General features: G+C 60.0%; 49 protein-coding genes and 1 pseudogene (1 of these 50 running past the window's edge). 24 read left to right on the forward strand and 26 right to left on the reverse strand.

Going from position 1 to position 57671, the window contains the following annotated elements:
* The first annotated feature begins 86 nt into the window (after positions 1–86).
* The 3 genes and pseudogenes from HBO41_RS22595 to HBO41_RS22605 all read left to right on the forward strand — a co-directional run.
* The gene (locus HBO41_RS22595; protein ID WP_169987835.1) at positions 87–4475 is read left to right on the forward strand and encodes an RHS repeat-associated core domain-containing protein; all 4389 of its coding nucleotides are present in this window, start codon (positions 87–89) and stop codon (positions 4473–4475) included.
* A gap of 13 nt (positions 4476–4488) precedes the next feature.
* Entirely contained in the window at positions 4489–5058 is a 570-nt protein-coding gene (locus HBO41_RS22600) for an Imm26 family immunity protein (protein ID WP_017134641.1), read from the forward strand.
* Positions 5059–5074: 16 nt separating this feature from the next.
* A pseudogene (locus HBO41_RS22605) lies at positions 5075–6166 on the forward strand (type IV secretion protein Rhs); the annotation flags it as partial.
* Between the two features lie 157 nt (positions 6167–6323).
* Here HBO41_RS22605 and HBO41_RS29565 read toward each other — a convergent pair.
* The 4 genes from HBO41_RS29565 to HBO41_RS22625 form a co-directional block, all read right to left on the reverse strand.
* A complete protein-coding gene (locus HBO41_RS29565) occupies positions 6324–7253 on the reverse strand; it encodes a hypothetical protein (RefSeq protein ID WP_262380479.1) in 930 nt (309 codons plus the stop codon).
* A 311-nt stretch (positions 7254–7564) separates the two neighbouring features.
* Complete coding sequence (locus tag HBO41_RS22615) at positions 7565–7840, reverse strand: HU family DNA-binding protein (RefSeq protein ID WP_003213368.1); 276 nt, start codon at positions 7838–7840, stop codon at positions 7565–7567.
* Positions 7841–8031: 191 nt separating this feature from the next.
* Positions 8032–9180 carry an NAD(P)/FAD-dependent oxidoreductase gene (locus HBO41_RS22620; protein ID WP_017135809.1) on the reverse strand — a complete coding sequence of 383 codons (1149 nt, stop codon included), beginning with the start codon at positions 9178–9180 and terminating at the stop codon, positions 8032–8034.
* Between the two features lie 36 nt (positions 9181–9216).
* Positions 9217–9384: a rubredoxin gene (locus HBO41_RS22625; protein ID WP_003213373.1), complete on the reverse strand. Its 168-nt coding sequence runs from the start codon at positions 9382–9384 to the stop codon at positions 9217–9219.
* A gap of 195 nt (positions 9385–9579) precedes the next feature.
* Here HBO41_RS22625 and HBO41_RS22630 point away from each other — a divergent pair, with 195 nt between their 5' ends.
* Positions 9580–10143 carry a chorismate lyase gene (locus tag HBO41_RS22630; RefSeq protein ID WP_017135808.1) on the forward strand — a complete coding sequence of 188 codons (564 nt, stop codon included), beginning with the start codon at positions 9580–9582 and terminating at the stop codon, positions 10141–10143.
* Positions 10143–11033 (forward strand): 4-hydroxybenzoate octaprenyltransferase, encoded by an 891-nt coding sequence (ubiA, locus tag HBO41_RS22635; protein ID WP_017135807.1) that lies wholly within the window; start codon positions 10143–10145, stop codon positions 11031–11033. Before HBO41_RS22630 ends, ubiA begins: the two co-directional genes overlap by 1 nt.
* 101 nt (positions 11034–11134) lie before the next feature.
* Here ubiA and HBO41_RS22640 read toward each other — a convergent pair whose 3' ends face one another.
* Complete coding sequence (locus HBO41_RS22640; RefSeq protein ID WP_017135806.1) at positions 11135–11512, reverse strand: hypothetical protein; 378 nt, start codon at positions 11510–11512, stop codon at positions 11135–11137.
* 154 nt (positions 11513–11666) lie between these two features.
* Here HBO41_RS22640 and phoB point away from each other — a divergent pair, with 154 nt between their 5' ends.
* The 3 genes from phoB (at position 11667) to HBO41_RS22655 (ending at position 15334) form a co-directional block, all read left to right on the forward strand.
* A complete protein-coding gene (gene phoB, locus HBO41_RS22645; RefSeq protein ID WP_003195617.1) occupies positions 11667–12356 on the forward strand; it encodes a phosphate regulon transcriptional regulator PhoB in 690 nt (229 codons plus the stop codon).
* Between the two features lie 81 nt (positions 12357–12437).
* Positions 12438–13724, forward strand: a complete 1287-nt coding sequence (phoR, locus tag HBO41_RS22650; protein ID WP_178111008.1) for a phosphate regulon sensor histidine kinase PhoR — start codon at positions 12438–12440, stop codon at positions 13722–13724.
* 269 nt (positions 13725–13993) lie between these two features.
* Entirely contained in the window at positions 13994–15334 is a 1341-nt protein-coding gene (locus tag HBO41_RS22655) for a hemolysin family protein (protein ID WP_017135804.1), read from the forward strand.
* A gap of 4 nt (positions 15335–15338) precedes the next feature.
* Here the strand turns inward: HBO41_RS22655 and HBO41_RS22660 are convergent, their stop codons facing one another.
* The 10 genes from HBO41_RS22660 to HBO41_RS22705 all read right to left on the reverse strand — a co-directional run bounded on the left by HBO41_RS22660 (position 15339) and on the right by HBO41_RS22705 (position 26708).
* Positions 15339–16010, reverse strand: a complete 672-nt coding sequence (locus tag HBO41_RS22660) for a peptidoglycan DD-metalloendopeptidase family protein (RefSeq protein WP_099550241.1) — start codon at positions 16008–16010, stop codon at positions 15339–15341.
* 53 nt (positions 16011–16063) lie between these two features.
* On the reverse strand, positions 16064–16363 hold the full coding sequence (locus HBO41_RS22665; protein ID WP_099550240.1) for a helix-turn-helix domain-containing protein: 300 nt from the start codon (positions 16361–16363) through the stop codon (positions 16064–16066).
* 4 nt (positions 16364–16367) lie between these two features.
* On the reverse strand, positions 16368–16691 hold the full coding sequence (locus tag HBO41_RS22670; RefSeq protein WP_056860877.1) for a type II toxin-antitoxin system RelE/ParE family toxin: 324 nt from the start codon (positions 16689–16691) through the stop codon (positions 16368–16370).
* A 187-nt stretch (positions 16692–16878) separates the two neighbouring features.
* Positions 16879–17775 carry a response regulator gene (locus HBO41_RS22675; protein WP_169987837.1) on the reverse strand — a complete coding sequence of 299 codons (897 nt, stop codon included), beginning with the start codon at positions 17773–17775 and terminating at the stop codon, positions 16879–16881.
* A gap of 168 nt (positions 17776–17943) precedes the next feature.
* Positions 17944–18705 (reverse strand): phosphate signaling complex protein PhoU, encoded by a 762-nt coding sequence (gene phoU / locus HBO41_RS22680; RefSeq protein WP_016971674.1) that lies wholly within the window; start codon positions 18703–18705, stop codon positions 17944–17946.
* A 111-nt stretch (positions 18706–18816) separates the two neighbouring features.
* Positions 18817–19650 carry a phosphate ABC transporter ATP-binding protein PstB gene (gene pstB, locus HBO41_RS22685; RefSeq protein ID WP_017135801.1) on the reverse strand — a complete coding sequence of 278 codons (834 nt, stop codon included), beginning with the start codon at positions 19648–19650 and terminating at the stop codon, positions 18817–18819.
* A gap of 210 nt (positions 19651–19860) precedes the next feature.
* Positions 19861–21531, reverse strand: a complete 1671-nt coding sequence (pstA, locus tag HBO41_RS22690) for a phosphate ABC transporter permease PstA (RefSeq protein WP_017135800.1) — start codon at positions 21529–21531, stop codon at positions 19861–19863.
* A gap of 15 nt (positions 21532–21546) precedes the next feature.
* A complete protein-coding gene (locus tag HBO41_RS22695; RefSeq protein WP_169987980.1) occupies positions 21547–23580 on the reverse strand; it encodes an ABC transporter permease subunit in 2034 nt (677 codons plus the stop codon).
* 521 nt (positions 23581–24101) lie between these two features.
* A complete protein-coding gene (locus HBO41_RS22700) occupies positions 24102–25088 on the reverse strand; it encodes a phosphate ABC transporter substrate-binding protein PstS (protein ID WP_017135798.1) in 987 nt (328 codons plus the stop codon).
* 330 nt (positions 25089–25418) lie between these two features.
* Entirely contained in the window at positions 25419–26708 is a 1290-nt protein-coding gene (locus HBO41_RS22705; protein WP_169987839.1) for an MFS transporter, read from the reverse strand.
* 458 nt (positions 26709–27166) lie between these two features.
* On the opposite strand from HBO41_RS22705, the gene HBO41_RS22710 reads away from it, so the two are divergent.
* Together HBO41_RS22710 and HBO41_RS22715 are read left to right on the forward strand one after the other, a co-directional pair.
* Positions 27167–27571, forward strand: a complete 405-nt coding sequence (locus HBO41_RS22710; protein WP_003176975.1) for an acyl-CoA thioesterase — start codon at positions 27167–27169, stop codon at positions 27569–27571.
* A 58-nt stretch (positions 27572–27629) separates the two neighbouring features.
* A complete protein-coding gene (locus tag HBO41_RS22715) occupies positions 27630–28529 on the forward strand; it encodes a D-hexose-6-phosphate mutarotase (RefSeq protein WP_169987841.1) in 900 nt (299 codons plus the stop codon).
* Between the two features lie 92 nt (positions 28530–28621).
* Here the strand turns inward: HBO41_RS22715 and HBO41_RS22720 are convergent, their stop codons facing one another.
* The 5 genes from HBO41_RS22720 to HBO41_RS22740 form a co-directional block, all read right to left on the reverse strand.
* Positions 28622–29158: a DUF3299 domain-containing protein gene (locus HBO41_RS22720; protein WP_017135795.1), complete on the reverse strand. Its 537-nt coding sequence runs from the start codon at positions 29156–29158 to the stop codon at positions 28622–28624.
* A gap of 78 nt (positions 29159–29236) precedes the next feature.
* Entirely contained in the window at positions 29237–29482 is a 246-nt protein-coding gene (locus HBO41_RS22725; RefSeq protein WP_015886585.1) for a GlsB/YeaQ/YmgE family stress response membrane protein, read from the reverse strand.
* Between the two features lie 105 nt (positions 29483–29587).
* Positions 29588–30673 (reverse strand): 5-(carboxyamino)imidazole ribonucleotide synthase, encoded by a 1086-nt coding sequence (locus HBO41_RS22730; protein ID WP_169987843.1) that lies wholly within the window; start codon positions 30671–30673, stop codon positions 29588–29590.
* Positions 30674–30685: 12 nt separating this feature from the next.
* Positions 30686–31177: a 5-(carboxyamino)imidazole ribonucleotide mutase gene (gene purE, locus HBO41_RS22735; protein WP_003195648.1), complete on the reverse strand. Its 492-nt coding sequence runs from the start codon at positions 31175–31177 to the stop codon at positions 30686–30688.
* A gap of 350 nt (positions 31178–31527) precedes the next feature.
* Positions 31528–32436: a LysR substrate-binding domain-containing protein gene (locus HBO41_RS22740; RefSeq protein ID WP_043048142.1), complete on the reverse strand. Its 909-nt coding sequence runs from the start codon at positions 32434–32436 to the stop codon at positions 31528–31530.
* Positions 32437–32618: 182 nt separating this feature from the next.
* On the opposite strand from HBO41_RS22740, the gene aspA reads away from it, so the two are divergent.
* From aspA to HBO41_RS22775, 7 genes are all read left to right on the forward strand, one after another.
* Entirely contained in the window at positions 32619–34043 is a 1425-nt protein-coding gene (gene aspA / locus HBO41_RS22745; RefSeq protein WP_017135792.1) for an aspartate ammonia-lyase, read from the forward strand.
* A 392-nt stretch (positions 34044–34435) separates the two neighbouring features.
* Complete coding sequence (locus HBO41_RS22750; RefSeq protein ID WP_138450575.1) at positions 34436–35878, forward strand: sodium:alanine symporter family protein; 1443 nt, start codon at positions 34436–34438, stop codon at positions 35876–35878.
* A 76-nt stretch (positions 35879–35954) separates the two neighbouring features.
* A complete protein-coding gene (locus HBO41_RS22755) occupies positions 35955–36932 on the forward strand; it encodes an asparaginase (protein ID WP_017135790.1) in 978 nt (325 codons plus the stop codon).
* Positions 36933–36982: 50 nt separating this feature from the next.
* Positions 36983–37969 (forward strand): AraC family transcriptional regulator, encoded by a 987-nt coding sequence (locus tag HBO41_RS22760; RefSeq protein WP_099550238.1) that lies wholly within the window; start codon positions 36983–36985, stop codon positions 37967–37969.
* A gap of 132 nt (positions 37970–38101) precedes the next feature.
* Positions 38102–39136 carry a histone deacetylase family protein gene (locus HBO41_RS22765; RefSeq protein ID WP_169987845.1) on the forward strand — a complete coding sequence of 345 codons (1035 nt, stop codon included), beginning with the start codon at positions 38102–38104 and terminating at the stop codon, positions 39134–39136.
* Positions 39133–40224 (forward strand): polyamine ABC transporter substrate-binding protein, encoded by a 1092-nt coding sequence (locus HBO41_RS22770; RefSeq protein WP_169987847.1) that lies wholly within the window; start codon positions 39133–39135, stop codon positions 40222–40224. Before HBO41_RS22765 ends, HBO41_RS22770 begins: the two co-directional genes overlap by 4 nt.
* A gap of 373 nt (positions 40225–40597) precedes the next feature.
* Entirely contained in the window at positions 40598–45220 is a 4623-nt protein-coding gene (locus HBO41_RS22775; protein WP_169987849.1) for a dermonecrotic toxin domain-containing protein, read from the forward strand.
* Positions 45221–45226: 6 nt separating this feature from the next.
* Here the strand turns inward: HBO41_RS22775 and HBO41_RS22780 are convergent, their stop codons facing one another.
* Positions 45227–46765, reverse strand: coding sequence for a PLP-dependent aminotransferase family protein (locus tag HBO41_RS22780; protein WP_099550234.1), 1539 nt, complete (start codon positions 46763–46765; stop codon positions 45227–45229).
* A gap of 87 nt (positions 46766–46852) precedes the next feature.
* Between HBO41_RS22780 and HBO41_RS22785 the strand changes: the two genes are divergently transcribed.
* The 3 genes from HBO41_RS22785 to HBO41_RS22795 are packed head-to-tail and all read left to right on the forward strand — an operon-like array spanning position 46853 to position 48625.
* Positions 46853–47491 (forward strand): FMN-binding negative transcriptional regulator, encoded by a 639-nt coding sequence (locus tag HBO41_RS22785; protein ID WP_099550233.1) that lies wholly within the window; start codon positions 46853–46855, stop codon positions 47489–47491.
* Positions 47488–47934 carry a GNAT family N-acetyltransferase gene (locus HBO41_RS22790; protein WP_099550232.1) on the forward strand — a complete coding sequence of 149 codons (447 nt, stop codon included), beginning with the start codon at positions 47488–47490 and terminating at the stop codon, positions 47932–47934. The genes HBO41_RS22785 and HBO41_RS22790 overlap by 4 nt, the downstream gene beginning before the upstream one ends.
* A gap of 10 nt (positions 47935–47944) precedes the next feature.
* The gene (locus HBO41_RS22795) at positions 47945–48625 is read left to right on the forward strand and encodes a GNAT family N-acetyltransferase (protein ID WP_169987851.1); all 681 of its coding nucleotides are present in this window, start codon (positions 47945–47947) and stop codon (positions 48623–48625) included.
* 3 nt (positions 48626–48628) lie between these two features.
* Here the strand turns inward: HBO41_RS22795 and HBO41_RS22800 are convergent, their stop codons facing one another.
* Positions 48629–49528 (reverse strand): homocysteine S-methyltransferase family protein, encoded by a 900-nt coding sequence (locus HBO41_RS22800; RefSeq protein ID WP_169987853.1) that lies wholly within the window; start codon positions 49526–49528, stop codon positions 48629–48631.
* Between the two features lie 112 nt (positions 49529–49640).
* On the opposite strand from HBO41_RS22800, the gene HBO41_RS22805 reads away from it, so the two are divergent.
* From HBO41_RS22805 to HBO41_RS22815, 3 genes are all read left to right on the forward strand, one after another.
* Complete coding sequence (locus HBO41_RS22805) at positions 49641–50462, forward strand: ABC transporter substrate-binding protein (RefSeq protein WP_099550230.1); 822 nt, start codon at positions 49641–49643, stop codon at positions 50460–50462.
* Positions 50459–51289, forward strand: a complete 831-nt coding sequence (locus HBO41_RS22810) for an amino acid ABC transporter permease (protein WP_017135779.1) — start codon at positions 50459–50461, stop codon at positions 51287–51289. The genes HBO41_RS22805 and HBO41_RS22810 overlap by 4 nt, the downstream gene beginning before the upstream one ends.
* 167 nt (positions 51290–51456) lie before the next feature.
* Positions 51457–52728 (forward strand): autotransporter domain-containing protein, encoded by a 1272-nt coding sequence (locus HBO41_RS22815; RefSeq protein WP_169987855.1) that lies wholly within the window; start codon positions 51457–51459, stop codon positions 52726–52728.
* 82 nt (positions 52729–52810) lie between these two features.
* Here HBO41_RS22815 and oadA read toward each other — a convergent pair whose 3' ends face one another.
* Both oadA and HBO41_RS22825 read right to left on the reverse strand, forming a co-directional pair.
* On the reverse strand, positions 52811–54619 hold the full coding sequence (gene oadA / locus HBO41_RS22820; RefSeq protein ID WP_017135777.1) for a sodium-extruding oxaloacetate decarboxylase subunit alpha: 1809 nt from the start codon (positions 54617–54619) through the stop codon (positions 52811–52813).
* An 11-nt stretch (positions 54620–54630) separates the two neighbouring features.
* Positions 54631–56046, reverse strand: a complete 1416-nt coding sequence (locus HBO41_RS22825) for an acetyl-CoA carboxylase biotin carboxylase subunit (RefSeq protein WP_003213442.1) — start codon at positions 56044–56046, stop codon at positions 54631–54633.
* A 196-nt stretch (positions 56047–56242) separates the two neighbouring features.
* On the opposite strand from HBO41_RS22825, the gene HBO41_RS22830 reads away from it, so the two are divergent.
* Complete coding sequence (locus HBO41_RS22830) at positions 56243–57217, forward strand: LysR family transcriptional regulator (RefSeq protein ID WP_017135776.1); 975 nt, start codon at positions 56243–56245, stop codon at positions 57215–57217.
* Here HBO41_RS22830 and HBO41_RS29570 read toward each other — a convergent pair.
* Together HBO41_RS29570 and hexR are read right to left on the reverse strand one after the other, a co-directional pair.
* Positions 57147–57341, reverse strand: a complete 195-nt coding sequence (locus tag HBO41_RS29570) for a PA3496 family putative envelope integrity protein (protein ID WP_017135775.1) — start codon at positions 57339–57341, stop codon at positions 57147–57149. The two genes, HBO41_RS22830 and HBO41_RS29570, sit on opposite strands and share 71 nt — an antisense overlap.
* 223 nt (positions 57342–57564) lie before the next feature.
* On the reverse strand, positions 57565–57671 hold the 3' end of the coding sequence (gene hexR, locus HBO41_RS22835) for a transcriptional regulator HexR (protein WP_003177007.1). 760 nt of this gene lie beyond the right edge of the window; only the last 107 of its 867 coding nucleotides appear in the window; its start codon lies off the right edge, out of view; its stop codon occupies positions 57565–57567.

The following is a 57671-nucleotide window of genomic DNA, read 5'->3' on the forward strand; positions in this document are numbered from 1 at the left end:
GAAAAGATTCCAACAGGCCACGATCTGTCACTGATAAACGATAAGCAAACCTCCTTCTACAATATTTTGTACAGTCTTTAACCTATATGTCTGACGCGTTATGGGCAGCCCGGATGGGCGATGCGCTGTCCCACACTTCGATGATGGCGGACATCCTCGGCGGTGTGCTGGAGGTGGCGGCCAATATCGCGATCACGGCTGCGGCGACGGTTGCCGTGGTGGCGGTCACCGGTATCACCGTCGCCACAGGCGGGCTTGGGTGCATCCTGCTCGGCGCGGTGGTGGGCACGATTGTCGGCCTGCTGATGAGCAAGAGCGGAGCAGACAAAGGGCTGACCCATTTATGCGACGCTTTTAGCAACGCCCTGTTTCCGCCCACGGTGCAGGCGAACATTCTCACCGGCTCCACCAACACCCTGACCAACAAGATGCCAGCCGCCCGCGCTGCGGGAGCAATCAGCTCCCATGTCGAACCGGCCGGTACCGAGCTGGAAGCCCCCCCGCCCGCACCAGAACCCAGCTTCCTGGACATGGCCGAGGGGTTCTTCTCGCAGATGTGGCGCCCTACCGTCGCCACCCCTGCGCCGGGCGCTGTGCCCAAGCCGTTGGACCTGGTGGTGTGCATGAAGCACCCGCCCATGCCGCCGCAGTTTCTGGCCGAGGGGTCGGAAAAAGTCACGGTCAACGGCCAACCCGCCGTGCGCAGTGGTGATCGCAGTACCTGCGATGCGACGGTGGTGTCGTCCGGGCTGATTTCCTCCAACGTGACCATTGGTGGCGGTTCGGTGGTGGTGCGTGAGATTCGCAGCGGCAAGACGCCTGGCGTCGGGTTGGCGGTTACGGCGTTGTTGATGCTAAAGGGTGGCAAGGGCAAGTTCTTCAGCAAGTTGCCGTGCATGTTGGTCAGCGGCGCCACTTCGATGGCCATCAGCAGCGCGATGGGCGCTGCGGCCAACGCCGCGATGGGCTCGTCGAATCCGGTGCATGCCGCGACGGGCGCGAAGGTACTGGGTGATGTCGACGACCTGGATTTCGTGCTGCCGGGTATCCTCCCGATTGACTGGCAGCGCTTCTACAACAGCCGCGATGAGCGCCCGGGCAGCCTGTTTGGCGTCGGCTGGAGCGTACCCTACGAAGTATGCGTCGACATTCAGCCGCATCCCGAAGGCGGCGAAACGCTGGTCTATACCGATGAGCAGGGGCGGCCCATCGACATGGGCGCCATTCCGTTGGGCGGCGCAGTGTTCAGCCCGGGCGAAGGGCTTGCGGTGCGGCGACACCTCAATGGGCAATTGCTGATCGAAAGCGACGACGGCATGTATCGTTTGTTCGAGCCGGCCCCCGCAAACTCGGCACGACTGCACCTGAGCCAACTGGGTGATCGTAACGACAACCGTATCTATATCGACTATGACGAAGCCGGACGTTTGGTGCGCCTGCGCGACACGTTCGATCTGGTTCAGGTTGAGCTGATCCGCGATCAGGGCTATCTGAGCCGCATCGAACGCCTGTACCCGGATCAACGTCGCGAAGTGCTGGTGAGCTATGGCTACGACGCGGCGGGCAATCTGGTGCAAGTGCGTGATGCAACCGATCAAGTGCAGCGGCGCTTCGCCTACGATGCCGGGAGCCGAATGGTGGAGCATCAGTTGCCCACCGGATTGCGCTGTTTCTATGAGTGGGCACTAGTTGAAGGCCTGGAATGGCGCGTGGTTCGGCATTGGACCGATGAGGGCGATGCTTACCAGTTCGACTATGACCTGCAGGCTGGCTTAACGCGCATCACCGATGGTCTGCAGCGCGTGAGCACGCGGCACTGGAACACTCAGCATCAGATCATTCAGTACAGCGACAACCTCGGCCAGACTTGGCTATTTGAGTGGAATGACGAACGTCAGTTGCTCAGCGCGACTGACCCACTGGGTGGGCGCTATGAATACAGCTACGATGATAGCGGTAACGTAATTGGCGAAACCGACCCGCTGGGCCGCAGTGATTCGACCTTGTGGCTGGAGCATTGGGCGTTGCCGCTGGTGGAAACCGACGCCGCCGACAACAGCTGGCAGTATCGCTACGACCCTCGCGGCAATTGCATCGCCGAGACCGATCCGCTGGGCTATATCACCCGTTACCGCTATGACGCCCACGGCCAGCCAGTAGAAATCATCGATGCCACTGGCAAAAGCAAACAACTGCGCTGGAACCCGTTTGGGCAGTTGGTCGAACATATCGACTGCTCGGGCTACCCGACGCGTTTCAGCTACGACGACCGTGGCTATTTGCAGGTCATCACTGATGCCTTGGGTGAACGCACGCAGTTCAGCTACGACGCCCAGGGGCGTTTGCTCAGCAGTCAATTACCGGATGGGCGCACCGAGCAGTATCAGCGCGACGCCAGCGGGCAGTTGGTGGGCTACACCGATCCCGCCGGGCACACCACGCTCTACCAACACAATCGGCGAGGCCAGGTACGCCAACGCACCGATGCCCATGGGCGGCAGGTGCAGTTTGGGTATGACAGCTACGGGCGGTTGCAAGCGCTGGTCAATGAGAACGGTGAAAGCTATCGGTTTGCGTGGGACGCCGGGGATCGGCTGACCGAGCAGCAAGACCTCGACGGCAGCGCCAAACGCTACGACTACGACTTGCTCGACAACATCACGACGGTGACTGCTCATCCTGCACCTTATGGCAATGGACTGGCGGTGGTGCCCGAGACGCCACCCGCGCCCATCGTTCATCGGCTGGAGCGTGATGCGGTCGGCCGACTGGTCGCCAAAACCACCGACGATGGCCGCACCGACTACCGCTACGATGCGGTAGATCAGCTCACGGCTGTGACCTTCACTGATCTGCAAGGCAATTCCCAAGCCTTGGGTTTCGCCTACGACGCTGTCGGCCAGTTGCTTGCCGAACAGAGTGACGGTGGCAACCTGCAACACCACTACGACGAACTCGGCAACCTGATCCAGACCCAGTTGCCGGACGGCCGCTGGCTCAACCGCCTGTACTACGGCAGCGGCCACCTGCACCAGATCAACCTCGACGGCCAGGTCATCAGCGATTTCGAGCGAGACCGCCTGCACCGCGAAGTGCTGCGCACCCAAGGCCAGCTCAGCACCCGCAGCGAATACGACCGCAGCGGCCGCCTGCGCTCACGTCAGCGCCGCCTGAACAGCCAGCCAACGCTGATGCCCGCAGCGGCGCAAAAGCAGTTCGAATACGACCCCGCCGACAACCTGATCGGCAAACTCGACCAACAACCCGCGGCGCAACATCGCCAACTGCTGCACTACGACGCCACCGGCCGCATCATCGCCAGCCAGGACAGCCTGCACGGGCAGCGCGAAACCTTCGCCTACGACGCCGCCGCCAACCTGCTGGATGGCCCGCAAGCGGGTGCCGGGTTGGTGGTGCATAACAAGCTGCTGACGTATCAGGACAAGCGTTATCGCTACGATGCGTTTGGGCGGATGATTGAAAAGCGCAGCGCCAAGCGAGGGGTGCAGCGGTTTGCGTATGACGCTGAGAGCCGGTTGGTTGAGGTGCGTAATGACGATGGTAGCGTGGTCAGGATGGTGTATGACCCGCTAGGCCGTCGGATAGAAAAAACCGAGCATGGCGGTGATGGATATCCACTGGGGGAAACGCGGTTTACCTGGGACGGCTTGCGGTTATTGCAGGAGCATAAGCACAGTCAAACAAGCCTGTACGTCTATGAAGATGAAGGCTACCAACCCTTGGCTCGCGTTGACGGTGCCGGGCCGTTGCAGAAGATTCGTTACTACCATAACGACCTGAATGGGTTGCCGGAGCAGCTGACAGAGATGGATGGCCACATGCTCTGGCAGGCGACTTATCGGGTGTGGGGCAACACGCTGGAAGAGGTGCGTGAGCCTTATTACATTGAGGAGCAGAACCTCAGGTTTCAGGGGCAGTATCTGGACCGGGAGACGGGGCTGCATTTTAATACGTTCAGGTTTTATGATCCGGATATGGGACGGTTTACGACGCCGGATCCGATTGGGTTGCAAGGTGGCCTGAATCTCTACTTGTACGGCGCAAATCCCTTTACTTGGAGCGATCCACTAGGCTGGGTTCAAACACCGCTGAACAAACCTGGTTTTTATGTATACGGACTCTACGCCCCCAATGCCAAAACACCGTATTACATTGGTCACACAGAGCAACTTCCCGCCGCACGTGAAAAACAGCACGACAGGTCCACACGTCTCGGAAAAGGGGAGCTTAGAGTGTTGAAGGGCCAGGATGGCAAGATGACTTACACTCAAGCCAAGGGCTATGAACAAGCGTATCGCGAGAAATATAAAACGAAGGGCAAATTCCCAGGCAACGTCATTGAACCCATTAATAAAGGCCGCACTGATGCGCGTGGAAAATCTCACTATAAAAACTATAAAGTTGCGGCGAAGGCGCTGGGCCTCAAACCAAGCAAAGTCAAATCCTGTACATAAATGAGGCCATTGCATGAAAACCCTGAAGTCACCTAAACCGGGCGATCTTTTTTATATCCCGGCCCTCAATTCTTCAGATGAGACTGGGTTTGTTATTGCCCGCTATATCGAGCTCATTCCCCCTGCGCTGGGGCATCTGATCGAGGTTTTTGCGAAATTTTATACGCAAATACCCGTGTCATTGAGCGAGGTAGACACCTCCACACGTCTGTTCCGACCGATTTTCTGCAGCATGCTTTTCTCGGAAATTCCTCGATGGAAGATCCTTTTCAGTGATCCGGACTACAAAAAAGAGTCCTCTGGATATGACGAAATTCAATTCGCGTTCGAGTCAGAAATCTGGGTAGGCGGTGTCAGCAAGCCCGCTACAGAGCAACAGCTGAACAACATTGAGCCATCCATCTGCTGGCGCATGCATCACATTATTTTCAGGGTGATCGCACACTTACGTGGAGCGATCTCTGATGCTGAGCCGATGGACTATGAGAAGTTACCCCCCGACTTGCGCATTGATAGCACCATCGCCTCAGAACGAGTAAATAAGGCCGCACTCAGCGCACAAGCATTATTCGCTGCCCAATAAAAACGGGAGAAAAGAGGGCAGGTTTTATGGCTATACCGACCCCGCCGGGCACACCACGCTCTACCAACACAACCGGCGTGGCCAGGTACGCCAGCGCACCGATGCCCATGGGCGGCAGGTGCAATTTGGTTACGACAGCTACGGGCGGCTGCAAGCGCTGGTCAATGAGAACGGTGAGAGCTATCGGTTCGCATGGGACGCCAGGGATCGGCTGACCGAGCAGCAAGACTTCGACGGCAGCGCCAAACGCTACAACTATGACTTGCTCGACAACATCACCGCGGTGACTGCTCATCCTGCACCTTATGGCAATGGACTGGCGGTGGTGCCCGAGACGCCACCCGCGCCCATCGTTCATCGGCTGGAGCGTGATGCGGTCGGCCGACTGGTCGCCAAAACCACCGACGATGGCCGCACCGACTACAGCTACGATGCGGTAGATCAGCTCACGGCTGTGACCTTCACTGATCTGCAAGGCAACGCCCAGGCGCTGGGTTTCGCCTACGACGCCCTCGGCCAGTTACTTGCCGAACAGAGTGCCGGTGGCAACCTGCAACATCACTACGACGAACTCGGCCACCTGCACCAGATCAACCTCGACGGCCAGGTCATCAGCGATTTCGAGCGCGACCGCCTGCACCGCGAAGTGCTGCGCACCCAGGGCCAGCTCAGCACCCGCAGCGAATACGACCGCAGCGGCCGCCTGCGCTCACGCCAACGGCGTCTTGCGGCTCAGCCATCGTTGATGCCGGCGACAGCGCAAAAACAGTTCGAATATGACCCCGCCGACAACCTGATCGGCAAACTCGACCAGCAACCCGCCGCGCAACATCGCCAACTGCTGCACTACGACGCCACCGGCCGCATCATCGCCAGCCAGGACAGCCTGCATGGGCAGCGCGAAACCTTTGCCTACGACGCCGCCGCCAACCTGCTGGATGGCCCGCACGCAGGCGCCGGGTTGGTGGTGCATAACAAGCTGCTGACGTATCAGGACAAGCGTTATCGCTACGACGCGTTTGGGCGAATGGTCGAGAAGCGCAGCGCCAAGCGAGGGGTGCAGCGGTTTGCGTATGACGCGGAAAGTCGGTTGGTTGAGGGGAAAAATGGGGACAGATTTATTTCTCATCTCACTCTAGCTCTTAAATAAATGCGTCCCCTTTTCCGCTAACACCTACCCTGCAACAACAACGGAAAAGGAGACAACTTTATTAAACTCAGCAAAATTAAATAAATCTGTCCCCTCCTCCCTTTCTTAAAAAATCTTATTCCGCATCATCCTCTTTATCGATTTCCTTGGCAGCTTTCAATTTTTTAACCATTGTATTCATATACTTGTAGCGCTGCTCAATAGTCTCTACACGAGACTTATCTGTCGGTGCTTGCGAAGATTCAGGTTCGGAATAGGGGCAGTAGACAAGTCCGTATCGTTCAGCGATGCCTTCCATCTGCCCCTCTATTGTGTCCATCCTCTTCTCAAGGCCGGTCAATCGCGCATTGATGTCGGTTGACGCCGCGGGGTCTTTACCTACGGCGTTAGCGTCTGCCCCTTCGTTGATGGACAGAATGGTGTTGGCCAATAACTCTGTTTTTATTTCAGCACCTTCCAGGCGTGCTTCTATTTTTTGTTGATCTGTCGCGGACGGATCTACAGTACTCTTTGTTCCGTCTACGTTCTTTTTCTCTGCGCCGGGCATTTTCGATTGCGCGTCAATTCTATCCGTCATGGCTTTCGACGTTACATGCTGGGCAACGCTGAGTGGAAGGTTGATCAGGGTACTTACACCCGCCTCAACGAACGAGTTTCGCGCCTGAATGGCCAGTGAGGAGGCAATGGGAGGGAACTGCAAAGCGCCAACAGCCCTGGCGGTATTGGCAGCACTCGCAACACTGCTTGGCCTACTCGCCGAGGGTGCGGGCCTAGGTGGTTTAGGTGGCGTTAGCGGTTTTGGCGGTTTGAGTGGCCTTGTTGCAGGTATTCTGGGGCGAAACCTAAAACCCCTGATCGTTCTATTACTATGCTCCTCAGCGGTACCTTCAGGGTAAGCATTTGGATCTAATGTATGCGCGCCCGGTTTAGTCGGTTGGGAGGACTGATCGAGTAGTCCTGGTGGCTCCGGTAGTTTTGGTTGTGCCACATCGACGTTAGTCAGGGGCGGAAGGAGGGGAACATAGGCTTGATTGGATAGTTTCATTTTTTCTCCAAGTAAGTTATCGACTTAAGGAGGGCTCCCTGCAACCTCAGCCTATACGTGGTTGCATAAAGCAAAACCGTTCCAACTCAAATAGCAGCCTAACTCCGTACGCGTGACTGCTGCGCTGAATCTGAACATTTAAATAGTTATAAAAAACATCGAGACGACCCGTTGCTTTGCCCCCCACCTTTAGAGCCATTGAAGTGCCGGTGCCATCACCCGCTTTAACGACGCCCAACAAAAATGGGCACCCAACCCAGTCGGCGTGCCCATTTTCTTACCAACCCGCCTCCCTTCAGACGGTCCTGCTATTACGGGTTGACGCTGTCTTTGAGCGACTTGCCCGGCTTGAATGCAACGGTGTTGCTCGCCTTGATTTTCACTGGCTCACCGGTTTGCGGGTTTTTGCCGGTGCGGGCGCCGCGGTGGCGTTGCAGGAAGGTGCCGAAGCCCACCAGGGTGACGCTGTCCTTGCGGTGCAGGGCGCCGGTGATTTCTTCGAGAACGGCGTTAAGGACGCGGTTGGCCTGCTCTTTGGTCAGGTCTGCTTTTTCTGCAATAGCGGCTGCGAGTTCTGGTTTACGCATAAGTGAAGCCTCTTTGACGGTTTTTTGTTGTTATGTCCGTGCTGCTCTCTGGTGGAGCAGCGCCCAAGGCGCCGCAGGCTCTACTCTGCGGCAGACGGGAGTGAGGATGGCATGCCCTCGCACGCTCCGCCAGTCTCGCGGCGACCTTTCTGGGGGTAAGAAGGTGCTGATTCCGACAGAACGACCGGCATTTACGCCAGCAATGGCGGAAGTTCTTTGTTAAGGGCAAGTTTTTCCATGACGGCGCTGCCGGTCAGCGCATAACCCAGCAGGCGGCCGCTGGCGTCGCGGCACAAGGCCTTGATGTCGGCGCCCTGCCCTTCGACGCTCCACACGCCTTCGGTGCCGCGTGGCGGCGGCGATACCACCAGAGGGCAGATCGGGGTTTTGACGGTGATCGGCATCGGCCCATAGCTGACGGCGGTGGCGTTGCCGGCAAGGGTTTGGGCCAGGGCGCGGGCGCAGCTCATCAATGGCATCACGTACAGCAGGTTGAGGCCATCGACCTCGGCGCAGTCGCCCAGGGCGTAGATGTTGGCGTGGGAGGTCTTGAGGTGGCGGTCCACCATGATTCCACGGTTGATCTGCAGGCCGGCGGCAGCAGCCAGGTCCACGCGCGGACGCAGGCCGATGGCCGAGACCACCAGGTCGCAGTGGATCACTTCACCATCCGACAGGTGCGCTTCCAGGCCATCCGCCGTGCGCTGCAAGCGGTTGAGCACCGGGCCCAAGTGGAACCGCGCGCCGAGGCCTTCCAGCCCGGCTTGCACAGCGCCAGCCGCTGCTGGGTGCAGCAGAGTCGGCATGACTTGCTCGCAGGGTGCGACCAGATCAATTTCATAGCCGCCAAGTATCAGGTCGTTGGCGAATTCACAGCCGATCAGGCCCGCGCCCAGCAGCAGCACACGGCGCTTACCGGCAGCAGCGGCACGGAAGCGTGCGTAATCTTCAAGGTCATTGATCGGGAAAATCAGTTCCGCCGCATCGCCTTCTACCGGCACGCGCACGGCTTCTGCGCCCCAAGCCAGGATCAGGTCGCGGTAGGCTACCGCTTCCTCGCCGATCCACAGGCGTTTGTGGCCCGGGTCGATGCCGCTGATGCGCGTGTGGGTGCGCACTTCGGCCTTGAGTTGCTCGGCCATGGCGCCCGGCTCAGCCATGCTCAGGCCATCGGCTTCCTTGTTCTTGCCAAAGCCGGTGGAGAGCATGGGCTTGGAGTAGGAGCGCCCGTCATCCGCGGTGATCAGCAGCAACGGGGTCTCGCTGTCGAGCTTGCGAAATTCCCGGGCCACGTTGTAACCGGCCAGCCCTGTGCCGATGATCACGACAGGTGCGTTCATTCCTTTCTCCTTGTAGTACGTTTCTTAAACCGATGTTTAGCCGATTTCGATCATTTCGAAATCCATTTTGCCCACGCCGCAGTCCGGGCACAGCCAGTCTTCCGGGACGTCCTGCCACAGGGTGCCCGGTGCGATACCGTCATCCGGCCAGCCGTCTTTTTCGTCATAGATCAGGCCGCAGACTACACATTGCCACTTCTTCATTACTTGCTTCCTCAGGGTCCAGGCATCTTGGCCGACGGTCGATAGACCAACGTTGCCGTGCGGCTCAGGGCGTTTTGTACTGATCGAGGCCGGCAGATGCAAGCATGTTCGGCGCAAACGGCCGGTTCAGCCCGGCAAAAGTTCAGGACGCCATGGTAAGCTCGCCGCCTCTTTTACTGCCAAAACTGACTCACCGTGCCGCACTCAATCGCCTGTCCCGATGCTTGCCAATGGCTGACCCAGAGCCTTCTGAGCCCAATGCCCGCGCCATTGACCCTCAACTGGCTGTTCGACGAAGGCTCGCTGACGCGCCGGCTTACGTGGCTTTCCAACGACGGCTTCAGCGTGACGCCACTGTTCGAAGGCTGGCAGCCACTGCGCGAGGATGAATGTGCGGCGTTGGGTATGGCCCCGGCCACGGTCGGCTGGGTACGCGAAGTGTATTTGCGCGGGCATGGCCAACCATGGGTGTTTGCCCGCAGCGTGGCGGCGCGCAGTGCCTTGCAGGGCGATGGCTTGCACATGGACGAATTGGGCAGCCGTTCGCTGGGCGAGTTGCTGTTCTGCGATCAGGCCTTCACTCGCCAGGCGATCGAGGTATGCCATTACCCACGGCAATGGCTGCCGAGCGCCGACCAGGCCGATGGCCTGTGGGCGCGCCGCTCGCGCTTTGATCGCGGGCCGTTGAGCGTGCTGGTCGCGGAAATTTTCCTGCCCAGCTTCTGGCAGGCGCTGCATGACCATCCGGAGAACTGCTGATGTATCAACGTCTGCTCAAGTCCTTGAACCGCCTGAACCCCAGGGCGTGGGATTTCATTCAGTTGACCCGCATGGACAAACCCATCGGAATTTACCTGCTGTTGTGGCCGACGCTTTGGGCGCTGTGGATTGCGGGCAAGGGCTCGCCGTCGTTGCTCAATATCGTGATTTTCGTGCTGGGCGTGGTGCTGACCCGCGCCGGCGGCTGCGTGATCAATGACTGGGCCGACCGCAAGGTCGACGGCCATGTGAAACGCACCGAGCAACGGCCGCTGGTGAGCGGCAAGATCAGTTCCAAAGAGGCCTTGGTGTTTTTTGCGGTGCTGATGGGCATCAGTTTTCTGCTGGTGCTGCTGACCAACGCGACCACCATCCTGCTGTCCTTGGGCGGCCTGGCGCTGGCGGCGAGCTACCCGTTCATGAAGCGCTACACCTATTACCCACAAGTGGTGCTGGGCGCGGCGTTTTCATGGGGCATGCCGATGGCATTCACTGCCGAGACCGGGCATTTGCCGGCCACGGCGTGGCTGCTGTACATCGCCAACTTGCTGTGGACGGTGGGCTACGACACGTATTACGCGATGACCGACCGCGATGACGACTTGAAGATCGGGGTGAAATCCACCGCCATTCTGTTCGGCGATGCGGACCGCGTGATCATTCTGACCCTGCAAGGTTTATCGCTGGTGTGCCTGCTATTGGCGGGGCAGCGGTTCGAGCTGGGTGGCTGGTTCCATCTGGGGTTGCTGGCGGCGGCGGGCTGTTTTGCCTGGGAATTCTGGTACACCCGGGACAAGGATCGGATGAAATGCTTCAAGGCGTTTTTGCATAACCACTGGGCGGGGTTGGCGATTTTTGTCGGGATTGTGGCGGATTACGGGTTTCGGTAAGTCAGTGCTGACGCCATCGCGGGCAAGCCCGCTCCCACATTTGGAACGCATTCCCCTGTGGGAGCGGGCTTGCCCGCGATGGTTTCAGCCGCACTGCGTGGTCAGGGCTTGATTACGTGCCACGCCCCGCCCTTGCCATCACCGGTCTTGTCACCCGCCTTCTTGTCATCCTTGTAGGTGTAGACAGGCTTGCCTTTGTAAGCCCACTGACTGGTCTGGTCGTCGCGGGTAATGACTGTCCAATCACCCATCGACTTGTCAGTAGACTCAGCCTTCAGCGGCGGCCAGTTGGTCGCACACTGGTCTTTGCACACCGACTTGCCGTCGGCATCCTTGTCAAAGGTGTAGAGGGTCAGCCCCTTGTGATCCACCAACATTCCGTCGTGAGTCATCGCCGGCTCCGCCGCAAACGCCAGGCCCGGCAGCGTCAACGCCGCCGATACCAACAGGGCTTTCCATGAAACAGTGCTGTAAGTCATCGGAACCTTCCTTTTGTGGTTGTCAGGATTCGGACCCAAAGGGTAGTCCAGAGTGCCGTGAATTGCCCGATCGTCTAAATTACTGTCACACGACTGCAATAATTCCGTTATCTAATGCGGCGCAAGACAGTTAAATGACAAGAGGATTTTGAGCATGGTTGGCAGGAGCATTCTGATCGTTGACGACGAAGCGCCCATTCGCGAGATGATCGCCGTTGCGTTGGAAATGGCCGGCTATGACTGCCTGGAGGCGGAGAACTCCCAGCAGGCCCATGCCATTATCGTCGACCGCAAGCCGGACCTGATCCTGCTGGACTGGATGCTGCCCGGCACCTCCGGCATCGAACTGGCCCGTCGCCTCAAGCGTGACGAGCTGACCGGGGATATCCCGATCATCATGCTCACCGCCAAGGGTGAAGAGGACAACAAGATCCAGGGCCTGGAAGTCGGCGCTGATGACTACATCACCAAGCCGTTTTCCCCACGTGAGCTGGTAGCGCGCCTGAAGGCCGTACTGCGCCGTGCCGGCCCTACCGATGGCGAAGCGCCGATCGAAGTCGACGGGCTGATCCTGGACCCGATCAGCCACCGCGTGACCATCGACGGCAAGCCGGCCGAGATGGGGCCGACCGAATACCGCCTGCTGCAATTTTTCATGACCCACCAGGAGCGCGCCTATACCCGTGGGCAATTGCTGGACCAGGTGTGGGGCGGCAATGTGTATGTGGAGGAGCGCACGGTTGACGTGCATATCCGCCGCCTGCGCAAAGCCTTGGGCGATGCCTACGAGAATCTGGTACAAACCGTGCGCGGCACCGGCTATCGCTTTTCCACCAAAGGTTGAGCCGGCCCTTCCTTTCCTTAACAGCTGACAAGGACGCATGTTTAAGTGAACCAGAACTGGCATGGCACCCTGATTCGCCACATGCTTCTGTTGATCACCGGTTGCTTGGTGGTGGGTTTGATCAGCGGTTATTACGGTTGGAGCCTGGCCGTTGGTATCGGCCTGTACCTGGGCTGGACCCTCAAACAATTGCTGCGCCTGCATGAATGGCTGCGCCAGCACAAACCCGACGAAGCACCACCCGACGGCTACGGCCTGTGGGGCGAAGTGTTCGACAGCATCTACCACCTGCAACGCCGCGACCAAAGGGTTCGCGGGCGCCTGCAGGCGGTGATCGACCGGGTGCAGGAGTCTACCGCTGCGCTCAAAGACGCGGTGATCATGCTCGACAGCGACGGCAACCTGGAGTGGTGGAACCGCGCTGCCGAGACCTTGCTGGGCCTCAAGACGCCCCAGGACAGCGGTCAGCCGGTGACCAACCTGGTGCGCCACCCGCGCTTCAAGGAATATTTCGAGCAGGAAAACTACGAAGAAGCGCTGGAAATCCCCTCGCCTACCAATGACCGCGTGCGCATCCAGCTGTACCTGACGCGTTATGGCAACAACGAGCACCTGATGCTGGTGCGCGACGTGACCCGCATTCACCAGTTGGAACAGATGCGCAAAGACTTCGTCGCCAACGTCTCCCACGAACTGCGTACGCCGTTGACGGTGATCTGCGGCTACCTGGAGACGCTGCTGGACAACGTCGACGAGATCAACCCGCGTTGGAGCCGTGCCCTGCAGCAGATGCAACAGCAGGGCTCACGCATGCAAACCCTGCTCAATGACCTGCTGTTGCTGGCCAAGCTGGAAGCCACCGATTACCCATCGGACAACCATCCGGTGGCGGTGCAAAGCCTGCTGCAGACCATCAAGAATGACGCCCAGGCGCTTTCCGGCGAGCGCGGGCAACAGATCACACTGGAAGCCGACCCGCAGGTATTGCTCAAAGGCAGCGAAGGTGAGTTGCGCAGCGCGTTTTCCAACCTGGTGTTCAACGCCGTGAAGTACACCCAGGACAAGGGCAATATCCGCATCCGCTGGTGGAGCGATGAGCACGGCGCACACTTGAGCGTGCAGGACTCCGGCATCGGTATCGACGCCAAGCACCTGCCGCGCCTGACCGAACGCTTCTACCGCGTCGACTCAAGCCGCAACTCCAACACCGGCGGCACCGGGCTGGGCCTGGCGATCGTCAAACACGTGCTGTTGCGCCACCGCGCACGGTTGGAGATCAGCAGCGTGCTGGGGCATGGCAGCACCTTTACCTGCCATTTCCCACCGGCGCAGATGACCCGCTCGCGGGTGATCGGCACAGATGAATAACCCGAAAACAACGTAAATCTAAGTGTGGGAGCTGGCTTGCCTGCGATGGCGGTGGGTCAGCTGAAATCAACTCAACTGGCAGGCCGCTATCGCAGGCAAGCCAGCTCCTACATTGGATTTGCATGGTTTGGCAGAAGGCTTTCCAGGCTCCGCCCGGCAGCGGGCACTAGGCAAGCGCCCCGTCAGCCGCTACATTGGCCGACTTGCGCCTGCCTTTCAGGCCTGTCTGTCACCCCTTATTGAACACACGGAACCTGCAAAACCCCATCATGGACCCTTCCCCTGGTATCACCCTCGCTACACTCTTCGCCGATTTCGGCATGATTCTTTTTGCACTGATCCTGGTACTGCTCAACGGTTTCTTCGTTGCAGCGGAATTTGCCATGGTCAAACTGCGCGCCACCCGGGTCGAGGCCATCGCCCACAAGAACGGCTGGCGCGGGCAGATCCTGCGCACCGTCCACAGTCAGCTCGACGCCTATCTGTCGGCCTGCCAATTGGGTATTACCCTCGCCTCCCTGGGCCTGGGCTGGGTCGGTGAGCCGGCCTTTGCGCACATCCTCGAGCCATTGCTGGGCGCCATCGGCGTGCAATCGCCTGAAGTGATCAAAGGCGTGTCGTTTTTTGCCGCCTTCTTCGTGATTTCCTACCTGCACATCGTGGTCGGTGAATTGGCCCCCAAGTCCTGGGCAATTCGCAAACCCGAGCTGCTGTCGCTGTGGACGGCGGTGCCGCTGTACCTGTTCTACTGGGCCATGTACCCGGCGATCTACCTGCTCAACGCCAGCGCCAACGCCATCTTGCGTATCGCCGGCCAAGGCGAGCCCGGCCCGCACCATGAGCACCATTACAGCCGCGAAGAACTCAAGCTGATCCTGCACTCCAGCCGTGGCCAGGACCCAAGCGACCAAGGCATGCGCGTACTGGCTTCGGCTGTGGAAATGGGCGAGCTGGAAGTGGTGGACTGGGCCAACTCCCGCGAAGACCTGGTGACCCTGGACTTCAACGCCCCGCTCAAGGAAATCCTCGCGCTGTTCCGCCGCCACAAATTCAGCCGCTACCCGGTGTATGACGCCGATCGCAACGAGTTTGTCGGCTTGCTGCACATCAAGGACCTGCTGCTGGAACTGGCTGCCCTGGACCACATCCCCGAGTCGTTCAACCTGGCCGAGCTGACCCGCCCGCTGGAGCGTGTCTCGCGGCACATGCCGCTGTCACAGCTGCTGGAGCAGTTCCGCAAAGGCGGCGCGCACTTTGCCCTGGTGGAAGAAGCCGACGGCAAAGTCATCGGCTACCTGACCATGGAAGACGTGCTGGAAGTGCTGGTCGGCGATATCCAGGACGAACACCGCAAGGCCGAGCGCGGCATCCTCGCCTACCAGCCAGGCAAACTGCTGGTGCGTGGCGACACGCCGCTGTTCAAGGTGGAGCGCCTGCTGGGCGTGGACCTGGACCACATCGAAGCCGAAACCCTGGCCGGCTTGATCTACGACACGTTGAAACGCGTGCCGGAAGAGGAAGAAGTGCTGGAAGTTGAAGGCTTGCGCATCATCATCAAGAAGATGAAAGGGCCGAAGATCGTCCTGGCCAAGGTGTTGCTGCTGGATTGACGCCTCAATTGCCCAACGCAAAGTTGGGCAATTTGCCAAGCGGCTGGTTGAACTCATACGGAATCGAAACCAGCCCGGCCTCGGAAGCCTTCTGCACCACAAAATGCAGATGCGGCCCGCTGCTGTTGCCGGTATTGCCCGACAACGCCAGTGGGCTTCCCACCACCACACGCTGCCCTGCCCTTACGCTGACCGAACCTTGCTTGAGGTGCAAATACACGCCCTCGGTGCCGTCATCGTGGCGTATGCGCACGAAATTCCCGGACGCGTCATTACCGCGCCCGGCCTGGTTATTTTCGGTCTTCACCACCATCCCGCTACGCGCCGCAATGATTGGTGTGCCTTCGGGCATGGCGATATCCATGGCGTAGCGGCTCTTGGCGTCGGTGTGGCTGAAGCTGCCGTTAGGGCCTTGGGTCAAGCGAAACGGCCCACCACGCCAAGGCAAAGGATAGCGATAGGCTTGCTGTGGATAACTTGATGTGGGCATATCCAGCACCGGCCGTTTGGTCCGTTCCACCCGGCGCTCCTGCATCACAAATGCCTGGGCGCCCGGCGTTTGCCGGTCGCTGAAAGACACCACGCCATTGGCATCGGTGGTTTTGTAGAGGGTCATGGCCAGGGTCGAAGTGCAAACCGTGGCCAGCCCACAGAACAGGACTAGGCGAATGAACATGACGTACCTGCCGGGATGACTGAACGGCAGGCTAGCAAGGGTAGATGACAGCTCTAAGCGGGCAGCGCGGTAAAGCAGATATCCACATTCATCCGGGCGGCGGCCGACAGGTTGACCAGCGCATCAAGGGAAAACTTGTCGATCTTGCCGTTGAGCACGTCGTTCAAGCGCGGCTGACTGATACCGAGCCTTTGTGCCGCGTCTTTCTGAGAAAGCTCCCAGCTGCGGATGGTGTTGCACAACTCCAACAACAACTTTGAGCGCATGCGCATATTGGCGGCTTGTTGGGGCGTGTCTTCCAGAGCATCCCAGACGCTGCTGAAACGTTCGGTGTGAATTTTTGAGTCTGTCATGGGCTTAACCTATCTCCTGCAATCTGGCACGAGCCAGTTCGATATCCCGCCCTTCGGTTTTCTGTGTGGTTTTGCGCAGCGCGTGCAGCACATAGACTGCTTCCGGCCGATTAATCACATAGAACACTCGAAACGCTCCTGATTCCTCAGTGATCCGAATTTCGCTGACGCCCCTCCCGATAGTCTTCATCGGCTTGCAATCAAAAGGCTGTTCACCCTGCTGCAAGAGATCCAACTGAAAGCCGGCAGCCCTTCGGGCGTCGAGAGGGAATTCTTTGAGATCCTTGAGCGAGCTTCCTAAAAACACCACATCCTTATGCCTTGGCATTTGCTTCTCCTTTCCTGGAAAGAAGAAGCCTAATCGACGATTCAGCCAAAGGCGGTGCAGGTGTGTTTCAAGGCATAGCAAAGGCTCGATAACACTGACGCGTTATCGAGAGACTATATCGAAATGGATATAAATCAAGCGGCCCAGCGGGAATCAGACGGTCGGTCGATTCCCTTGATTCAGGCGATCAAGCTCCCGGCACGAAGTGCTTCTGCGCCGTACCGCGCGCGATCAGGCGGGAGATGTAGTCGAGCTTCTGCGCATCCTGGTCAATAAACCGGAAGGTCAGTTGCAACCAGTCGCTGTCAGGCCGTGGCTCATAGGCGACGATGGCGTGCAGGTAGCCGTTGAGGCGCGCGACTTCGGCGTTTTCGCCTTGCTCAAGGTCGAGCACGGCGCTTTCCAGTACCTGCGGCAGCACTTCACCGCGACGGACCACCAGCAGCGCTTCCTTGATGCTCAGCGCCTTGATCACACATTGCTGGTTGCCGCTGGACAGCCGCAGTTGGCCATGGCCGCGACCGCCGGCAGGCGAGGCAGCAGGCGCTTGCACCGGTTGGCTGTTGAGCAGGCCTTTGCTCGGCGCAGCTATCGGCGCCGGTTTGGCCGCCTCGGGCTTGCCGCCGGTCAAGGCATTGAGAGAGTCGTTGCCGAAGGCCGAGTTCATCTTGGTCGGCGCGCTGGCGATAAGGGCGTCGAGACGGCCGATCTTGTGCAAAGCCTGCTTGACCTTGTTCAGCAGTTGCTCGTTGGTGAACGGCTTACTGACGTAACCGGAAACCCCGGCCTGGATCGCCTGCACTACGTTTTCCTTGTCGCCACGGCTGGTCACCATCACGAACGGCATGGCTTTGAGATGGGCTTGTTCACGGCACCAGGTCAACAGCTCAAGGCCAGACATCTCAGGCATTTCCCAGTCGCACAGCACCAGGTCGAAGGTCTCACGCATCAGGATGGATTGCGCCTTTTTGCCGTTTACCGCGTCTTCAATCTTGATGCCTGGGAAGTAGTTGCGCAGGCACTTCTTCACCAAATCGCGGATAAACGAGGCGTCGTCCACCACCAATACACTGACTTTACTCATCGACCCTTCATCCTATTAAAACTTCGGCATGCAAAACGCCTGACTGATGGCATTTTGCCAAAACTCGCTGGTCACAGAAGGACTTATTGCTCCTGCTGCGCAAATAAATTCAGATGCCACAAACGAAAACGCCCGACCAAAGGCCGGGCGTTAATGTCTCGGGCAACCTTACTTATCGTCAGTTTCGCCCGGAACATTAGGGATTTGATCGGCCGTGCCTTCAACTTCGGCTTTCATGCGCTTGAGGCCCATGTGCCGCACGTCGGTGCCGCGCACCAGGTAAATCACCAATTCCGAGATATTGCGCGCGTGGTCGCCGATCCGTTCCAGGGAACGCAATACCCAGATGATGTTCAAGACCCGCGAGATAGAGCGCGGGTCTTCCATCATGTAGGTGGCCAGCTCGCGCAGTGCGGTCTTGTATTCGCGGTCGATGGTCTTGTCGTATTGCGCCACCGACAACGCCAATTCGGCGTCGAAGCGGGCGAAAGCGTCCAGCGCATCGCGCACCATATTGCGCACTTGGTCACCGATGTGGCGCACTTCCACGTAACCGCGTGGCGCCTCGCCTTCTTCGCACAGCTGGATAGCGCGGCGGGCGATTTTGGTGGCTTCGTCGCCGATGCGCTCCAAATCGATTACCGACTTGGAGATGCTGATGATCAAACGCAGGTCGGAGGCCGCCGGCTGGCGACGGGCCAGAATGCGCAGGCATTCTTCATCGATATTGCGTTCCATCTGATTGATCTGGTCATCAATCTCGCGCACTTGCTGGGCCAGGCCAGAGTCGGCCTCGATCAACGCAGTAACGGCATCGTTGACTTGCTTCTCCACCAGCCCGCCCATCGCCAGGAGGTGGCTGCGCACCTCCTCAAGCTCGGCGTTGAACTGCGCGGAGATGTGGTGGGTAAGGCCTTCTTTGCTAATCATGGGTTTGCTCCGCAAAAGCTGTAAGCTGCAAGCTACAAGCTGCAAGCTGATGTGTGTCGTTGATCAAACTGCTTCCACTTGCCGCTTGAAACTTGCGGCTTGCAGCTGGGGCTAGCCGTAACGACCGGTGATGTAGTCTTCGGTCTGCTTCTTCGCCGGGTTGGTGAACAAGGTGTCGGTGTCGCCGAACTCCACCAACTTGCCCATGTACATGAACGCGGTGTAGTCGGAAACCCGCGCCGCCTGTTGCATGTTGTGGGTCACGATGACGATGGTGAACTTGGACTTGAGTTCGTAGATCAGCTCTTCGACTTTCAGCGTCGAGATCGGGTCGAGTGCCGAGCAGGGTTCGTCGAGCAGCAACACTTCCGGCTCCACGGCGATGGTGCGGGCGATCACCAGACGCTGCTGCTGGCCGCCGGACAGGCCGAGTGCCGAGTCGTGCAGGCGGTCTTTAACCTCGTCCCACAGCGCCGCGCCTTTCAAGGCCCACTCAACGGCTTCGTCGAGGATGCGTTTTTTGTTGATGCCCTGGATGCGCAGGCCGTAAACCACGTTTTCGTAGATGGTCTTGGGGAACGGGTTCGGCTTCTGGAACACCATGCCCACGCGACGGCGCAGCTCGGCCACGTCTTCGCCCTTGCGGTAGATGTTAGTGCCGTACAGGTTGATCGCGCCTTCTACGCGGCAACCGTCAACCAGGTCGTTCATGCGGTTGAAGGTGCGCAGCAGCGTGGACTTGCCGCAGCCGGACGGGCCGATAAAGGCGGTCACGCGCTGCTTGGGGATGTTCATGCTGACGTCGAACAGCGCCTGCTTTTCACCGTAGTACAGGCTCAGGCCCGGAACTTCGATGGCCACGGTTTCCTGGGCCAGGCTCAGGCTCTGCTTGTCGCGACCCAGGGCCGACATGTTGATGCCGTGGGTATGGGTTTCATGTTGCATGGGATGCTCCCTGTGCTACCAATTCGTTTGGTTGAACCGCCGGGGCGGTTTACTCAAAAATCTGTGTCTGTCTCTGGACCCTTGAGGAGCTGGCTTGCGTGGGAGCTGGGCTTGCCCGCGATGCAGGCACCGCGGTGTGTCAGCCACACCGCGATGATGCTATCGCAGGCAAGCCAGCTCCCACACAAGCCGGCCCCACAGGGAATCGCTTTAGCTGTCCAGCGCCTTGTATTTTTCGCGCAGGTGGTTACGAATCCACACGGCCGACAGGTTGAGCGTGGCGATCACCAGCACCAGCAGCAAGGCGGTGGCGTATACCAGCGGTCGTGCGGCTTCGACGTTGGGGCTCTGGAAGCCAACGTCATAAATATGGAAGCCCAGGTGCATGATTTTCTGGTCAAGGTGCAGGTACGGGTAGTTGCCATCCAGCGGCAGCGACGGTGCCAGCTTGACCACACCCACCAGCATCAGCGGCGCCACTTCACCGGCGGCGCGGGCCACGGCGAGGATCATGCCGGTCATCATCGCCGGGCTGGCCATCGGCAGCACAATCTTCCACAGCGTTTCCGCCTTGGTTGCGCCGAGTGCCAGGGAACCCTCACGCACGGTACGAGGAATCCGCGCCAGGCCTTCTTCAGTGGCCACGATCACCACCGGCACCGCCAGCAGCGCCAGGGTCAGCGAAGCCCACAGCAGGCCAGGCGTACCGAAGGTCGGCGCCGGCAGAGCTTCAGCGAAGAACAAACGGTCGACCGAGCCACCCAGTACATACACAAAGAAGCCCAGGCCGAACACGCCGTAAACGATGGCCGGTACGCCGGCCAGGTTGTTCACCGCGATACGGATAATGCGGGTCAGGGTGTTCTGTTTGGCGTATTCACGCAGGTACACCGCCGCCAGCACGCCGAACGGGGTCACGATCATCGCCATGATCAGGGTCATCATCACGGTGCCGAAGATGGCCGGGAAGATCCCGCCTTCGGTGTTGGCTTCCCGTGGGTCGTCGCTCAAGAATTCCCAGACCTTGCTGAAGTAGAAACCCACCTTGGTCAGGGTGCCCATGGCGTTCGGCTGGTAGGCGTGCACCACTTTGCCGATGCCGATTTCGATTTCTTTGCCGTTGCCGTCGCGGGCCGTCAGGCTGTCGCGGTTGAACTGGGTGTGCAGGTCGGCCAGGCGCGCTTCGATGTCCTGGTAACGGGCATTCAGCTCGGCGCGGCCGGAGTCCATGTCGGCCTGGGCGGCAGCGTCGAGCTTGCCTTCCAGCTCCAGCTTGCGCCCGTGCAGGCGGATGCGTTCCAGGCCAGCGTTGATCGCGCCGATGTCGGTTTTCTCAAGGCTCTTGAGCTGGGCCGCCAACTTGTTCACGCGATCGACGCGGGCTTGCAGCTCCGGCCATGCGGCTTCGCCTTCGGCGATCACCTTGCCATCTTGCTTGACGTTGACCAGGGTGCCGTAGAAGTTGCCCCACTCACGACGCTCGATGGCCATCAGGTTCTTCGGGGTGGTCTGGTCTTTCAACCACTCGCCGACGATCCAGGTGAAGTCGTTGCCATTCAAGTCGCGGTTACCGACCTTGATCAGCTCGCGGGTCATGAATTCCGGGCCTTGGTCCGGCACCGGCAGGCCCGCGCTTTTCAGGCGCTCGCGCGGCACTTCTTCCTTCTGCACCACTTCGCCGATGACGATATGGTTTTCCTGGCCAGGCACGCTGTAGTTGGCCTGGATCAGGTCGGCCGGCCAGAAGTGGCCCAGACCACGCACGGCAATCACGGCCAGCAAACCAATGGTCATGATGACCGCGATGGACACCGCGCCACCGCTGATCCAGACGCCGGGGGCGCCGCTCTTGAACCATCCATTCAGGGAGTTCTGTTTCACAGACTTCTACCTTTCTTAAAGCGACGAGTATTTCTTGCGCAGACGCTGACGGATCAGCTCGGCGAGGGTGTTCATGATGAAGGTGAACAGCAGCAGCACCAGCGCCGAGAGGAACAGCACGCGGTAGTGACTGCCACCGACTTCCGACTCAGGCATCTCCACCGCAACGTTGGCCGCCAATGTGCGCAGGCCTTCGAACAGGTTCATCTCCATCACCGGGGTGTTGCCGGTGGCCATCAGCACGATCATGGTTTCACCCACTGCGCGGCCCATGCCGATCATCAGTGCGGAGAAGATGCCCGGGCTCGCGGTCAGGATCACCACGCGGGTCATGGTCTGCCATGGCGTGGCGCCCAGGGCCAATGAGCCCAGGGTGAGGCCGCGTGGCACGCTGAACACGGCGTCTTCGGCGATGGAGTAGATGTTCGGGATCACCGCAAAACCCATGGCCAGACCGACGACCAGGGCGTTGCGCTGGTCGTAGGTGATGCCCAGGTCGTGGGAGATCCACATGCGCATGTCGCCGCCAAAGAACCAGGTCTCCAGGTATGGGCTCATGTACAGCGAGAGCCAGCCCACAAACAGGATCACCGGAATCAGGATCGCACTTTCCCAACCATCCGGAACGCGCAGGCGCAGCGATTCAGGCAGGCGGCTGAAGACAAACCCGGCGACCAGGATGCCAATCGGCAGCAACATCAGCAGGCTGAAAATCCCCGGCAAGTGCCCTTCCACATAAGGCGCCAGGAACAGGCCAGCGAAGAAGCCGAGGATCACCGTCGGCATCGCTTCCATCAGTTCGATCACCGGCTTGACCTTGCGGCGCAGGCTCGGGGCCATGAAGTAAGCGGTGTAGATTGCCGCGGCAACTGCCAGTGGCGCCGCCAGCAACATGGCGTAGAACGCAGCCTTCAGGGTACCGAAGGTCAGCGGGGCCAAACTCATTTTGGGTTCGAAGTCGGTGTTGGCGGCGGTCGATTGCCAGACGTATTTAGGCTCGTCGTAGTTTTCGTACCAGACCTTGCTCCACAGCGCGCTCCAGGACACTTCCGGGTGCGGGTTGTCGAGCAGCAGCGGTTGCAGCTTGCCGCCGGCTTCGACGATCACGCGGTTGGCGCGTGGCGACATGCCGAACAGGCCTTGACCATCCACCACCGGATCGACCAGCAGCGTGCGGTGCGCGGTACTGTGGAACACGCCGAACTTGCCGGATGCGTCCAGGGCGGTGAAGCCTTTGCGACGCTCCTCGGCGGTGATTTCAACGATTGGCGCGGTGCCCATCTGGAAGGTGCGGATCTGCTTCAGGCGTTGCTCGCCGTCCGGGTCACGGGCCATGAACCATTGGGCCAGGCCGCCCTTGGAGTTACCGACGATCAGCGAGATACCGCCCACCAGCTGGGTGCTGGCAGTGATTTCGGCGTTGCCGTCTTCCAGCAGTTTGTAACGACCGTTGAGGCTCTTGTCGCGCAGGCTGAACACATCGGCGAGCGCACGACCGTTGATCACATACAACCACTGCTGGCGTGGGTCGATGAAGATTGCCTTCACCGGTTCGGTCATTTGCGGCAGCTCGATACGCTTCTGCTCGCTGGTGACTTCACCGGTCATCATGTTTTCTTCGCGGCTCAGGCTCAGTACGTTCAAGTACGAACCCGCGGAACCTGCAACCACCAGCGACGAGTCAGTGGCGTTGAGGGCGACGTGCTCCAGCGGGCGGCCCTGCTCGTCGAGGACGATGGACGTTTCGCCGTAGGGGTATTCAATGGCCGGCGTAATGGTCTTTTTGCCTTCCGGGTACGACACTTTATAAGTGTGGCGGAACACCAGGGACTGGCCATTGGACAAACCGAGGATCACCAACGGGCTGCCTGGCTGGTCCTTGCCGATCGAGACCACAGTGGCGCCAGCAGGCAAAGGCAGGTCGACACGTTTGAGCTCGGCACCGGTGCTCACATCAAAGAACAGCGCCTGGCCCTTGTCGGAAACCCGCATGGCAACTTGGTTCTGTTCTTCGAGGGAGATCATCAACGGCTTGCCGGCGTCCTGCATCCAGGCGGGTGTCAGCGCGTCTTCCTTGGTCAGCGAAGCACCTTGGAACAAAGGTGCAACGACATAAGCCAGGAAGAAGAAGATCAGGGTAATTGCGCCGAGCACGGCGAGGCCGCCGATCAACACATACCAACGGGTCAGGCGATCTTTGAGCGCGCGAATGCGGCGCTTGCGTTGCAGCTCAGGCGTATTGAAATCAATACGCTTGGGGGGAGAAGTCGTCGTCATGGTGGAATTGGCCAGATCATTCATGCGCACACCCTAGCGATCCTGTATGACAGAAAGATGACAATGCAGTGACGCAAGAAATCCGCCGCGTAGCAGGGCTGGCAGCGGATTAAAGAATTAGAGGTGTAGACGGGCTTGAAGAGTAAGGGGTTACTGTGGCGAGCAAGCTTGCTTGCGCTGGGGGGCGAAGCGCCCCCAAGGCTTGCGACTGCTACGCAGTCGAACGGGAGCAAGCTCCCTCGCCACAGCAAGCCCGCTTCCACAGGGCCCGCTGCTACACCGGTATTGCAGGCTTAGTTGCCTTCTTTCAGGCCCAGGTCAGCCAGTGCCTTGGCGGCAACTTTGGCTGGCAGTGGGATGTAACCGTCTTTCACTACTACTTCCTGGCCCTGTTTGGACAGAACCAGTTTCACGAACTCAGCTTCCAGCGGGGCCAGAGGCTTGTTCGGGGCTTTGTTGACGTACACGTAGAGGAAACGCGACAGCGGGTATTTACCGTTCAGGGCGTTTTCTTCGCTGTCTTCGATGAAGTCAGTGCTGCCTTTCTTGGCCAGGGCCACGGTCTTCACGCTAGCAGTTTTGTAGCCGATGCCCGAGTAACCGATGCCGTTCAGCGAGGAGCTGATCGACTGCACGACCGAAGCCGAGCCTGGTTGTTCGTTCACGTTTGGCTTGTAGTCGCCTTTGCACAGGGCTTCTTCTTTGAAGTAGCCGTAGGTGCCGGATACCGAGTTACGACCAAACAACTGAACCGGCTTGTTGGCCAGGTCGCCGGTCACACCCAGGTCGCCCCAGGTTTTAACATCGGCTTTAGCGCCGCACAGACGAGTCGAGGAGAAGATCGCGTCGACTTGTTCCATGGTCAGGTGCTGGATCGGGTTGTCCTTGTGCACAAACACAGCCAGGGCATCCACGGCAACCGGGATAGCGGTTGGCTTGTAGCCGTACTTCTGCTCGAAGGCCGCCAGTTCGGTGTCCTTCATCTTGCGGCTCATCGGGCCCAGGTTGGAGGTGCCTTCAGTCAGCGCAGGAGGTGCAGTGGCGGAGCCGGCAGCCTGAATCTGGATGTTGACGTTCGGGTATTCCTTTTTGTAACCCTCGGCCCACAGGGTCATCAGGTTAGCCAAGGTATCGGAACCGACGCTGGACAAGTTGCCCGACACACCAGTGGTCTTAACGTAAGCCGGGATTGCCGGATCAACTCCAGCGGCCACCGCGTTGGCGGTCGCAACGCCAGCAGCGACAAAAGTCATTGCCGCCATCAAACGTTTCAGTTTCATGCCTTGCTCCTAGCAGATAGGGATAGTTGGATCGGGGCCAAGTATCGGTAGGCCGTGTGAACACTCTATGTCTGGAATATGACAATTAGATGAAAGGCCAGTATTTATGAAAAACCTGACAGGAAGGGGGAAGTGCAATAAATCCGGGGCTTGCGAGGAGGTTTAGGCGGCTGGAGCAATGTTTCGGAAACACTCTGTAATCGTTGCTGGCATTGATCGTTCCCACGCTCTGAGTGGGAACGCATCCAGTGACGCTCTGCGTCACGACCTTCAAAAGCGGACGCAGAGCGTCCAGGCCGGCATTCCCACGCAGAGCGTGGGAACGATCATTCAGCGCCCGCGCTTCCACAGGTAGCCGCCCACCGCCATCCCCATTACACACAGGACAGCCACGTAGTAAGCAGGCCCCATCGGGCTTTCCTTCATCAGCAGCGATACCGCCAGTGGCGTCAAACCACCAAATACGGCGTAGGCCACGTTATAGGAGAACGACAAACCGCTGAAACGCACCACTGGCGGGAATGCTTTCACCATCACGTAAGGCACTACACCGATGGTGCCCACAAACAGGCCGGTCAACGCGTACAGCGGGAACAACCAGTCCGGGTGGGCCATCAGGCTGTGATACAGCGTCCAGGAAGTGGCCAGCAGCAACGCGCAACCGGTGACCAAAACGCGACCGGCACCAAAACGGTCAGCCAGCGCGCCGGACGCAATGCAGCCCAGGCTCAGCGTAACGATCGCCAGGCTGTTGGCTTGCAGCGCAACCGTCGGGCTGAAGTGGTAGATGGTTTGCAGCACGGTCGGGGTCATCAGGATGACCACAACCACACCCGCCGACAGCAACCACGTCAACAGCATCGACAGCACGATGGCGCCACGGTGGTCACGCAATACCGCGCGCAATGGCAACTCGGCAGCCAGGGTTTTGCGCTGCTGCATCTCAGCGAAGATCGGTGTTTCATGCAGCCAACGGCGCAAGTACACCGACAGCAGGCCGAACACACCCCCCAGCAGGAACGGGATACGCCACGCGTAATCCGAGACCTGCTCCGGGGTATAGAGGGTGTTGATGGCGGTAGCCACCAGCGAACCCAGCAGGATACCGGCGGTGAGGCCGCTGGTCAGGGTGCCGCAGGCATAGCCGATGTGGCGCGGCGGCACGTGTTCGGAGACAAACACCCAGGCGCCAGGTACTTCGCCGCCAATGGCGGCGCCCTGGATGACGCGCATCAGCAGCAACAGCAGCGGCGCCCACAGGCCGATCTGTGCGTAGGTCGGCAGCAGGCCCATGATCAGGGTCGGCACGGCCATCATGAAGATGCTCAGGGTGAACATTTTCTTGCGGCCCAGCAGGTCACCGAAGTGCGCCATGATGATGCCGCCCAGCGGGCGTGCCAGGTAACCGGCGGCGAAGATGCCGAAGGTCTGCATCATGCGCAGCCATTCGGGCATGTCGACGGGGAAAAACAGCTTTCCGACCACGGTAGCGAAAAACACGAAGATGATGAAGTCGTAGAATTCCAGCGCCCCGCCCAAGGCAGACAGCGAAAGGGTTTTGTAGTCGTTGCGGGTCAGCGGGCGCGAAGGTTGCGCGCTGCTTGCGGGCACGGAGGACATGGCAAGGCTTCTCTTATAGTAATCAGAACAGCAAGCCCGGGACTTGCGGCAGGTTTGGCAAGATAGCAAATCGTTTGAAAAAGCACAGCGTCTACCGAATCACAGTTCAGATGGGCGAAATATTCCCCATTCGTGCGCTTTCCCTGCAATCAGAAACACAGTTGCGCGAAAAAGCCGCATAACAGCCGCGATTTGCCGACCAAATGAGCGCCGGGAGGTCGTCGCGGCGCCAGCGTCTCGATATACTCGGCCCTTGCAAGCGCCAAACCCGCTGTCTTGAGGGGCTGCTGTGCCAAAACGTCGTTGGGTGCCACCCAGCCGTTTTGGCAGAGTTTCCCTTTAGTGCGCCTTACGAGAAACGTATCGAGCGGTGTATGTTGGTGCTGAAACGTTTTTCCCGAAGACGGCTATCCACTTGAAACACCCATGAAGCGTTACGGGTCAGAGGCACCCTTGGCATGATCGAACTCGAACAAGAAGATCCTATCCCGCAAGGCGATCTCGCCCTGCAAATCACCGCATTGCCACGTGAAACCAATGGTTTTGGCGATATTTTTGGCGGCTGGCTGGTCGCGCAGATGGACCTGGCAGGCACGGCAATGGCCAGCAAGGTCGCCGGCGGCCGCGTGGCTACCGTGGCCATTGATCGCATGGCCTTTCTGGTGCCGGTCGCGGTCGGTGCGCAATTGTCCTTCTATACCCAAGCCCTGGAAATTGGCCGTAGCTCGATCCAGATGATGGTCGAAGTGTGGAGCGACGACCCGCTGTCCAGTGAATGGCGCAAAGTTACCGAGGCGGTGTTCGTGTTCGTCGCCATCGATGGCAGCGGCCGCACGCGCTCGGTGCCGTCTCGCGCGCGTTAAACCTCGTCGGGTTTTGACGGTCAATTGCCCCATTGCCTGCCATTAAAGAGTGCTTCGTATGCCTGTGCCCCACGTTGAAAGCGTAAAAATCGACGAACTGGACTGCTGGCGCATTCGCCACAACGGCGCTGAATTGATGGTGGCCCAACAGGGCGCGCACATCTTCAGTTACCAGCGCAAGGGCGAGCAGCCGCTGATATGGCCAAACCCTGCGGCGGTGTTCAAGCAAGGCAAAGGCATCCGTACCGGCGTGCCGGTATGCTGGCCATGGTTTGGCGTGTTTGACCGCAACCCGCAGAGCGTCAAGGCAATGCGCCAGAGCGAGCAACCGGCCGGTGCCCATGGTTTTGTGCGCACGGCACAGTGGGAGTTGGCTGCGAGCGAACTCGAAGGCCAGGCGCTACGGGTGGACTTGGTTCTGCCGGTTCCCGAGGGCGGCTTCCCCGGCTGGCCGCATCAGGTCAACCTGACGTTGAGCCTGCTGCTTGACGATCAACTGCACATCCGCCTGACCAGCCACAACCGTGGCACCGACACTGTGACCCTCAGCCAGGCGCTGCACACGTACTTCGCCGTGAGTGACGTACGCAAGGTGCAGGTCGAAGGGCTGGATGGGCTGGCGTATATCGACACCGCCGATGGCTGGGCCGAGAAGAAGCAGTCCGGCCTGCTGCACTTCAGTGCCGAGACTGATCGTATCTACCTGGATACGCCGGCGCAGTTGAATATTGTCGATAAGGATTGGCAGCGCCGCATTCAGCTCACCAGCCAGGGTTCGAGCTCGACCGTGATCTGGAACCCATGGACCGAACGCGCCAAGGCGTTTGACGACATGGCCGATGATGGCTGGCAGGGCATGCTGTGCATCGAAACGGCGAATGTGCTGGATGATGTGGTGAGCTTGGCGCCGGGTCAAAGCCATACTTTGGGCGTGAACATCAACAGTATCGCCCTGTAAAAACCAATCAACATGTGTGAGCACGCTTGTGTGGGAGCTGGCTTGCCTGCTCCCACACAAGCCCGCTCCCACATTGGGTTCTGCGTCATGATCTAGAGATCGGACTCTTTCACTACCCTGACCTTCCCCGCATCCAGCGCATACGCCGCATCTGCCAGGTCATTGTTGACCTTCTCCACCTTCAACGTGCCCGTCACCCACAGCGGCGTGTAGATATCATCCAGCTTCAGCCCCTTGGGATAACGCACCAGCACCAGTTGGTTAGGTGGCGGTGGCGGCACGTGGATGCAGGCGCCCGGGTATGGCACCAGGAAAAACAGCGTGCTGCGGCCCTTGGCGTCGGTTTCCAACGGCACCGGGTAGCCGCCAATGCGGATGTTCTTGCCGTTCATGGCGGCCACGGTCTTGGTCGAATACATCACCGCCGGCAAGCCTTTGCTCTGCTTCAAGCCACCTTTATCGGTGAAGGTGCCTTGGGCTTCGGGGGAGTTGTGGTCGATCTCGGGCATGGCTTCGAGGGCTTTCTGGTCTGAAAGCGGCATCAGGTCGAGCCAATCGGTTTCCGGCAGTTCACCGGCGTGCGCCAGGCCAGAGCCCAACAGGAGAAGTGTGAATAGAAGACGGCGCATGAAAAAGCTCGGCAAGTTCAGATGCCGAGCATTCTAGCCCTCTGCGCCTGCGCAGCGCAGAGGGCTTTGTCGCTTAGATCATTTCTTTCTCAGCAGGCCGTAGATCACCAGCAGCACGATGGCGCCGATCAGCGCGCCGAGGAAGCCCGCGCCTTGACCCGCCTGGTAGATGCCCAGGGCCTGACCACCGTAGGTGGCGACCAGGGAACCTGCGATACCCAGCAGGATGGTCATGATCCAGCCCATGCTGTCGTCGCCAGGCTTGAGGAAGCGCGCCAGCAGGCCGACGATCAAGCCGATAAAGATGGTTCCGATGATACCCATGGCATTTCCCTCTGAATGATGTGAACTACACAAAAGCCTAGTCAGACTTTAGCGTCCTGCAATCAGAGAGGCGACGATAACCAATGGTTCCCGCCGCCCTCAAGGTTATTGCTCGGCGATCAATGCTTCGACCTTGAGGATCTGCGCCTCAAGGGTCGCACGGTCCTTGCAACGCAGGTTGGCGTGGCCAACTTTACGCCCGGCCTTGAAAGCCTTGCCGTAGTGATGCAGGTGGCAGTCATCAATGGCGATGACTTTTTCTACCGGCGGGACTGCGCCGATAAAGTTGAGCATGGCGCTCTCGCCGACCTTCGCTGTGGAACCCAGCGGCAAGCCCGCCACCGCCCGCAGGTGGTTTTCGAACTGACTGCACTCGGCACCTTCGGTGGTCCAGTGCCCGGAGTTGTGCACGCGCGGGGCTATTTCGTTGGCCTTGAGGCCGCCGTCGACTTCAAAGAACTCGAACGCCATCACGCCGACGTAATCCAGCTGCTTGAGCACGCGGCTGGAATAGTCTTCGGCCAGGGCCTGCAGCGGGTGGTCGGTGCTGGCCACGGACAGCTTGAGAATGCCGCTGTCGTGAGTGTTGTGCACCAACGGGTAGAAGCGGGTCTCGCCGTCACGGGCGCGCACAGCGATCAGAGAAACTTCACCGGTGAACGGCACAAAGCCTTCCAGCAGGCAGGCAACACTGCCCAGTTCGGCAAAAGTGTCGACCACATCGGCAGCAGTGCGCAGGACTTTCTGGCCCTTGCCGTCATAACCCAGGGTGCGGGTCTTGAGCACGGCTGGCAGGCCGATGCTGGCAACGGCGGCGTCAAGGTCCGCCTGGGACTGGATATCGGCGAAGGCGGGGGTCGGGATACCCAGGTCCTTGAACATGCTCTTCTCGAACCAGCGGTCACGCGCGATGCGCAAGGCTTCGGCGCTCGGGTACACCGGCACGAACTGCGACAGGAAGGCCACGGTTTCGGCCGGGACGCTTTCGAATTCGAAGGTCACCAGGTCGACTTCATCGGCCAGTTGGCGCAGATGGTCCGGGTCGCTGTAGTCAGCGCGCAGGTGTTCACCCAGGGCAGCGGCGCAGGCGTCCGGCGCCGGGTCCAGGAAAGCGAAGTTCATCCCCAGCGGGGTGCCCGCCAAGGCCAGCATGCGACCCAGTTGGCCGCCACCGATTACACCGATTTTCATCAATCAATACCTTCAGGCGATACGTGGGTCTGGATTGTCCAGCACGCTGTCTGTCTGCTCAGCACGGAATTTTTTCAGCACCGCATGGAACTGCGGGTGCTTGGCGCCCAGGATGCTGGCGGACAGCAACGCAGCGTTGATCGCGCCGGCCTTGCCGATTGCCAATGTAGCCACCGGAATACCGGCCGGCATCTGCACGATGGACAACAGCGAATCCACGCCCGAGAGCATCGACGACTGCACCGGCACACCGAGCACCGGCAGGTGGGTCTTGGCCGCACACATGCCTGGCAGGTGCGCCGCACCGCCGGCACCGGCGATGATCACCTCGATGCCACGGGATTCTGCTTCATCGGCATACTGGAACAGCAAATCCGGGGTGCGGTGGGCAGAGACCACTTTCACTTCATACGGAATGCCGAGTTTTTCCAGCATATCGGCGGTGTGGCTAAGGGTGGACCAATCGGACTTGGAGCCCATGATCACGCCAACCAATGCACTCATCGTCGTGCCTCTTCTCTCTGGGCGCCCGCAGGCGCGTCAAAAAACAACAAGCCACGCGGGAAATCCGGCGTGGCTTGGTGTACGAATTAAGGCCGGTTGGACCGGCCGAAGGCCGCGCAGTATACCGTAATAATCCAGATAAACAGCCCCTGGAATGACCATCTGTCTTACGGCGCAAAGTGGCGGTTTTATTGACTTCTAAGTCAGCGAAACCGGCGCAAATTTCCCCTGAGAAAAAGGGTCAATGTGGGAGCTGGCTTGCCTGCGATAGCATCACCTCACTTATGGCTGATGTACCGAGGCGCCTGCATCGCAGGCAAGCCAGCTCCCACAGTTGATCTGCATTGCGCTCAGGTGCTTTGTGCAGCCCCGCCTTCCAATTTGCGCCATAGCAGCCGCACGTTCGCCTTGCGCACCAACGCGCAGCGATACAGACGAATCTCCAGCGGCACATGCCATTGCGGGCCGCCGCACACCACCAGTTCGCCACGTGCCAGTTCGGCACGCACGCTCAACTGCGGCACCCAGGCGATACCCAAGCCTTCAAGGGCCATGCTCTTGAGACTGTCTGCCATGGCAGTTTCGTAAATGGTGGTGAAACGCAGGGCGCGCTGGCGCAGCAGCAAATTTACCGAGCGCCCGAGAAAGGCGCCGGCACTGTAGGCCAGCAACGGCACGCTGCCCTCACCCTCCAGGTCGAACAGCGGTTTGCCGTCGGCGTCGGCGGCGCACACCGGGAGCATCTCGGTGTTGCCCAGGTGCAGCGACGGGAAGATTTCCGCGTCCATCTGCATGGCCGCATCCGGGTCGTAGAACGCCAGCATCAAGTCGCAGCCGCCTTCGCGCAGGGCGTGCACTGCATCGCCAACGTTGGTGGCGACCAGTCGGGTCGCGATGTTAAGGCCCTCGTTACGCAGTTGCGCGATCCAGCGCGGGAAGAAGCCCAATGCCAGGGAGTGCGCGGCCGCCACTTGCATGACTTCGCCCTGCCCACCTTCCAGGTGATGCAAATGGCGCAGCACTTCACCGAGCTGTTCGACCACCGTGCGCGCGGTGACCAGGAACAACTGCCCCGCCGCCGTCAGCTCGACGGGCGTGCGCGAACGGTTGACCAACGTCAGGCCCAACGCGGCTTCAAGGCTACGGATACGCCGGCTGAACGCTGGCTGGGTGACAAAGCGCCGCTCCGCTGCCTGGGAAAAGCTGCGGGTTGCCGCCAGGGCGCTGAAGTCTTCCAGCCATTTGCTCTCAAGGTTCATCGCTTCCTCCCACGGACACGCACCATTTTGGCACACACGCCCGCCATGATAACCGGGTCACATCAACATTATGCCGTTTGTGCATAGGCCAGTGTTTAACAGCATTGGCCCAAAAACTTCTACAAGCCTAGCATTCGCAGCGTTCCGGCCTGTTCCGGGTCCATATCGAGATGATTTCCGTCATGTCCTCCGCTGCATCATTCCGCACAGAAAAAGACCTGCTTGGCGTACTCGAAGTACCGGCTCAAGCGTATTACGGCATCCAGACCCTGCGAGCGGTGAACAACTTCCGCCTCTCGGGCGTTCCGATTTCGCATTACCCGAAATTGGTGGTCGGCCTGGCAATGGTCAAGCAAGCAGCCGCTGACGCCAACCGCGAGTTGGGCCAGCTCAGCGAAGCCAAGCACGCTGCCATCAGCGAAGCCTGTGCCCGTCTGATCCGCGGCGATTTCCACGAAGAGTTCGTGGTGGACATGATTCAAGGCGGCGCTGGCACTTCGACCAACATGAATGCCAACGAAGTCATCGCCAACATCGCGTTGGAGGCCATGGGCCACAACAAGGGCGAGTACCAGTACCTGCACCCCAACAACGACGTGAACATGGCGCAGTCGACCAACGACGCCTACCCAACCGCGATCCGCCTGGGTCTGCTGCTGGGCCATGACGCGCTGCTGGCCAGCCTCGACAGCCTGATCCAGGCGTTCGCCGCCAAAGGCGTCGAGTTCGGCCACGTGCTGAAAATGGGCCGTACCCAATTGCAAGATGCCGTGCCGATGACCCTCGGCCAGGAATTCCGCGCCTTCGCCACCACCCTGGGTGAAGACCTGGCGCGCCTGAAAACCCTGGCGCCAGAGCTGCTGACCGAAGTGAACCTGGGCGGCACCGCCATCGGCACCGGCATCAACGCCGACCCGCGTTACCAGGCCCTGGCCGTACAACGCCTGGCGCTGATCAGCGGCCAGCCGCTGGTTCCGGCTGCCGACCTGATCGAAGCCACCTCCGACATGGGCGCTTTCGTGCTGTTCTCCGGCATGCTCAAGCGTACTGCGGTGAAGCTGTCGAAGATCTGCAATGACCTGCGTCTGCTGTCCAGCGGCCCACGCACCGGCATCAACGAGATCAACCTGCCGGCACGCCAGCCAGGCAGCTCGATCATGCCCGGCAAGGTTAACCCGGTGATCCCGGAAGCCGTGAACCAGGTCGCGTTCCAGGTTATCGGTAACGACCTGGCCCTGACCATGGCAGCCGAAGGCGGCCAACTGCAGTTGAACGTGATGGAGCCGCTGATCGCTTTCAAGATCTTCGACTCGATCCGCCTGCTGCAACGCGCCATGGACATGCTGCGCGAACACTGCATCGTTGGCATCACCGCCAACGAAGCCCGTTGCCGCGAACTGGTGGAACACTCCATCGGTCTGGTCACCGCGCTGAACCCGTACATCGGCTATGAAAACGCCACCCGCATTGCGCGTATCGCCCTCGAAAGCGGCCGCGGCGTGCTGGAACTGGTGCGCGAAGAAGGCTTGCTCGACGACGCCATGCTCGACGACATCCTGCGCCCCGAAAACATGATTGCTCCACGTTTGGTCCCGCTGAAGGCCTAAGCGTTTGATGCACCGCTCACCAGGTTGAGGGACTAGACACCTCTCACCTTTTGAGGGCCTGAAGGCTCGTTCTTCAGGCCCTTTTTTTTGCCCCAAGGTTGTGAAATGACGCCCATAAAAAATCCAATATCGCCCTGCAAACCCTCCTTGCCTGCAACCGCCTGGCTGAAACCTTTAATCGCCCCGTGCAGACGGATCACGCTCGCCTAGGTATAGTGCCGCCCCTCTTCGCGTCTGCGGCCGTCGGTAACGAGGCCCGCAGACATCGCGAAAGCGCATGAATAACAACACCCGCAAAAGGATTGGGGCGAAGCGTCGTGCACTGCCTGGTGCTGAGCGACGCGTCGGACCGTCCTGCGTTTGCCATTAGAAAAATCAGCGAGGAACACTCCATGCTCGAAGTCATCAACGACTTCCTCTCAGGGAAAGTACTGATCGTGCTCATTGTCGGGCTCGGCGGTTATTTCACGATCCGCTCGCGTTTCGTACAGTTGCGTCACTTTTTCCACATGTTCTCGGTGTTCAAAGACAGCCTGAAGAGCAGCGCCGGCCAGCTCAGTTCCTTCCAGGCGCTGATGCTCAGCCTGGCCGGCCGCGTGGGTGCCGGTAACATCGCCGGTGTCGGCATTGCCGTGACCCTGGGTGGCCCGGGTGCCGTGTTCTGGATGTGGGTCACCGCGCTGGTGGGCATGTCCTCGAGCTTTATCGAGTGCTCCCTCGGCCAGTTGTACAAGCGCACCGATGCCGAGGGCACCTACCGTGGCGGCCCGGCGTATTACATCCAGCACGGCTTGCAGAAGCGCTGGCTGGGTATGGTCATGGCGTTCCTGTTGCTGGTGACTTTCGGTTTCGCCTTCAACGGCCTGCAAGCCCACGCCGTGACTCACTCGCTGAACAACGCCTTTGGCCTGGACACCACCTACACCGGCCTGGCGCTGGCGGTATTGCTGGGCCTGGTGTTCATCGGCGGGATCAAGCGCATCGCTTCGATTGCCGACCTGCTGGTGCCGGTCAAGACCCTGGTCTACATCGCTGTGACCCTGTACGTGATCGTGCTGCAATTCGACCACGTGCCGGCCATGCTCGCGACCATCGTCAAAAGCGCTTTCGGCCTCGACCAAGCCTTCGGTGGCCTGGTGGGCAGCGCGATCATCATGGGTGTGAAGCGCGGCGTGTTCGCCAACGAAGCCGGTCTGGGCAGTGCGCCTAACGTGGCGGCAGTGGCCTCGGTAGAACACCCGATCGCCCAAGGCGTGGTGCAGGCGTTCAGCGTGTTCCTCGACACCTTCGTGATCTGTACCTGCACCGCGTTGCTGATCCTGCTCTCCGGTTTCTACACCCCAGGTTTTGAAGGCGACGGCATTGCCCTGACCCAGAACTCCCTGGCGGCGGTGGTCGGTGACTGGGGCCGGATGTTCATCTCGGTGGCCCTGGCGTTGTTCGTGTTCACCTCGATCATGTACAACTACTACCTCGGCGAGAGCAACCTGCGCTTCCTGGTGGGTAACAACCGCAAGGTGCTGATGGGCTACCGTGCGCTGGTGCTGGTGCTGATTTTCTGGGGTTCGATCGAGAACCTGAGCACCGTGTTCGCCTTCGCCGACATCACCATGACCCTGCTGGCGTTCGTCAACCTGTTCGCCCTGGCGTTCCTGTTCAAGATTGCCATGCGCATCCTCAATGACTACGACAACCAGCGTGCCGCAGGCATCAAGACGCCGGTGTTCGACTCCAGCCAGTTCCCTGACCTGGACCTGGACCGCAAGGCCTGGCCGGCCAACCCGGCAAAGGCAGAAGTCACCTCGGCTGAACTGAGCGCTCAAGCGCAACGTTAATCACCGCTAGATGACACGCCGCCCGGCCTTGGGCATGCTCTGGGCCCGGCGGCGTTTTTCGTTCAGGAGATTTTTCATGCAACCAGCTAACAACGTGATGGTGCTCTACACCGGCGGCACCATTGGCATGCAGGCCAGCGCCAACGGCCTGGCGCCTGCGTCGGGTTTTGAGGCGCGCATGCGCGAACAGCTCGCCGATGCAGCAGTGCCCACCTGGCGCTTTCAAGAGATGTCGCCACTGATCGACAGCGCCAACATGACGCCCACCTACTGGCAACATCTGCGCAGCGCCGTGGTTGAGGCCGTGGACGCAGGCTGCGATGCGGTGCTGATCCTGCACGGCACCGACACCCTGGCCTACAGCGCGGCAGCCATGAGCTTTCAACTGCTGGGCCTGCCGGCGCCGGTAGTCTTCACCGGCTCCATGCTGCCGGCCGGCGTGCCCGACAGCGATGCCTGGGAAAACGTCAGCGGCGCGTTGACCGCGCTGGGCGAAGGCCTGGCGCCGGGCGTGCAGCTGTACTTCCACGGCGCGCTGATGGCGCCGACCCGTTGCGCGAAAATCCGCAGCTTCGGTCGCCACCCGTTTGCGGCCCTGCAGCGCAATGGCGGCGTCGCCCAGGCCGACATGATCCCGGCCGCCCTGCATTACCGCCAGCCCAAAGCCTTGGCCAATGTCGGCGTATTGCCGCTGGTGCCGGGCATCGCCGCCGCGCAACTGAACGCGTTGATCGACAGCGGCATCCAGGCGCTGGTGCTGGAATGCTTCGGCAGCGGCACCGGGCCGAGCGATAACCCTGATTTTCTCGCCAGCCTCAAGCGTGCGCAGGAACTGGGTGTAACCGTCGTGGCAATCACTCAATGCCATGAAGGCGGCGTGGAACTGGACGTGTACGAAGCCGGCAGCCGCCTGCGCGGCGTGGGCGTGCTGTCCGGTGGCGGCATGACCCGTGAAGCGGCGTTCGGCAAGCTCAATGCCCTGCTCGGCGCCGGGCTTGAGGCCAGTGAAGTGCGCCGCCTGGTGGAACTGGACCTGTGCGGCGAACTGAGCTGACCGGCATGTAACTTGCTCCACTTCCAGCCATCCCCTGGCTGGAAGTTTCCATGCTGCATTCCCACCTCACCACCCTCAATGCTGTTTCGCTGGTGCTCAACACCTTCAAAGGTTTGCCCCATGAGGCACTGCTGGCCGGCAGCGGCATCTGTGCGGCGGACTTGACCCGGGCCGACACGCGCATCACCACCAATCAGGAAATGCGCGTGTGCGCCAATGCCGTGGCCCTGCGCCGCGATGTCGGCCTGGAGCTGGGCGCACAAATGCATGTGTCGGCCTACGGCATGCTCGGTTACGCCCTGCTCACCAGTGCCACCTTTGGTGACGCATTGCGACTGGCCCTGCGGTATCCGGCGCTGCTGGGAACACTGTTCGAGTTGAGCCTTGAAGAGGACGGTGAGCGAATCTGGTTCACCGCCGGCGACTACCGGGAAAACCCCAGCCTGGAAATGTTCAACGTCGAGCTGTGCCTGGCGTCATTGAAAGTGATCTGCGACGACCTGCTCGGCCAGCCTCTGCCCTTACTGGCTGCGCGCTTTGAACATGATGCCCCCGACTATCGCATGCGCTACGCCGAGCGCTTCCCCTGCACGCTGCAATTTCAGGCCACCGCCAATGCCTTTGCCTTCGACAAACACTGGCTGGACCAGCCGCTGCCCCTGGCCGACGCCATTACTCACCAGGCGATGGCCGAGCGTTGCCGCAAACAAAACCTGGAGTTCACCGGGCGCCAGGCCTGGCTCGGCAGAATTCGCCAGCTGCTCGCCGCACAGCTCAACGCCGCGCCGGGCCTGGAGGGCTTGGCCGAGCAGATGAACTGTTCGGCACGCACCCTGCGCCGGCATCTGCATGACCTGGGCTGCAGCTACCAGGAGCTGCTGGACGAGCTGCGTTTCGAGCGCGCCAAGCAACTGCTGGCTGAGGACCACTGGCCGATTTACCGGATTGCCGAGGCACTGGGCTTCAGCGAAACGGCAAGTTTCAGGCATGCCTTTGTGCGTTGGAGTGGCGTGGCGCCGAGCCAATTTCGCGCATGATGCTTCATTGAGGGGCGAATTCAGGACAGATAATTTGGCCATAATTATCCCCTTTTGGCCGCTCCTGCCGTTCTCTTAAAGCACGCCCGCCGCAAGACTGGACCCACCGATACAGCCTGCGGAGAACAACAAATGCTGACGATCTACTCGGACGATCACCACCTGCACCATGGCCGCTGTGAATTGATGGACGGGCAACTGATGCCCTGCTTTGAAATGCCCTCGCGCGCCGACCACGTGTTGCAACGGGTCAAAGACCGCGAACTGGGCCCGGTACACGCGCCGCAGGATTTCGGCCTGGCACCGCTGCAGCGTATCCACAGCCACGACTACCTCGACTTCTTCCAAGGCGCCTGGCAGCGCTGGACCGAGTACGGCCAGGAGGGCGACTTGCTGCCCTACACCTGGCCCGCGCGCACGCTGCGCCGGGTAATCCCCACAAGCCTGCATGGCCAGTTGGGCTATTACAGTTTCGACGGCGGCGCGCCAATTACCGCCGGCACCTGGCAAGCGGCCTACAGCGCGGCGCAAGTGGCCCTCACGGCGCAGCAGGCCATCCAGAACGGCGCCCAGAGTGCATTCGCCCTGTGCCGCCCACCTGGGCATCATGCTGCGGGCGATTTGATGGGCGGTTATTGCTACCTCAACAACGCCGCCATTGCCGCCCAGGCCTTCCTCGACCAGGGCCACAAGCGCGTCGCGATCCTGGATGTGGATTACCACCACGGCAACGGCACCCAGTCGATTTTTTACGCACGCAACGACGTGTTGTTCACCTCGATTCATGGCCACCCGGAGGCGGAGTTTCCGTTCTTCCTGGGCTATGCCGACGAGCTGGGCGAAGGTGAAGGCGAAGGCTTCAACTTCAACTATCCACTGCCGGCCGGTTCCGGTTGGGCAGCCTGGAGTGCCGCACTGGAAGAAGCCTGCGCCCAGATCGAGCGCTACGGCGCCGACATCATCGTCGTGTCCCTGGGCGTGGACACGTTCAAGGACGACCCTATCTCGCAGTTCAAGCTCGACAGCCCGGACTACCTGGCCATGGGCGCGCGCATCGCCCGGCTGAGCAAGCCCACGCTGTTTGTGATGGAAGGCGGCTACGCAGTGGAAGAAATCGGCATCAACGCCGTCAACGTCCTCGAAGGTTTTGAAGGAGCAGCCCAATGAACAGGCTCAAGTCACTCGTCCTCTGCGCCGCCGTCATCAGCGGTGCGGCCCACGCCGAAGAGAAAACCCTCAAGGTCTACAACTGGTTCGACTACATCACGCCCAAAGCCCTGGAAGACTTCAAGGCGCAGAACCCCAAGATCAAATTGGTCTACGACATCTTCGACACCAACGAAGCGCTGGAAGCCAAATTGCTCACCGGCAATTCCGGCTATGACGTGGTGGTACCGTCCAACGTGTTCCTGGCCAAGCAGATCGAAGCCGGCGTGTTCCAGCCGCTGGACCGCAGCAAGCTGCCAAACTGGAACCATCTCGACCCCAAGCTGATGAAGCTGATCGAAGCCAACGACCCCGGTAATAAATTCGCCGTGCCTTACATGTACGGCACCATCCTCATTGGCTTTAACCCGGCCAAGGTCAAGGCCGCCCTGGGCGACAAAGCGCCGGTCGACAGTTGGGATTTGATCTTCAAGGAAGAGAACATCAGCAAGCTCAAGCAATGTGGTGTGGCGCTGTTGGACTCGCCCTCCGAGATCCTGCCACTGGCCTTGCAGCACCTGGGCCTGGACCCCAACAGCAGCAACCCCAAGGACTACGACAAGGCCGAAGCGCTGCTGATGAAGATCCGCCCGTACATCACCTACTTTCACTCCTCCAAGTACATGGCCGATATCGCCAACGGTGATATTTGTGTGGCGGTGGGTTATTCAGGCAGTTTCTCCCAGGCCGCCAACCGTGCCAAAGAAGCCAAAAATGGCGTGACCGTGGACATGCGTCTACCCAAAGAGGGTGCGCCCATCTGGTTCGACATGCTCGCCATCCCCAAAGGCGCTAAAAATCCGGACGACGCCTACACCTTCATCAACTACCTGCTGCAACCCACAGTGATCGCGCCCATCAGTGACTTTGTCGGCTATCCCAATCCGAACAAGGACGCTACCGAGAGCGTCGACCCTGCCATTCGCCACAATCCCAACTTGTATCCGACCGACACCGCCATGGCCACGCTCTACACCCTTAAACCTCTGGACAGCAAAGCCGAACGCGCCAGAACAAGGGCCTGGACCAAGATCAAATCCGGCACCTGAAGCACCTTGGTGTTTGACGGGCGCCTTCGAATGCGCTCGTGAAGGTGGGCCTATCTAAGCACCGCCTCTCTGTGTGGCCGCGCCCTGGCATGGAACGCCTGGCCTTTACCTCAGGCTAGTTCCACCAAACGGCCAGACAGGGAAGCCTCATCATGAACGCCCTCGCTTCAAGCACCACGCCCACCAACACACCGCGTCCGGATGCACGGATAGCGCTGCTCACCCAGCTCTCTACCGGCCCTTCACGAGCGAGTGCGTCTGATCTGATTTAGCGGCGCCACCGCTATTTATCTACCGTCCTCCCGGCAACGGCCATCGCTACCTTGCACCTCCTCAACGCCCGTCCAGGCTAGCGATTGCAGCGGAGCAACACATGCCCAACGATCTACTTAACAACAATCATCGCCCACCCAGCACCTATGAACTGCTCACCCAGTTAACCACCGGGCCCACCACCCACGAGGTCGCCGCCACCACGTTGCGCGCGGCACTCAAAGAACTCTACCCCACCCTCAATATCGACCCCGACCTGGCCATGGTGGTCAGCCCTCGCTGGAATGTCGTGGGCAGCACTGTCGAACCGGCGCCAGCCGTTCTTCAATCCCTGACCTCAGTGCTGGCTCATCAAGCGCTGTCCCGCGAGCGGGTAACTTACATCGATGGCGAGCACTTCCTCACTTTGCAGCCGTACGCGGCGGCGCCTGTGCACCTTGAGGTGAAGATCGATGCCATCGCGCGCTTGATCAATGAGTTATCCGACTTTCTGTTCATCGCTTTTCAGGAACAGCAACTTAACTTCTGGAACGCCTCCAACGGTAGCAGCGGACCACGCTGGCAGACGTTTTCCAACTCGCTGAGGAAAGTGTGGAACGTCACCGAAGAGCAAGGCCTGGATGAGCACCAAGCGGCCATGGCCCGTGGAGTGTTCCAGAAACCCGACCGGGACAGACGCTCGTTGAATGATCGCTACAAGAGTCACGCCTACCTGGTTGATGTCGATCTACTCCGGGACGGCGAGTCCACCCACGTCAGTTTCATGGACATCGCCGTGTTGGTTGGCGAGCATGACAAACGCCCATTGATCCTGACGCACTCGCTGGTAAGCGGTTACGAAACCTTTGAGTCACTTGAAACATTCGGCGCCTCGCTGCCCGCCCGGTTGAGTGCGCCAAAGCGCGATACCACGTTGCAATGGCGCCTGTATGAACCCGATGGCAACTTTTTCGACACACTGGCCTGTACTCTGATCGAACTACAAATCCGCGCCATCGGCAGTTACGGCCAGGCCTTTGTCGAGGAGCCGGCAGAGGAGCAGGCAAGCCCGGCCACCGTCGCCCGCATTGTGCCCAGCATCGAAGAGATGAGCGATCACCAACTCTCGAGTATCCGAGACGTTCATCATCAACTGCCCGACTGGCTGGCTTCGGCGTCGGACTCGGACACCGCCGCCTATAGCCGCTACATGATCGACCTGGCCCAACTGCATACCCATTATCACGGCGAAACATTCCGGGACGGCATTGCCCCCATTCGCGACTATGCCCGCACACAACTGCAAAGCCGCATCCACTCGCATAAAGACGGTGCGAGCCTGAACCTGGACAAAATCGAGGTGGTGATCGAAAGCCCGGTGGTGTGGGGCACGCTCGTCGTGCCGGGCAGCGTGGACATCACCCGTCGCAGCCTGATCGATCTGGCGTTGGACAACCTCACCGGCCTGCCCACCGGCAACACCACGGTGCACTACAACGGCAATGACGATGGCGTCCCCAGTTGGCTGACCTTCAGCTATTTGAAAGACCTGATCGAAGACGTTGATATCGGCAAGCACTATCCCGTGCTGATCAAACAGAAACTGCTCGATGACCCGGCGCAATCCAGTCACCGCCAGCAGCTCTACATCAACCACCTGCGCCTGCAACTGCCGCTGCTGGCCCTGCAAATGAAAATCCGCCAACAGGGCGCAATTGATGAACTCGGCTACCGCTACGTTGCCGCCGTGATGCACGCCGATGAATACGACCGGCATGTAGACGGGCAGCCCATTGTCATCCGCGCCCTGGCCTTCGTGCCCACCCTGCGCCCCGGCCATGAGCGCGACGTGGTCGCCAATATGTTCGTGATCGGTCCAAGGAACGCCAGCGCCGGTCCGTGCCTGCTTTATCGCCCGTTGCTGGAACCGATGCTGATGCAATTCCCGTCACGGCAAAACCTGCTGTACGCCATCAAACATGACCGCCCCTTGCGCGAATCGGTGCTGGCCTGGCTGCCGCAAGCGCAAAGCTTCAACTACGCCCAATATGTGTTCCCGGACACCTTGCCCTCGCCCTGGACGGTGGTGCGAGCCCTGGTCGAACCCCTTACCGTGCTGTACATGAGCGGCCCCGTGACCCTGACCGATGAAGAAGTGGGCAATGACGCCCTGGCAATGCTGTTCAAGGCCAACGCCACCGCCATGGTCGAATTGGCGGACCGTCAGTCGGTGTCCAATGTGCAGAAACGCTGGGCGACGTTTCGACACACTGGCTGGCAAATCTTCAACGCTGCCCTGCCGTTCATGGGCCGTACCGTCGGAATTGCCGCCTGGGTCTGGCAAATCATGGACGACCTGCAAGCCACCGAGGAGGCTGTGAACAAGGGGGATCAACAAGCTTCGTGGACAGCGTTAGTCGATGTATTCCTCAACCTGGGCATGGCTCTGACCCTGCACATCGCCCTGCGCCATCCGCGCCCGCTGGAACAGTTCGAGGCGCCGAAGATCGAAACTGAATCCGAGTCAACAACGATCGAAACTGCCGATAAACCACCCGTCACCGAGAAAAAATATACTGCTGTGCAACAAGCAAATATTCCCGACAGCCAACTGCCCGCCAAGCATCAAGACGCGGTACACATCCTGGGGGCCCTGAGCCATAGCCGCTTGGGCCTGGCCAAGACACTTGACGGCTTCAACGTCGCCAAACCCGATAAACTTGGCGAACAAAACAAAACGCCCGGGCGCCACTTGAACCTGTATCCACTTGCAGACAAGTGGTATGCACCGGTTGGTGAGCGTTGGTTCGAGGTAAGGGTGGATGACAACGACAGTGTCATCATCATTGACCCGAAGGCACCGTTGCGTACGGGCCCGCCGTTGATCGGCAACCTGGCGGGCCAGTGGTTTGTTGATGTCCGTTTGCGACTGCGCGGTGGAGGTCTTCGACACCGTCGGCGAGCGGTCAAGGTCGATCAGCCTGAGCGCGTGGCAACACTCATGACCCAGCTCAACGCCTTCGACGCGGTCGCCACCAGCAAACAATTGGACGTGCTTAAGGCAAAGCCTGCACTGGACGCCGCCCCCGGCCCTTCCACGGACCTGCTGCGTACAGCGTTCATAGGCAACGTCGACAACCGACTGGCGGCGTACGATGAAGCGATCAGTCAGTTGAAGTCCTTGAGCATCATCGAGGCCGTGCCCACCTATCAGAGCAACATGAGTGAATACCTGAAACAGCAAATACAACTGACTCAGGTAGTCGTGGAACAACAATTGGTGGGCTATAAAGAGGCCTTGAAGGCTTCGTCCCTGATCCTCGACCCCGAAGTAGACATTGACTATAAAAACCAGGCGCGAAGCGCACAAACCCTGTCCACCTTGAACCTGGCAATCATCAAGCGCCTGGAGTTCATCAACAACCGTTTCAGCGATCTCAAAGTGCTGGGAGATGACGGCGCAACGGTCATTCAAAAAACCCTGAGCGAGTTGCCACTGCTCACCCTCGCTGAGCTCAAATCTCTGGAAATCAGCTTGGGTCGCTACTTGTGTATCGATGAAGCGCAAAGCCAGATCCCTGCCACGCTGCGAGAGCAGGTGGACCAGAGCGTCGATACAGCCGAACTGAACGTCGAGAGTTTCAATGAAATCATGAAACGGGACAGCGGTACGCTGGATGAACGCATTGATGTGCTCAACAGCCTGGTTGAGCAATTTTCCAGCGCAGACCAACGCCTGCTGGACATGCATGCCGAGCACCCGCAGTTTCTGCTGAAACCCCGCCTGGAAAGCTTTCGACAGCAGATTGGCGAATTCAGCCAGCGGGCTATTCACGACCTGGCGCAACTGCTGCGCGAGAAAAAAGCCCTGGAGCCCAAGCCCGGCAGCTCAAAAGCCCCGCCCGCGCCACGGCGCAAAGTCATCAAGACACGCTACGACGGCACTTTAATAGCCCAGCCCCAAGAGGCCGACAGCACGCTGGTCGATGTCAGGGCGTCCGTGACGGGCAAGGTACTCGCTACGTTTCATGAAAAAACCCCAGGCGTCTGGGTCAAGCGGCAAAAGGTCAGCCCGCCAGCGCCAGCGCCTGCCGCTGTAGACCTGGATACCAGCATCAACACCGGGCAAACGCTATTGGACAGCGAGCGAGCTGAAACCCACAAGTACCGGGATTTTTCGCGTAAACCCTGGCATTCGCCCCAGGACATCCAAGATATGTTCGACGCCTACGGCAAACAACTGGAGGACGCGTCAAACGATATCGAGCAAGCGCTGACTCGGCGCAATCTCACCGAAAGCGGTCATACTTCCGCCGCTTCGACCAAGCGCAACCTCAACGAGGCAGCACAGCGGCTTTATCGCCTGGGTAGAAAAACCTACATAGACATGCTCAAACAGCAACCGCCAACTGCGGCGCGGGTGGAGTGGCTGCATAGCCAAGGGCTGATAAAGATCGGCAAAACCTTCAGCCGCCGCGCCGTCAAAGGGCCGCCTAAGGGCTATCTGGACGAGTACGAAGTACGCGATAAAGAGACCAACACTGTGCTGTGGTACGCGCACTTTCACTATGCAACGAAAGGCGCCGCCCTTGAGAAATTCGAGAAGGGCCACCTGAAAACCCGTGAACAACAGCGCCTTGGTGGCTCTCGCCAACGCACCGGCCCCAGTGACTGGGAAATGATAGAAATCCACCGTAGCAGCATCGGTGATCAATTGGCCAAGTCGCTGTTCTTCAACAGCTGATGGTCTTTATGCCTGCCACGCCTGGCGCAAACGTGCCAGCGCCTGTGCGATGTCCGCCTCGGGCACAGCGGCGAACCCCATCACCAGGCCTGCGCGCTGGTCCGGTGGTGGGCTTGTGCACGCCAGCCAATAGCTACTCAAACCATTGATCTCAACATTGGCCGCATGGGCCTGAGCGAGCAACGTCTGCTCGCGGGCAAGGCTGTCCACTCGCACTGTCAGATGCAGCCCGGCCGCAACGCTGGGCAAGGCCCCGACGCCAGGCAACCCGTCCGGCCAACCGGCCAACAAAGCATTGCGCCGGCTCAGCGCAGCGCGGCGCATCCGGCGAATGTGGCGCTGGAAATGCCCTGCCGCCATAAACTCAGCCATCACCGCCTGAGTACTGACTTCGGAGTGGCGCATGTCCACAGCGCGGCGCCGGGTAAACGCTTGCACAAGGGCCGGTGGTAAAACCAGGTAGCCCAGGCGCAATGCCGGGAACGCCACCTTGCCGAAGGTGCCGACGTATAACACGCGGCCACTGCGATCCAGCGCCGCCAAGGGCGACAGCGGCGCACCGCTGTAACGGTACTCTCCGTCATAATCATCCTCGACGATCCAGCCGCCCGTACGCTCGGCCCAGGCCAGCAACTCCAGACGCCGGGCCAGGCTCATCACCACGCCCAACGGATACTGATGGGAAGGTGTGACATAGGCCACACGGCAATCATGCAGAGCGTTGAGCACCTGGCAATCCAGGCCCTCGCTATCTACCGGTACGCCATGCAATCGAGCGCCCGCCAAGGCGAACGCATGGCCGGCGGCGCGATAACCGGGGTTTTCCACCGCCACGCCGTCCCCAGGCTCCACCAGCAACTGTGCACAAAGGCTAATCGCTTGCTGTGCGCCACTGGTGATCACAATTTGCTCAGCCGTGCATTGCATGCCACGTGAACTGCGCAAATAGGCAGCGATCAGACCGCGCAAACGATCGTCACCGGCCGGGTCGCCATAGCACAGCAGTTCCAGGTTCGGCTTGCGCCAGAACGCCCCATTCAGCTTGGCCCATATATCAAACGGGAACAGGTCGAAGGCCGGCACACCCACTCGAAATGCCCGAGGCGGTCCAGCCGGAGGGTGAGCCAGGTGGTTGTTTTTTACCCGTGCCAGGCCCGCCCTGTGGATAACTTCATTGTCCAGATCTTCCGGTAAATCCGCCCATTTTGTGGATAAGGCTGGGGATAACCCTGTTGAAAACCCTGTGGATACTTTTGTGGATAGTTTTTTTGCCGTGGGCAGTTGGGCCACATAGGTGCCGTCACCCACCCGGCTTTCGATAAACCCTTCTGCGTACAGCTGATCGTAGGCGCGCACCACGCTGTTTCGGGAAATCGACAATGCCGCCGCCAAATCACGACTGGCGGGTAATCGCGTGCCGCTGACCAGTCGCCCGTCCAGCACGCGCTGGCGCAGGGCCTCATAGAGTTGGCGCGTCAGCCCCTGACGGCGATCCAACTCGATACCTGCGGGGTTGAACGACAGCGGCGGCGCGATGGGCGACATATTGGACCTATGAAATTGGTGCCAGATGGCTCTTACAACGAACCATTAGCCTGCCTAGGATGCAGGCATTCGCCAAGGAAAATTTCCATGTACACACCGCGCGCCTTTGCCCTCAATGATTTGCCTGAACTGCAGCAACTGATCCAGCACACCCGCCTGGCGCAGTTGGTGACCTTTGGTGAGCAAGGCCTGCAGGCCAGCCATTTGCCGCTGCTGCTCAACCCCGATGAAGGCCCGAATGGCACGCTCTACGGGCACTTGGCCAAGGCCAACCCGCAATGGCGTGACCTGCAAAATGGCAGCGAAGCCTTGGTGATTTTTGCCGGTGCCGACGCTTATGTCAGCCCGGCGTTTTACCCGGCCAAGGCCGAGCACGGCAAAGTGGTGCCCACCTGGAATTACATCGCCGTGCATGCCTACGGCAAGGCTGAGGTATTTGCCGACGCCGAGCGTCTGCTCGCGGTGGTCACCGCCCTCACCGATCGCCACGAAGGCAGCCGCGCCCAGCCATGGAAAGTCAGCGACGCCCCGGCCGACTACATTGACGGCATGCTCAAGGCCATCGTCGGCTTCGCGCTGCCCGTCGAGCGCCTGCTCGGCAAGCGCAAACTCAGCCAGAACCGCAGCACAGCCGATATTGCCGGCGTGCGCGAAGGCCTGGCTGCCAGCCTTGATGTGCGCGACCAGACCCTCGCGCGCTTTATTCCCCAAGGAGTTTCAGAATGAGTCAGATCGACATCCGCCAAGTAACAGCCGCCGACCACGTCGCGTGGCTACCGCTGTGGCAGGCGTATTTGAAGTTCTACGAAACCGAACTGCCGGACGCCGTCAGCCAAAGCACCTGGCAACGCCTGATCGATGCCAACGAGCCGACCCATTCGGCGCTCGCCTGGCAGGACGGCAAGGCGGTGGGCATGGTCAACTTTATCTACCATCGCTCCAACTGGAGCATCGAGAATTCCTGCTACCTGCAGGATCTGCTGGTGGACCCAGCCCAGCGCGGCACTGGCGTGGGCCGTAAGTTGATCGAGTTTGTCTACGCCACCGCCAAGGCCGATAACTGTGCCAAGGTGCACTGGTTGACCCACGAGACCAACGCCACCGCGATTGCGCTGTACGAACGCATCGCCGAACGCCCGGGTTTCATTCAATTTCGCAAAGGTCTTTAAGGAGCGCAGCATGCCTATCTCACCCGCCGACTGGAAAGGCGTCCCGGCGCCCACGGTTCAACTGCTTGAAGGGCGTTTTATCCGTCTGGAAAAACTCGACCCGGCGCGGCATGCCGACGGCCTGTTCCGCGCCCTCGAAGGCCCGGGCGCCGATCCGAAACTCTGGGACTATTTGCCTTACGGCCCCTTCCCGGAGCGCGCCACGTTCGATGCCTGGCTCAACAACCATGCAACCAACAGCGACCCGTACTTTTTCAGCGTGATCGACCGCGTCAGCGGCGATGTGCAAGGCATCCTCAGCCTGATGTCCATCGTCCCGGCCCAGGGCCGTATCGAAATCGGCCACGTCACCTTCGGCGCGCCGATGCAACGCTCGCCCAAAAGCACCGAGGCGGTGTACTTGTTGGCCAAATACGCGTTCGAGCAGGGCTACCGTCGACTGGAGTGGAAGTGCAACAACGGCAACGCCCGCTCAAAATACGCGGCCGAACGACTGGGCTTCAGCTTTGAAGGGGTGTTCCGCCAGCATATGGTGGTGAAGGGGCAGAATCGCGATACCGCGTGGTATTCGATTCTGGATTCGGAATGGCCCACCGTGGGCGCAGGCTTTGAAGAGTGGTTGTCCGAAGCGAACCAGGCCGGTTCTGGTCAGCTGAAAGGCCTGGCGGAGTGTCGTCGCCAGGCGATTTAAGCCTCAGGCCAGCTTCTGGGCGAGCACGGCAATGTGCTCCGGCCCAATCCCGCAGCAACCGCCCAAATGGCTGGCACCGCGTGCCTGCCAATCGGCGGCCCAGTGCAAGTAGCCGGGTGGGTCGAGATCGTCACGCAGGGGGTCGAGGCCATCGTTCGCGGTGGCCTCCTTGGGCTGCGGCGGGAAGGCGTTAGCGTAGGCGCCGATCTGAATGCTCACCCCCAGGCGCTCAAACGTTTGGCGCGCGGTATCAATGGCTGCGCCAATCACCTCCGGCTGGCTGCAATTGAACAGCAGCACCGCCACACCGAGTTGCGCGGCCGCTTCAGCCGCTTCTGCCACCGGTTCGCCAGAACGCAGGCGTGGCACCTCATCGGTGTCTTCATCCTTCAAGGTAAACGACAGCCAGAACGGTTTTCCGTCCTGCGGCAGGCCGGCGTGGATTGCCCGTGCCTCAACGATTGAACTCTGGGTTTCCGCCAACCATAAGTCGACATGGGGCGCCAGGCCATTCACCAGTGGCGTCAGCAGTTCGCTGACTCGGCCGGCCTCGAACAAATCGGGCCGGTAGGAGCCGAACAGCGGCGGCAATGAGCCTGCCACACGCACCGTCTGGCTTGAAGCCTGTACCGCACGTCGCGCCAATTCACCGGCCAACGCCGCAAGCGCCTGGCCTTCGGCAGCAAACCGCGCTTCGCCAATATGAAACGGCACAACCGCGTAGCTGTTGGTGGTGATGACGTTGGCACCGCTCTGGATATAAGCCGTGTGCACCGCCTCTACCGCCTGCGGCGCTTCGCTCAACGCCAATGCCGACCACTCCGGCTGCCGAAACGGCGCGCCCCGGCGTTGCAGTTCACGGCCCATGCCACCATCGAGAATTACTGCGCTTACTGTGCCCATATGCTTTTTACTCATAAGCTTATGAAAATAACTCACTATGAGAGTCGTTCTTATAACTATTTAATGCGTACCGTCTGGTTAATAACAACCCTTTTTTATTCAGGTGTCGATTGTGAAACTTAAACCGCTGCTGGCCCTGGGCCTGACGATGCTGGCTGCCTCTACCCAAGCCTTTGGCGGTGCAACCCTGGACCGGGTTGAGCAAAAGAAAGAACTGGTGGGCGTGCTGATGGAAAGCTACCCGCCGTTCTCGTTTCTCAACGAGCAGAACCAACTCGATGGGTTTGACGTCGACGTGGCCAAGGCAGTCGCGCAGAAGTTAGGTGTGAAGCTGCGTCTGGAAACGCCGTCCTGGGATGTGATTGCCGCAGGTCGCTGGAGCGGCCGCTACGATATTTGCATCTGCTCCATGACCCCGAGCAAAGCCCGCGCCGAGGTGTTTGATTTCCCGGTGGAGTACTACGCCTCGCCTGCGGTGATCGTTGTGAATGCCAAGGATGAGCGCATCCATGGCGCCAAAGACCTCAGCGGCAAGAAAGTCGGCCTCACCAGCGCGTCCAGCTATGAAAGCTACCTGAACAAGAACCTGGTGATCGAAGGCGCCGAAGATACGCAACTTCAGTACCCGTTCGAGGATGTGCAGATCGCCCCGTACGACACCGATAACGTCGCCTTCCAGGACCTGGGCCTGGGCGCCGGTGTCCGCCTGGATGCGATCCTCACCAACCTGGTCACTGCCCAACCGCGCCTGAATCAGGACAAGCGCTTCAAGCTCGCCGGTGAGTCGCTGTATGCCGAGCCCAATTCGGTGGCCATCGAGAAAGGTGACCCGCAGTGGGATGCCAAGGTGCGTGAAGTGTTCGCGCAGTTGAAACAGGACGGCACCTTGAGCAAGCTGTCGCAAAAATGGATCGGCGCCGATATCAGCAAATGACCGCCTTCCCGACACCTCCCAAGCCGCCGGTGAACGCATCGCGGCTACAGCGACTCTTTGGCTTTCGTACGCGGTTGTACCTGACGTGGGCGGCGCTGTTTTGCCTGTTCGCCAGCTTCTTCCTGAGCTTTGACCTGAAGTTCTCGATCATCCTCGACAAACTGCCCAACCTGGTCGGCGTGCACCTGGCGCCGAACGGGTTTTTGCAAGGCGCAGCGCTGACGCTGTTTCTGTGCCTTTGCTCGATAGTCGCGTCGTCGGTGCTGGGTTTTATCACCGCGCTGGGGCGCCTGTCGAAAAGCGCCGTGGCCTTTGGCATTGCGAGTTTTTACGCCTCGTTCTTTCGCGGCACGCCGTTGTTGATCCAGATCCTGCTGATTTATCTGGGCCTGCCCCAACTGGGCCTGGTACCAGGCGCCATTGTCGCCGGGATCATCGCGCTCTCACTGAATTACGGCGCCTACCTGAGCGAAATCTTCCGCGCCGGCATCCTCGGTGTTCCCCACGGCCAACGAGAAGCCGCCCTGGCCCTGGGCATGCGTGACAGCGCGATCTTCTGGCACGTCACCCTGCCCCAGGCCATGCGCACCATCGTGCCGCCCGCCACCAACCAGTTCATCTCCATGCTCAAAGACTCGTCCCTGATCTCGGTAATGGGCGTGTGGGAAGTGATGTTCCTGGCGCAGTCGTACGGGCGATCAAGCTATCGATACATCGAAATGCTCACGACCGCCGCGATCATTTACTGGGTGATGTCCCTCGGGCTGGAACTGATCCAGGCGCGCCTGGAGCGTCACTACGGCAAAGGCTATGTGCGGCGGGGGTGATGCCTAAGGCAACAGCCTCAACCACGCGCTGACGAGCCTAAGGCAAATGCGGCTTTAATCGCACCTCAGTAGAGACAACTCCCGCAAATCAGGGGTCGATAGCCTGACAGTTATCGCCCCGCCATCTCGCTAAATTCCCGGCCTCATTCACCAGAGGCTATGACTTCATGCCCTTCTCCGTCCTAAACCTTGCACGCGCTATCAGCCTGGCTGTTGGCGTAGCCAGTACTCCGTTTGCCTTCGCAGCTGCACCTTTTCAATTCGAGCTGGATCTTTCCAATGACCGTTGGCAATACCAGCCACCGGCTCCAATCGTGCCCATCGACAGCTACTTCGACCAGGCGACGACTCACAACGGCCAGCAACTGGCTGCAGTGCTTAAACCGGCTTTGCAACGTGCACTGCAAGCCGGCGACCTGACCTCGGAAGAAATCAAAGGCCTGCAAAAAGCCGCTGACGCACTGTCCCAACAACCAGGCGGCCTGGGTGCCGCATTCGAGCAACTGGCAGGCAGCCAAAATGCCAACTTGGCTGGCGCGACCCAAAACGCCACCGCGCACATCAGCGACTCATTGCTCGCAACCCTGCGCACGCTGCCCAGTCATGGCGATGGCCATTTGTGGGTGCAAGGCCTGGGCAACGGCGGCAAGCTCGACAAACAAGGCGGCAGCGACGGGCTCAAACAGGGCACCAAAGGCCTGATGCTGGGCGCCGATTGGGCCGTGGGTGACGCGTGGCGAGTCGGTGTTATGGGCGCCAAGTCCACCAGCGAGCTTCAAGCTCAACGTTTCAAAGGCGAACTCGACAGCTTGCACCTTGGCGGTTATGCCGTGCGCCAGGACGGCCCATTGGCCCTGCGCATGGGGGCGTTCTACAGTGATCACGCGGGCAAGAACAAACGTGACGTCAACTTGCTCGGTTTCAAGGAGCAACTCCAGGGCAACTACAACGCTCAAAGCCAAACAGTGTTTTCCGAGCTGGGCTACCAATTGGGCAGTGCCGACGTACAGGTAGAGCCCTTCGCAGGCCTGGGCTATCAGCGCTACCACCGTGACAGCTTTAAAGAAAAGGGCCGCGTGACCGCGCTGAACGTCGGCTCACAAACCCAGCAAAACCTGAACAGCACCTTTGGCCTGCGGCTGGCCACGGTGTACCGGTTCGACAATCGGATGAGCCTCACACCCCACGTGAGTACCAGTTGGAAGCATCTTTACGGCGAAGTCGACAGCCAAGTGCGCCAATCCACTCGCGCCGCACCGGGAATCATCGACAGTTTCACCATCACCGGTACCTCGTTGGACCGCAATAGCCTCGATATGCAAGCAGGCCTGGACCTCGCCTTGTCCACCGAACACAGCGTGGGCCTGACCTACAGTGCCCATGCCGGTACCCACAGCCGCAGCCAGGGCCTGACGGGGGAGTGGAAGATGAGTTTTTAACCGCGCCGATCGGTAAATTTCAGGCAAAAAAAAGGGGAGCACCTGCCCCCCCGAGGATTAAGCGGTAGTGTCGAAGGCTGGGTCAGCCTTCGATTTCAATCAGGATTTCGCCAGGGTTGACCCGGTCGCCCTTGGCCACGTGAACGGCAGTTACCTTGCCGGCAATCGCTGCCTGCACTTCGGTTTCCATCTTCATGGCTTCGGTAATCAGCACGGCCTGGCCCGCTTTGACCACGTCGCCTTCCTTGACCAATACGTCGACGATGTTGCCCGGCATCGCCGTGCTGACATGGCCCGGCTCGGTCGCGTGCTTGCGCTTGCTGCCGCCACTGCTGACAAACTCATTGAGCGGTTCGAACACCACTTCTTCGGGCATGCCGTCGATGGACAGGTAGAAGTGCCGTTTGCCCTCGGCTTTCACGCCAACACCGGTGATATCCACGCGGTAGCTTTCGCCGTGCACGTCGATGACGAACTCGGTCGGCACGCCTTCACCACCGGCACGCGCCACGCCGCCGGCTTCAGGGATCGGCAACAGCACTTCAGGCGCCAGGGTGCCGGCGTCGCGCTCTTCGAGGAACTTGCGCCCGATATCCGGGAACATGGCGTAGGTCAGCACGTCTTCTTCGGACTTGGCCAATGCGCCGATTTCGCCGCGCAACTTGGTCATCTCCGGCTTGAGCAGGTCGGCTGGGCGGTGGTCGATCACCTCTTCGCTGCCAATGGCCTGGCGACGCAGCTTCTCGTTCACGGTGCCCGGCGCCTTGCCGTAGCCGCCTTGCAGGTAGAGCTTCACTTCGTTGGTGATGGTTTTGTAGCGCTCGCCGGCCAGCACGTTGAAGAACGCCTGGGTGCCGACGATCTGCGAGGTCGGCGTGACCAGCGGCGGGAAGCCAAGGTCTTCACGCACACGCGGGATTTCGGCCAGCACTTCGCTCATGCGGTTGAGTGCGCCCTGCTCTTTCAACTGGTTGGCCAGGTTGGAAATCATCCCGCCCGGCACCTGGTTGACTTGCACGCGGGTGTCGACGGCAGTGAATTCGCTTTCGAACTGGTGGTACTTCTTGCGCACGGCGTAGAAGTACAGGCCAATTTCCTGCAGCAGTTCCAGGCTGAGGCCAGTGTCGAATTCGCTGCCTTTAAGGGCGGCGACCATCGACTCGGTGCCCGGGTGGCTGGTGCCCCAAGCGAAGCTGGAAATGGCGGTGTCGATATGGTCGGCACCGTTTTCGATCGCCTTGAGTTGGCACATCGCAGCCAGGCCGGCGGTGTCATGCGAGTGGATAAAGATCGGCAGGCTTTGCTCGGCTTTCAATGCCTTGACCAGCTCGCCGGTGGCGTACGGGGTCAGCAGCCCGGCCATGTCCTTGATCGCTACCGAGTCGCAACCCATGGCTTCCATTTGCTTGGCTTGGGCCACAAAAGCGTCAATGGTGTGCACCGGGCTGGTGGTGTAGGCGATGGTGCCCTGGGCATGTTTGCCGGCAGCTTTGACCGCTTCGATGGCCACGCGCAGGTTACGCACGTCGTTCATGGCGTCGAAGATGCGGAACACGTCGATGCCATTCACAGCAGCCTTGGCGACGAAGGCTTTGACCACGTCGTCGCTGTAGTGGCGGTAGCCCAGCAGGTTCTGGCCACGCAGCAGCATTTGCAGGCGTGTGTTAGGCAACGCGGCGCGCAGTTTGCGCAGGCGCTCCCACGGGTCTTCTTTCAAAAAGCGCACGCAGGCGTCGAAGGTCGCGCCACCCCAGACTTCCAGGGACCAGTAGCCGACTTTATCGAGCTTGTCGCAGATCGGCAGCATGTCGTCGGTGCGCATGCGGGTCGCCAGCAACGATTGGTGTGCGTCGCGCAGGATGGTATCGGTTACGAATATTTTCTTGGACATTGTTGTATTCCTCACAGGCCTGCGTGGGCGGCGATGGCGGCGGCGATGGCCAGGGCCAGCTCTTCGGGTTTGCGCTTGATCGAGTAGTTGGTCAGCTCAGGGTGGCTTTCCACGAAACTGGTGTTGAACTGGCCGCTGCGGAATTCCGGGTTGCGCAGGATTTCCTGGTAGTAGGCGGCGGTGGTCTTCACGCCTTGCAGGCGCATGTCGTCCAGGGCACGCAGGCCGCGGTCCATGGCTTCTTCCCAAGTCAACGCCCACACCACCAGTTTCAGGCACATGGAGTCGTAGAACGGCGGGATGGTGTAGCCGGTGTAGATCGCCGTGTCGGTGCGCACGCCGGGACCGCCGGGCGCGTAGTAACGGGTGATCTTGCCGAAACTTGGCAGGAAGTTGTTCTTGGGGTCTTCGGCGTTGATGCGGAACTGCAACGCGAAACCACGGTGCTGAATGTCTTCCTGTTTCACCGACAGCGGCAGGCCCGAGGCGATGCGGATCTGTTCACGCACAATATCGATGCCGGTGATTTCTTCGGTGATGGTGTGTTCCACCTGCACGCGGGTGTTCATTTCCATGAAGTACACCTCGCCCTCGGCGAGCAGGAACTCCACGGTGCCGGCGTTCTCGTAACCCACGGCCTTGGCCGCGCGTACCGACAGGTCGCCGATATAAGCGCGCTGTTCAGGCGTCAGTTGCGGGCTTGGGGCGATTTCAATGAGCTTCTGGTTGCGACGCTGGATCGAGCAATCGCGCTCGAACAGATGCACCACGTTGCCAAAGCTGTCACCGAGAATCTGCGCCTCGATATGCTTGGGATTGACGATGCATTTTTCCAGGAACACTTCCGCCGAACCGAAGGCCTTGGTGGCCTCGGAGATCACGCGTGGGAAGGCTTGTTCAAGTTCTTCACGACTGTTGCAGCGACGGATGCCGCGACCGCCACCACCGGAGGTGGCCTTGAGCATCACCGGGTAACCAATGCGGTCGCCTTCGGTGAGGGCTTCGGCGATATCAGCCACGTTGCCTTCGGTGCCTGGCGTGACCGGCACACCGGCCTTGATCATGCTGCGGCGCGCTTCGGTCTTGTCGCCCATGCGGCGGATCACTTCGGCGGACGGGCCAATGAACTTGATCCCGCGTTCGGCGCAAATGTCTGCCAGCTCGGCGTTTTCCGACAGGAACCCGTAGCCTGGGTGCAAGGCGTCACAACCGGTTTCCACGGCCAGGTTCACCAGCTTACGCGGGTTCAGGTAACCGGCCAGCGGCTCGGCACCAATGCTGTGGGCTTCGTCGGCACGTTTAACGTGCAACGCGTGGCGGTCGGCGTCCGAGTAAACCGCGACCGAGCGAATGCCCATCTCGGCGCAGGCACGCACGATTCGTACGGCAATTTCACCACGGTTGGCGATCAGGATCTTTTTTATCACTTGGAAATTCCCTTGAGCCGATTGCTGCGTTCTACGACCCGTTGGATCCGGGTCGGCGCGTGACCAAATGTTTCATGACAGTCGCGAGACACACACTAGGCGCAACGGAGGATTAACAAAAATCAATAATTATTGGGTTGTGTATAAGTAAAGACTTATAGTTGGCCGAACGGCCTTGGGCGAGAGGATTTAAATAATGCGTAAGTCATTGATGCGTATGACATTGCGTCAATTACAGATCTTCAATGAAGTGTGTGATTTGCGCTCCTACAGCCGCGCGGCCGAGGAAATGTCTCTCACGCAACCCGCCGTCAGCCTGCAAATTCGCCAGCTTGAAGAGCTGATCGGCCAGCCGCTGTTCGATTACGTCGGCAAAAAGCTCTACATGACTGAAGCCGCCGAAGCCTTGCAGCGCGCCAGCCGGGATATTTTCGGGCGCCTGGAAAACCTCGATATGCAGCTGTCGGACATGCAGGGCTCGCTGCAAGGCCAACTGAAACTGGCGGTGGAATCCAGCGCCAAGTACTTCGTGCCGCACCTGTTCGCGGCCTTTAAACGCCAGCACCCGGAGGTGCAGTTGCACCTCACGGTGGTCAACCGCGCCCAGGTGATTCGCAGGCTGTCGGACAACCGCGACGACCTGGTGATCATGTCCATGGTGCCCCAGGACATGGGCCTGGAATTCCTGCCGTTCCTGAACAACCCGATTGTTGCCGTGGCGCCGCTCGATCACCCGTTAAGCCTGCAAGGGCCGCTGCGCCTTCAAGACCTGGAACCCTACACGCTGCTCATCCGCGAACCAGGTTCCGGCACGCGACTGGCCTGCGAGGAGTACTTCAAGGAAAAACGCGTGCACTTCACCCAAACAGTGGAAGTAGCCTCGGCCGAGGCGCAGCGCGAGTGCGTGAATGCAGGGTTGGGCGTGGCGTTGCTGACGCGCCACGCAGTCAACCTGGAGCTGGCCACCGGCGGGCTCAAGGAGCTGCCGGTAGAAGAACTGCCGCTGTACCGCAGTTGGTGCCTGGTGCAAGCCAAGGCCAAGCGCCTGTCACCGGTGGCCCATGCGTTCCTGGGCTTTATCCGCAGCGAACGCGTACAGATCAGCGCGCTGGCTGAGCGTTTCGCTGGGCAGCCGCGGGTGCCTGCCAGTGGAGTTCCGGGTAGTCACTGATGCTCTGGAGCAGCTGGCGCTCCTCGCAGCGGTCTTCGATTGCGCGACGGAACGCCATGCGGCGCTGGTCTTCTTGCTGACGACGGGTTTTGACGGTGCTGCTGTCTTCGTAGTGCCGGGCCATTTCGAGTCTCCCAATGCGAGTACGGGGAGTACAGAATGGGCGCAAGGGATGACGGTTTGGCGGCGCGTGGGTTACAGGACGATGAATCTTCTGAAATAAGCGCAAAACCAAGGTGGGAGCTGGCTTGCCTGCGATAGCGGTGGGTCAGCCGACATATCCGGCGACTGATACACAGCCATCGCAGGCAAGCCAGCTCCCACATTTGACCGAGGACGACCTCGAATCAGTCGTCGAGGGCTTTGACGGACTTGGGTGACAACCGCAGGCTGCGCAAGCTGCGCTTCACGCTCTTGAGGTGGTTGACCAGGCTCGGCCCGCGCGCCATGGCCA

Source organism: Pseudomonas sp. WS 5146, from assembly GCF_012985495.1.
GTDB lineage: Bacteria > Pseudomonadota > Gammaproteobacteria > Pseudomonadales > Pseudomonadaceae > Aquipseudomonas > Aquipseudomonas edaphica.

Bases quoted from the DNA above. Each gene is read 5' to 3' on its own strand.
- HBO41_RS22700 (WP_017135798.1), bottom strand. From the start codon at position 25,088: ATGAAACTGAAACGTTTGATGGCGGCAATGACTTTTGTCGCTGCTGGC.
- HBO41_RS22810 (WP_017135779.1), top strand. From the start codon at position 50,459: ATGACCGCCTTCCCGACACCTCCCAAGCCGCCGGTGAACGCATCGCGG.
- HBO41_RS22640 (WP_017135806.1), bottom strand. From the start codon at position 11,512: ATGACTTACAGCACTGTTTCATGGAAAGCCCTGTTGGTATCGGCGGCG.
- HBO41_RS22710 (WP_003176975.1), top strand. From the start codon at position 27,167: ATGATCGAACTCGAACAAGAAGATCCTATCCCGCAAGGCGATCTCGCC.
- HBO41_RS22670 (WP_056860877.1), bottom strand. From the start codon at position 16,691: ATGCCAAGGCATAAGGATGTGGTGTTTTTAGGAAGCTCGCTCAAGGAT.
- phoR (WP_178111008.1), top strand. From the start codon at position 12,438: ATGCTTCTGTTGATCACCGGTTGCTTGGTGGTGGGTTTGATCAGCGGT.
- HBO41_RS22830 (WP_017135776.1), top strand. From the start codon at position 56,243: ATGCGTAAGTCATTGATGCGTATGACATTGCGTCAATTACAGATCTTC.
- HBO41_RS22615 (WP_003213368.1), bottom strand. From the start codon at position 7,840: ATGCGTAAACCAGAACTCGCAGCCGCTATTGCAGAAAAAGCAGACCTG.
- HBO41_RS22625 (WP_003213373.1), bottom strand. From the start codon at position 9,384: ATGAAGAAGTGGCAATGTGTAGTCTGCGGCCTGATCTATGACGAAAAA.
- ubiA (WP_017135807.1), top strand. From the start codon at position 10,143: ATGTATCAACGTCTGCTCAAGTCCTTGAACCGCCTGAACCCCAGGGCG.
- HBO41_RS22715 (WP_169987841.1), top strand. From the start codon at position 27,630: ATGCCTGTGCCCCACGTTGAAAGCGTAAAAATCGACGAACTGGACTGC.
- pstB (WP_017135801.1), bottom strand. From the start codon at position 19,650: ATGCAACATGAAACCCATACCCACGGCATCAACATGTCGGCCCTGGGT.
- HBO41_RS22775 (WP_169987849.1), top strand. From the start codon at position 40,598: ATGCCCAACGATCTACTTAACAACAATCATCGCCCACCCAGCACCTAT.
- HBO41_RS22655 (WP_017135804.1), top strand. From the start codon at position 13,994: ATGGACCCTTCCCCTGGTATCACCCTCGCTACACTCTTCGCCGATTTC.
- HBO41_RS22660 (WP_099550241.1), bottom strand. From the start codon at position 16,010: ATGTTCATTCGCCTAGTCCTGTTCTGTGGGCTGGCCACGGTTTGCACT.
- HBO41_RS22665 (WP_099550240.1), bottom strand. From the start codon at position 16,363: ATGACAGACTCAAAAATTCACACCGAACGTTTCAGCAGCGTCTGGGAT.
- HBO41_RS22790 (WP_099550232.1), top strand. From the start codon at position 47,488: ATGAGTCAGATCGACATCCGCCAAGTAACAGCCGCCGACCACGTCGCG.
- HBO41_RS22800 (WP_169987853.1), bottom strand. From the start codon at position 49,528: ATGGGCACAGTAAGCGCAGTAATTCTCGATGGTGGCATGGGCCGTGAA.
- HBO41_RS22740 (WP_043048142.1), bottom strand. From the start codon at position 32,436: ATGAACCTTGAGAGCAAATGGCTGGAAGACTTCAGCGCCCTGGCGGCA.
- HBO41_RS22595 (WP_169987835.1), top strand. From the start codon at position 87: ATGTCTGACGCGTTATGGGCAGCCCGGATGGGCGATGCGCTGTCCCAC.
- HBO41_RS22770 (WP_169987847.1), top strand. From the start codon at position 39,133: ATGAACAGGCTCAAGTCACTCGTCCTCTGCGCCGCCGTCATCAGCGGT.
- phoU (WP_016971674.1), bottom strand. From the start codon at position 18,705: ATGATTAGCAAAGAAGGCCTTACCCACCACATCTCCGCGCAGTTCAAC.
- purE (WP_003195648.1), bottom strand. From the start codon at position 31,177: ATGAGTGCATTGGTTGGCGTGATCATGGGCTCCAAGTCCGATTGGTCC.
- phoB (WP_003195617.1), top strand. From the start codon at position 11,667: ATGGTTGGCAGGAGCATTCTGATCGTTGACGACGAAGCGCCCATTCGC.
- HBO41_RS22705 (WP_169987839.1), bottom strand. From the start codon at position 26,708: ATGTCCTCCGTGCCCGCAAGCAGCGCGCAACCTTCGCGCCCGCTGACC.
- HBO41_RS22600 (WP_017134641.1), top strand. From the start codon at position 4,489: ATGAAAACCCTGAAGTCACCTAAACCGGGCGATCTTTTTTATATCCCG.
- HBO41_RS22750 (WP_138450575.1), top strand. From the start codon at position 34,436: ATGCTCGAAGTCATCAACGACTTCCTCTCAGGGAAAGTACTGATCGTG.
- HBO41_RS29565 (WP_262380479.1), bottom strand. From the start codon at position 7,253: ATGAAACTATCCAATCAAGCCTATGTTCCCCTCCTTCCGCCCCTGACT.
- HBO41_RS22765 (WP_169987845.1), top strand. From the start codon at position 38,102: ATGCTGACGATCTACTCGGACGATCACCACCTGCACCATGGCCGCTGT.
- HBO41_RS29570 (WP_017135775.1), bottom strand. From the start codon at position 57,341: ATGGCCCGGCACTACGAAGACAGCAGCACCGTCAAAACCCGTCGTCAG.
- oadA (WP_017135777.1), bottom strand. From the start codon at position 54,619: ATGTCCAAGAAAATATTCGTAACCGATACCATCCTGCGCGACGCACAC.
- HBO41_RS22695 (WP_169987980.1), bottom strand. From the start codon at position 23,580: ATGCAGGACGCCGGCAAGCCGTTGATGATCTCCCTCGAAGAACAGAAC.
- HBO41_RS22675 (WP_169987837.1), bottom strand. From the start codon at position 17,775: ATGAGTAAAGTCAGTGTATTGGTGGTGGACGACGCCTCGTTTATCCGC.
- aspA (WP_017135792.1), top strand. From the start codon at position 32,619: ATGTCCTCCGCTGCATCATTCCGCACAGAAAAAGACCTGCTTGGCGTA.
- HBO41_RS22815 (WP_169987855.1), top strand. From the start codon at position 51,457: ATGCCCTTCTCCGTCCTAAACCTTGCACGCGCTATCAGCCTGGCTGTT.
- HBO41_RS22780 (WP_099550234.1), bottom strand. From the start codon at position 46,765: ATGTCGCCCATCGCGCCGCCGCTGTCGTTCAACCCCGCAGGTATCGAG.
- HBO41_RS22755 (WP_017135790.1), top strand. From the start codon at position 35,955: ATGCAACCAGCTAACAACGTGATGGTGCTCTACACCGGCGGCACCATT.
- HBO41_RS22720 (WP_017135795.1), bottom strand. From the start codon at position 29,158: ATGCGCCGTCTTCTATTCACACTTCTCCTGTTGGGCTCTGGCCTGGCG.
- HBO41_RS22725 (WP_015886585.1), bottom strand. From the start codon at position 29,482: ATGGGTATCATCGGAACCATCTTTATCGGCTTGATCGTCGGCCTGCTG.
- HBO41_RS22730 (WP_169987843.1), bottom strand. From the start codon at position 30,673: ATGAAAATCGGTGTAATCGGTGGCGGCCAACTGGGTCGCATGCTGGCC.
- HBO41_RS22760 (WP_099550238.1), top strand. From the start codon at position 36,983: ATGCTGCATTCCCACCTCACCACCCTCAATGCTGTTTCGCTGGTGCTC.
- HBO41_RS22785 (WP_099550233.1), top strand. From the start codon at position 46,853: ATGTACACACCGCGCGCCTTTGCCCTCAATGATTTGCCTGAACTGCAG.
- HBO41_RS22795 (WP_169987851.1), top strand. From the start codon at position 47,945: ATGCCTATCTCACCCGCCGACTGGAAAGGCGTCCCGGCGCCCACGGTT.
- HBO41_RS22620 (WP_017135809.1), bottom strand. From the start codon at position 9,180: ATGAACGCACCTGTCGTGATCATCGGCACAGGGCTGGCCGGTTACAAC.